Below are 53322 nucleotides of genomic sequence, written 5' to 3' on the forward strand. Positions count from 1 at the left end.
TACCGGCGCGCCCGCCGTTCATGCCGTGGGCTATTGCCTAGGCGGCACGCTGCTCTCGATCGCAGCGGCGACGATGGCGCGCGAGGGTGACGATCGCCTTGCCAGCGTGACGCTTTTCGCGGCGCAGACCGAATTCAGCGAACCGGGCGAACTGGGCCTCTTCATCGATGAGGGACAGCTCAATCTCCTCGAAAAGATGATGTGGAGCCGGGGCTATCTCGACAGCGGCCAGATGGGCGGCGCGTTCCAGATCCTCAAATCCAACGACCTCGTCTGGTCGCGCATCCTGTCGGAATATCTGATGGGCGAGCGCGCGCCTCTCAACGACCTCATGGCCTGGAACGCCGACGGGACGCGCATGCCCTATGCCATGCACAGCCAGTATCTGCGGCGCCTGTTCCTCGACGATGACCTGGCCGAGGGCAAATACAAGGTCAATGGTCGCACCATCGCGCTCTCGGCGATCCGCAGACCGTTGTTCGTCGTCGGCACCGAGCGCGATCATGTCGCGCCCTGGCATTCGGTGCATAAGATCCACCTGCTGACCGGGGCCGAGATCACCTTCGTGCTGACGAGCGGCGGCCATAATGCCGGTATCGTCTCGGAACCGGGCCACAACGGCCGGCGCTACCGCGTGCTGACGCGCGAAACCGATGGTCTCTCCTACGATCCGGAGGAATGGGAACGCCACGCAGAGAAGAAGCAGGGTTCCTGGTGGACCGAATGGGGCGACTGGCTTGCAAGCCGTTCGGGCGCGCCCGGGGCCCCGCCGTCCATGGGCGCCGCGGACAAAGGCTATGCGCCGATCGCGGACGCGCCCGGCCATTATGTCCTGGAGCGCTGAGCCATGACCGATGAGGCCATGATCGAAAACCGGACCTTCGACGAGATCGCCGTGGGCGAAAGCGCGAGCGTGACCCGCACGCTCTCCAAGCGCGATATCCAGCTCTTCGCGCTGGTGTCGGGCGACGTCAATCCGGCCCATCTGGACGAGGATTATGCCGAAAGCGACTTCTTCCGCCGGGTGATCGCGCACGGCATGTGGGGCGGCGGGCTGATATCGGCGGTGCTCGGGACCGAACTGCCCGGCCCCGGTGCCATCTATCTCGGCCAGTCGCTGCGGTTCCTGAGGCCCGTGGGCATCGGCGACGCCATCACCGCGACGGTGACGGTGACGGAAAAGCGGGCGGACAAGCATATCCTGCTGCTCGACTGCCGCTGCGACAATCAGAATGGCGAGACCGTCATCACCGGCGAAGCGCAGGTCAAGGCCCCCACCGAGAAGATCCGCCGCCCGCGCATCGCGCTCCCCGATATCCGCCTGTCAGACCATGACGGCTATCATCGGTTGATCGAGGGCGTGCGCGGCAACCCCGCGCGCACCGCCATCGCTCACCCCTGTTCGGCCGCCGCGCTGGCGGCAGCGGTCGAGGCCGCCGAGGCAGGGCTGATCGATCCGATCCTGGTGGGACCGAGGGCCCGCATTCTTGCAGCGGCGGCCGAGGCCGGCAAGGATGTGGCGGCCTATCGCATCGTGGAAAGCGCGCACAGCCATGATTCGGCGGCGAAGGCCGTCGAACTGGTGCGGGCCGGCGAGGCGGTGCTGCTCATGAAGGGATCGCTGCATACCGACGAATTGATGGGCGCGGTCGTGTCGCGCGCGACGGGCCTGCGTACCGAACGGCGGATCAGCCATGCCTATGTGATGGACGTGCCCGGCCATCCGACGCCGCTCATCATCACCGACGCGGCGATCAACATCGCGCCGAACCTTGAAGAAAAGGCGGATATCATCCGCAACGCCATCGATCTTGCCCATGTGCTGGACATCGGCCAACCCAGGGTCGCGATCCTGTCCGCTGTCGAGACGGTGAACCCGGCGATGCCGACCACGCTCGATGCTGCCGCGCTGTGCAAGATGGCCGACCGGGGCCAGATCACGGGCGGCCTCCTCGATGGCCCGCTCGCCTTCGACAATGCGATCAGCGAGGCGGCCGCGAAGGAAAAAGGGATCGTGTCGCCCGTCGCGGGCAAGGCGGACATATTGGTCGTACCCGATCTGGAGGCGGGCAACATGCTCGCCAAGCAGCTCACCTTCCTCGGCGGGGCGGATGCGGCAGGCATCGTGCTGGGTGCGCGTGTGCCGATCATCCTCACCAGCCGGGCCGACAGCCTGCGCACGCGCCTTGCTTCCTGCGCCGTTGCCGTGCTGGTAGCGCGCGCGGCGACCAAGGCGGCGCCCGGCCTGCCGGAGGGTATGCGCACATGAAGGCCGTCGTCAGCCTCAATTCGGGCTCGTCCAGCATCAAGTTCGCGCTCTATACGCTCGATCGCGACCGCAAACCGACATTGTCCGCCGGCGGCAAGATCGAACGGATCGGTCTTTCTCCCCGCCTCGCCATTCGCGACGCAGCAGGCACAGTGCTGATCGAACGCGAGTGGCCCGACGAACGCGCCATGACCCATGCAGAGTTGCTCGCATGGTTGTTTGACTGGGCCACATCGCATCTCGAAGGGCGCGAAGTCCTCGCCGTCGGGCACCGCGTCGTCCACGGCGGGGTCGACTTCGCCCAGTCGTGCCTGATCGATACCATAGTGCTCGAGGAGCTTGAGAAGCTCTGTCCACTGGCCCCGCTCCACCAGCCCCATAATCTGGCTGCCATCCGCGCGATCGCCGCGCTCGCGCCGGACCTTCCCCAGGTCGCCTGCTTCGACACCGCCTTCCACCATGATCGCCCCGCACCCGCCACCCGCTTCGCGCTCCCGCGCGCACTTCACGAGCAGGGCATCAGGCGCTACGGCTTCCATGGCCTCTCCTACGACTATATCGCCCGCCGCCTGGCAGAGCTCGACCCATCGCTTGCCGCCGGCCGCGTGATCGCCGCGCATCTGGGCAACGGCGCAAGCCTGTGCGCCATGTCAGGCGGCAAGAGCATCGACACGACGATGGGTTTCACCGCGCTCGACGGCCTGATGATGGGCACGCGCTGCGGGTCGATCGACCCTGGCGTCATCCTGCATCTCCAGAACCGGGTGGGCATGAGCGCCGCCGATGTGGAGGCGCTGCTCTACAAGCAATCGGGCCTGCTGGGCGTATCAGGCATCTCGAGCGACATGCGTGAGCTTGCGGCCAGCGACCGGCCCGAAGCCCGCGAGGCCATCGACCTCTTCATCTGGCGTGCCGCGCGCGAGGCCGGCGCGCTGGCGTCATCGCTGGGCGGCCTTGACGGTCTCGTCTTCACGGCCGGCATCGGCGAGAACGACGCCGCCATCCGCGCGGGCATCTGCGAGCGCCTCGCATGGCTCGACATCAGCCTCGATGAGCGGGCCAATGCCGTCCATGCCGACGTCATCAGCGCGCCTGGCAGCCCCATTACCGTCCGCGTCATCCCGACGGACGAAGAACGGATGATCGTCCTGCAGACACTGGCCACCCTTTTTGGAGTTAAAACATGACCCCCCTCGTCGATCTTCGCGGCAAGCGTGGCCTGATCGTCGGTATCGCCAACGAACAGAGCATTGCAGCGGGCTGCGCCGAGGCTTTCAGCCGCTGCGGCGCGCGCCTTGCCGCGACCTATCTGAACGAGAAGGCGAAAGGCTGGGTCGAGCCGGTGGCGGACCGGCTGGGCGCCGAATGGCTCGCCCCCTGCGATGTGCGTGAGCCCGGCCAGCTCGAGGCCCTGTTCGACCAGGTGCGGGACCGATGGGGCGGACTCGACTTCCTGCTGCATTCGATCGCCTTCGCACCCCGCGACGATCTCCATGGCCGCGTCGTCGACAGCAGCGCCGAGGGGTTCGGCATCGCGATGGACGTCTCCTGCCACAGCTTCCTTCGCATGGCGAAGCTGGCCGAGCCCTTGATGGCGCAAGGCGGCTGCCTGCTCTGCGTCACCTTCTACGGCTCGGAGCGCGTCGTTGAAAACTACAACCTCATGGGACCGGTCAAGGCGGCGCTGGAGAGCGCGACGCGCTATATCGCCGCCGAACTGGGCCCCCAGGGCATCCGCGCCCATGCGATATCGCCGGGCCCTATCGCCACCCGCGCCGCCAGTGGCATCGCGCGGTTCGATGAATTGCTCGAGCGCGCCGCCGCCCAGACGCCGGTCGGCCAGTTGGTGACGATAGAGGATGTCGGCGGGCTGGCTGCCTTCCTCGTCAGTGACGCAGCCAGCCGGATCACCGGAACGGTGATCCCGGTCGATGGCGGACAGCACCTTCTCGCATGATGGACCGGTCTATCCGATGGTTGCTGGCGACAGCGCTCCTTGTGCCCGCCGCGGCGCAGGCAGCGCCGGTAGCGGTGCTCGTCCGGGACGCGGGCGAACAGGATGCAGAGGGCGCTTTGCTCGTCGATCTGCGCTTGCTGAACGAGGGCGATGAACCGCAGAGCTTCGCGCTCCCTGATCGGATCGAGGCCCGGGTCGAACGGTCGGGAGATATCCGGACGGTCTGGCTCGAGCGCGCCCGCGATGTGGCGGACCATGTGATCATAGCGCCCCGCGGATTCGAGCGCGCCCGCTACCGCCTGGCAGCCCGTGATGGGCAATCCCTGGACCTGGCCCGGCTTTCCATCCCCGCCTGGAACGTCAGCCAGATCGCCATGATACCGCGCCCTGCGGCGCCGGCATCGCATCTCGCCGAGGCGCACACGCCTGCGCCGGTTCCGCCTGTGCGAGCCCCTGCTCCCACACCGCCGCCTTCGGATCGCAGGGCGGGCAACGCCTTCCTCGCCAACCTGTCCGGCTACGAACCCATTTATGCGGTCTATGGTCCGGACACCAACAGCGAAGCCCGGATCCAGCTCAGCTTCAAATATCAGTTGTTCGGAAGCCGCCGCGCGGAAGGTCTCCCGCAAAGCTGGCGCGATGGACTCCATTTCGCCTACACGCAGCGCATGTTCTGGGATCTGGGCGCGGACTCCTCGCCTTTCCGGAACATCGATTTCCAGCCCGAGATATTCTATCTTACGCCCTCGACCACACTGGCGAGCGGCGTGTCCCTGAGCGCACAGGGTGGCATCCGGCACGAGTCCAACGGCCGGGACGGCGAGGCCTCGCGGAGCATCAACAGCATCTATCTGGCGCCCATGGCCGCCATTCCGCTGGGCGGCGGCTATCGCCTCTCTATCGCGCCGCGCCTCTCCCTCTTCGTCGGGGACAAGTCCGACAATCCCGACATACGCCGGTATCGCGGCAACACCGGTCTTTTTATGGAGGTCGGGGAGGATAATGGACTGCGCCTCTCCACCTCCACCCGCTTCAATATCGGCAGCGGAAAGGGCGCGCTGTCCGCCGACCTGTCCTATCCGCTCCGCCGTATCCTGGGCGGCGGGCCGGACTTCTACCTCTTCGGTCAGAGCTTCATCGGATATGGAGAAAACCTCCTCGACTATGATCGAAACACCAGGCGTCTGCGCGTCGGGATCGCGCTGATCCGATGAAGGCGGCGACATGGACGCTGGTTGAAGAAGACGGTTCCTTGACCCTCCACGCCGAGGGCGACTGGACGGCCCTGACCCTTGACCAGGCGAGCCGTCAGCCGCTGCCGGCTGTGGGAGGACAGCAGGCGAACAGGATCGACGTCTCCGCCCTCGGGAGGATCGACACGACCGGCGCCTTGCTGCTCCTTAAACTGATGCCCACCGACGGCGAGATCCTGTTCGGCACACGTGACGATGTGCGACGTCTGGCCAACCTCGTTGCGCCGGGCATGACGCCTCACGAGGATAGCCCGCCCCCCCGTGGCTACCTGACCGGGTTCTTCGCGCGCTTCGGCCAGCAGATCATTGAAATCGCTCACGACGCCTATGCGATGCTGGTTTTCACCGGTCAGATGATCCTTGCTCTTGGAGGCACATTGTTACGCCCCAGGCGATTGCGGGTCACACCGCTATTCGCTGTCATGCAAGAATCAGGCATCAATGCCTTGCCGATCGTTTTCATCATGACGTTTTTCATCGGTGCGATCATCGCACTGGTCGGCACCAATCTCCTCACCAGCCTCGGAGTGGAGATTTTTACCGTCGAACTTGTGGGCGTCGCAATCCTCAGGGAGTTTGGCGTCGTCATCGCCGCTATTCTTCTGGCGGGCCGCTCGGCCTCTGCCTTCGCGGCACAAATCGGCTCCATGCGGATGAACCAGGAAGTGGCCGCCATGCAGGTCATGGGTGTCGACCGGTTCGATGCCCTCGTCACGCCCCGTATCCTCGCCGCGCTCGTCATGATTCCGCTCATGACGTTCGTGGGCGACCTGGGCGGACTCCTGGGAGGGCTTCTCGTAAGCTGGGCCACCATCGACATCAGCCCCTCCTTCTTCGTCACCCGTCTCGCGGAAACCGTCAGTATCAAGCATTTCTGGATCGGCATGGGCAAGGCCCCGTTCCTCGCCCTGCTGATCGCTGCCGCGGGGTGCCGCCATGGAATGATGGTGGGAGGAGACGTCCAGAGTCTGGGCCGTCATGTGACGTCCGCAGTGGTCCAGTCTGTTTTCCTCATTATCATGTTCGATGCCATCTTTGCGGTGATCTTCATGGTGCTCGGCCTGTGAGCGGGTCCGTGAACAACGGTCTGGCCGATCCGCTCGCGATCCGGGTGACCGGTCTGCGCACCGCATTTGGTGACAAGGTCATTCACGACAATCTTGATCTCGAAGTCAGGCGTGGTGAAATACTGGGCGTGGTCGGCGGCTCTGGATCGGGCAAGTCGGTCCTTCTGAACACTATTCTTGGCCTTCAGCAGCCCGACGCCGGACACGTGGAAGTTTTCGGTGAGGATATGGGCCGGTCGCAGGGCGATGTTCAACGGCGCATCGGCGTCATGTTCCAGCAGGGCGCGCTCTTTTCCTTCCTGACCGTGCTTCAGAATGTCGAGGCTCCGATGCTGGAGCATACCCGCCTCGCGCCGGGGTTCATGCGCGAAGCGGCGCGCCTCAAGATCAGGCTTGCCGGCCTTCCCGCCCATGCCGCCGATCTTCGTCCGGCCGAACTGTCGGGCGGCATGCGCAAGCGCGCTGGCGTTGCAAGGGCGATCGCACTTGATCCCGACATATTGTTTCTCGATGAACCCACCGCAGGTCTCGACCCGATCGGCGCCGCAGAATTCGACGCGCTCATCCGCGATCTGCGCGATACGCTGGGCCTCACGGTCTTCATGATTACCCACGATCTCGACACGCTGTACGCGGTCTGTGATCGGGTCGCCGTCATCGCCGATCGAAAAATCGTGACCACGGCCCCGCTTCACGAGCTGGAGCAATCGGATCATCCCTGGATCAGGGATTATTTCCTTGGGCCGCGCGGCCGCGCTGCGGCAGAACAGCAGGATAGCATTTGATGGAACGGCAGGCCAATTACGCGCTGGTAGGCGCCATCTCGACACTGCTGCTGATTGCCGGCGTGGTGTTTGTCGTATGGCTGGGCGGATCGCGTTTCAGCAATGAATATGACCGATACAGGATCATCTTCGAGGGCCCTGTTCGCGGCCTCAGCGTGGGCGGGGATGTCCAGTTCAACGGTATCAAGATGGGTCAGATCGAACGGATCAGGCTCGACGAAGACAATCCCAACCGGGTAATCACCGACATATCCCTGCAGGCACGCACGCCGGTTCGCCGCGATTCTCTGGCATCCACCGAAACGCAAGGCATTTCCGGCACGAGTATCGTCCAGATCAGCGCGGGCGATCCGCAACAGCCTCTCCTGCGCGAGGCCGAGCGCTCCCACCGGCCTGTTATTCGAAGCAAGCCGAACGCCATGTCGTCGCTGATTCAGGGCGGCGGCCAGATGGTCGAAAGCGCGACCAGGGCGCTCAACCAGGTCAACAAGCTCATCTCGGACGAGAACATCGCCGATCTGAGCGCGACGATAAAGGATGTACGTCTCACCATGGGCGAGCTCGCCGAGAATCGCGCCATGTTCGATCATGCCGGGTCCATGCTGGCAAAACTCGATTCCGCTGCCACCGATATCGAAGCGTCAGCGGCGCTCATTCGGGAAATGGGCGAGGGAGACGGACGCCGGACACTCGCGGAGATGTCGGAGGCGGCGACCGAGCTCAAGGCCGCAATCGGCGAAGCGCGCGGCACCCTCGCCCATATCAACCGGCAAAGCGAGACAATCGGAACGACCACCCTCCCCGCCGTCAATGCCGCGATGCATAGCCTGCAGGAGACATCCGAATCGCTCGATGGGTTCTTGCGCGAAATACGCCAGAATCCGCGCCGTGCGCTCACCAAGGACAGTGGACAGGAACTGGAGCTACCCCGATGATGTGTTTTACGCGTGGAGCCAGGATCGCGATCATGACCGCTGTCCTGCCGCTGGCCGGTTGTGTCTCCGTTCTGAAAAGCGGACCGCCCGATAACCTCTATCGCTTCGGCATCGTCGAAGACCCGGCGCATGAGGCCCCCATAATAGAGCGGGATAAAAAGCCTGTAACGCTGGGGCGCGTCCGGTTCGCTCCCGAGATCGACGGTGACCGCATATTGACGGCTCATGGCGACACCGTCCTCTATATCAAGGATGCGCGCTGGGTTGCGCCAGCACCGGACCTGTTCACCCAGGCGGTGATGCGCCGTTTCGAACAGGCGACCTCTTCTGTTCGCCTCCTGCCCGCTGCCGCCCGGGGCAACGGCGCCCCGCTCCTGCACCTGACGATAGATCGTTTCGAAGCGGATTATCGCGGAAACGCCCAAAAATCCGACGCTCCGACGATAAGAGTGAGCGGCTCAGCCACCCTTGTCGATTCCGCCAGTCTTCAACCGATCGCAAGCCGCCGCTTCACGGTCGATGAGCGCGCATCCGCCAGCAGCCAGTCAGCCATCACTTCCGCGTTCGATCGGGCCGTATCGCACTATACGCTCCAGATCCTGGAATGGTGTGAGGTTGTGCACTAACCTCGGACCAACTGCGCCGCTGCCTCACCAGCACTCTCCATATAACTCGGGTCTCGATGAAGCAGCACGACGGCAAATGCCCCGTCGAGCAGAAGGATGATCTGGCGCGCAAGACGCCGGGCCTCGTCTGGTGGGCGCACATCTGCAAACAGCGAGCACAGCCAGTCCTCTACGCGCTTCTTGTGCGTGCGTCCTGCAAGGATCGCAGGGTGCCCCGGCAGGTGGATCAGCTCAACCGATGTCCGCAGGAACCCACAGCCCTTCCATTTCGGATGCCGTGCGGAAGCCGCAAGATTGCAAAAGATGCCTTGCACCTTGTCGGCCGTGCTGCCCACCGTTTCAGTGAACCAGCGCTGGAACAGCGCAAGGTTCGGCTGGTCTCGCGTTTCCAGATACGCCGCGATCAGATCGTCCTTGCTACGGAAATGGTAATAGAGCGTCCGCTTGGTCAGGCCCGCCTTCTCAGCGACGGCATCGACGCTGACGGCGCGGATTCCCTCGGCGTGAAAGAGCTTGCCGGCCGCCTCGATAATTCGATCGCGTGTGGGCACATCGGTTCTGGTCATACCGCAATGTATACCGACCAGTGAATATACTCAAGCGATCGCTCCGCATATCATATCCGTCATGAGCAGCTTGACTTCGCACTCCACGACTATTGACGGGCAAACGGTTGAACTTTCCTGCCCTGACGGGGTGCGTCTCGGCGGCCATCTCTGGCGCGCGAACAAGGCCCATCCCATCGGAACGGTGATCGTGAATCCGGCCACCGGCGTCCTCGCCCGCTATTACCATAGTTATGCCCGGTTCCTTTCCCGGCACGGGTTCGACGTGCTCACTTACGACTATCGTGGCATCGGCTTGTCGCGACCCGAGCGTCTGAGAGGCTGTGGCTATCGCTGGCGCGACTGGGGCGAGCGGGATTTCGAGGGCGCTATCAGATTTATCGGACAGCACGGCCGAAGCGACCAGCTGCTTGTGGTGGGCCACAGTATAGGCGGCTTTCTGCCGGGACTTGCTGACAGCGCCGGGCGCATAGCGCGCATCCTGACTGTCGGGGCGCAATATGCCTGGTGGGGCGACTATGCCGCCCGTCGCCGACTCCCTCTCTTCCTCAAATGGCATGTGGCGATGCCTGCGCTGACATACGCTTTCGGCTATTTCCCTGGTCGCAGGCTGAACTGGCTTGAAGACCTGCCGGCTGGCGTAGCGCATGAATGGAGCTTTCGCGGGTCACGGTTCGAGCGTAGCTACCCGCCCGACGAGCGGCAAAGTGTGCTGGAGCGCATGGCGACCGTGTCCGCCCAGGTGCTGGCTGTCAGCGTTTGCGATGACGAGCTTGGCACACCGGCCGCGATCCGCCGAACGCTTGAATATTACACCGGCGCCGAGCGGACGTCGGTGCTGCTTCAGCCATCGGATTACGGTCGCGAAGAGATTGGGCATTTCGGCCTGTTCCACGACAGCCATGCCGCTGGATTCTGGCTCGATACCCTGATGTGGCTGCGCGACGGCCGCAATCGCTGGCCTGACCATGCCATTGCCCGCTGAACTGGAGGGTCAAATGCATCGTCTCTACTATTCGCCCGGAGCCTGTTCGCTCGCCGTCCGCATCGTTCTGGAAGAAATCGGCCAGCCCTATGAGACAGAGATCCGCTCCGCCAAAAATGGCGAGGGGACGTCGACGGCGGACTATCTGGCGCTCAACCCCAGGGGCCGGGTGCCGGCGCTCACTGGCGTTTCCGGTGGCTCCGGCGGCGCGCCCGACCTGCTGACCGAATCCGTCGCCATCCTGCTGTTTCTGGCTGGCATGTTGATTTCCACTGAGAAGTGACCCGGGTTTTCCATCGAGAAGTGACCCGTCTGCGGATTATGTTTCGGGTGTCATGGGTGGGTCAACCCGTGGTTTTCTCCTTTGGGTTCTGGCCTGCTTGGCAGAGCTGTTTTTGAAGCGGAAGCTATCGTTGCCGGTCTCCAGGATGTGGCAGTGATGGGTAAGCCGATCGAGAAGCGCCGTGGTCATTTTGGCGTCGCCGAACACGGTGGCCCATTCGCTGAAGCTCAGGTTTGTGGTGATGATGACGCTGGTGCGCTCGTAGAGTTTGCTCAGCAGATGGAAGAGCAGCGCGCCACCTGAAGCACTGAACGGCAGATATCCAAGCTCATCCAGGATAACGAGATCGGAGTGCAGGAGGCGATTGGCGATCTGACCGGCCTTGCCCTGTGCTTTTTCCTGCTCGAGCGCATTGACCAGTTCGACCGTCGAGAAGAAGCGGACGCGCTTTCGATGATGTTCGATGGCCTGGATGCCCAGCGCCGTTGCCACATGGCTCTTGCCGGTGCCAGGACCGCCGACCAGCACGATATTGTCGGCGATGTCGATGAAGTCGCAGCGATGCAACTGACGCACTAGAGCTTCATTGACCTCGCTACTGGTAAAGTCGAAGCCGGCCAGATCGCGATAGACAGGGAAGCGCGCGATCTTGAGCTGATAGGCCACAGACCGAACCTCCCGTTCTGCTGTCTCGGCTTTGAGCAACTGGGAGAGGATCGGGATGGCGGCTTCGAAGGCTGGAGATCCCTGTTCCATGAGATCGGTGACGGCCTGCGCCATGCCATGCATCTTGAGGCTGCGGAGCATGACGACGATGGCGCCGCTGGCAGGGTCATGACGCATGACGCTTCTCCTTGCGCAGATCATCATAGCGTTCGACATTGGCCATCGGCTCGCTGACCAGTTTGAGCGCCTGGGGCGCCGTCACCGGCGGCGTGGAGATCGGTTTTCCGTCGACCAGCCTATAGAGCAGATTGAGGATATGGGTCTTGGTCGGAACGCCAGCCTCCAGCGCCATGGTGACCGCCGTCAGCACCAGTTGCTCATCATGATGAAGAACCAGCGCCAGTATTTCGACCATTTCCCTGTCGCCGCCGGGATTGCGCAACAGATGTCGCTGCAGACGCTGGAACGCATCGGGTAGCTCAAGGAAGGGCGCTCCGTTGCGCAGGGCGCCGGGTTTGCGCTGCACGACCGCCAGATAATGGCGCCAGTCATAAACCGTATGACCTGGACCGTCGTGAGAGCGGTTGATGATGCGCTGATGTGCGCAGATTGGCTGCCCCTCGGCGACGACCTGGAAGCGATCAGGATAGACGCGCAGGCTGACAGTGCGATTGGCGAAAGAGGCCGGTACGCTGTAGCGATTGCGCTCAAAGTGGATGAGGCAGGTCGGCGATACCCGTTTGCGATATTCCACAAAACCATCGAAGGGCCTGCCCGCAACCATCAGACACTCAGATTCATCGGCCCAGGCATTGGCAACCGACCCGGGTTCGATCCCGTGAGAGATGTCCTCCCATAACGCCTTGCAGCGCTCCTCCAGCCACAGGTTCAGCGCATCAAGGCTCTCGGCCTGCGGCGTGGGTTGCCACAGACGGTGCCGCGCATCCTGGACATTCTTCTCGACCTGCCCCTTTTCCCATCCCGCAGCCGGGTTACAGAACTCGGCTTCGAACAGATAGTGGCTGACCATCGTCAGAAAGCGTGCGTTGACGGTGCGTTCCTTGCCACGCCCGACCTTGTCGACGGCCGTGCGCATATTGTCATAGATACCCCGGCGCGGCACGCCGCCCAGCACGCGGAAGGCGTGATTATGGGCGTCGAACAGCATCTCATGGGTTTGCAGAAGGTAGGCGCGCACGATGAATGCCCGGCTGTAACTGAGCTTGAAGTGCGCGACCTGCAGCTTGGTCCGAACCCCGGCAATGATTGCCCAGTCCTCACTCCAATCAAACTGGAAAGCTTCCCCCGGCGCGAACGACAGGGGCACGAATGTCCCACGCCCGCCAATCTGTTGCTGGCGCCGATAATCTTCGCGCCAGTCCCGAGCAAAAGCGGCAACCCGGTTGTAGGATCCTTCATAACCCAGGCTCACCAGATCGGCGTGAAACTGCTTGATCGTGCGCTTCTGCTTGCGCGATCGGCCCATCTCGCGCCGCAGCCAGGCCGCCAGATGCTCAGCAAATGGATCCAGTTTGCTTGGTCGATCAGGCACCTTGAATCGCGGATCGATCGTCTCGGACCGCAAATATTTGCGGATCGTGTTGCGTGATAGTCCGGTGCGCCGCGCTATCTCCCGGATCGGTAGATGATCGCGAAAATGCCAGCGCCGGATAACGCTCAATAACGCCATGTCCAACACTCCATATACCCTCGCTTGCCAAAGCCAGGGACGAGTTCAACATGGGTCAATTCTTAGTGGAAATTTACGCCCTACCCGGGTCACTTCTCAGTGGAAATCAACAGTGATGGCGGGCCGAGGCGTCCTCGCCGAGGTCCGCAGCGACGGTGCCGCCGGCGCGACGCTCGAAGACCAGCGCCGGGCGCGCCGCCAAGGTGCTAGGCCGGCCCCATCCAGAGAACGTCGAGGAGGATGCTGCTGGCCTTGCGTGCCTCGACGATGACGGCAGTATCCAGGAGCGGCGGGAAATCCTGCGCGCCCCTGAGCCGCCAGACGTGGCCATCGTCCATCTCGAGGAGGAAGCCACGCGCGTTGCGGCGAAGACGGCCATGGAGACGCAGGGGTGCAGCCGCCATGGTCACTGCGCGGGAGGATGGCCGCTGTGGGCGGCCCCTGCGGAGGAAGAAAGCATGACGAAAGTCCTTCAGCATAGGAGGTTTGAGAGCTTGATTGCGTTCTTTTTATGTTCTAGTAAATGGTTGAAAGGACGTTTCTCCATGATCGCGGATTATCTCACCACCTTCGATTTTAACATGCCACTGATCGATGCGGTGAACGACTCCGATCTTACCGGCGTGCGTAGCGAACTCGCCGCCCTCGCTCTGGGGGAAGGCCTGGATTCCGGCTACTATGAGGCGCAGGAACTGGCAGAAGCCTTTCTCGATGCGGCTCGCGAAGCCAATGCGGAAATCACCGATCCGAACAGCCCGGCGCGCAACCGTCTGGTTGAGATTCACGATCACGGGTCTTCCTATCAGCGCCGTCTGTTCGACAAGGTTGCGCCCCTGCCGCTGGCTGATGCCGCAAGCGATCTGGTCTGGCTCGCTGCCCTGATGCGCGATCGGGCAGACATGTATCGCCCGGTCGAAGCGGCCCGCCAGTCGACGCGCTGATCCCGCACACCTGACCTCGACATCCGGTAATTTCACACGAACCGACTGGCAACTAACGCTTGATCGGGCTAGGGGATGTGCGTCTGCCGGTGGTGGGCCGGAGCGTTGAAACTCCGAGAGATAGAGTCGGCTGCATGCCTTTGCGGCCGGATGGCCTGTACTATGTCCAGGCTCCGGCTAAAAATTCAGGCACGCGTCTATCTTTCGCGTTTTCAACCGTCCGGCTCAGGGGCCGGCATCCTCCACAAGGAGGGTGCCCGCCGACTGAGCGCGGACTAGCGGAGAACCAAAGATGACGGATGAAGCACCTGGGTTGGAAAACGCTATCAAGCACATGGAGGCGGCTCTTGAATGCCTCGTCGATCCCAAGGACCAGGTGGTGGCGATGCGGCTGTCGCATGCGCTGGATTTGGCCCGCGAGCGGCTGCTCGAAGGGGCCTGAGGCTGTGCCGCCTATGCGGAAATGCGTTTCAGCATGTCCGCGGGCGACACGATCGTGGGGGCAGGCAAACCTTGAACCTCAAGTAAATCCCGGTCCCCACTCACCAGCCAGCGGGCCGATCCGGCAATGGCGGCGCGGATAAACATATCATCGTCGGGATCCCGGCTGCTGACCGGGAGAGGATCGCTGTTCAGTTCCACCCAGTCCGCGATAGCGCTGAAATCGTGCAGGATCTGGTTCCGACGCTCGATCGTCAAATATCTGTCGAACTTCGGACGCCAGAGCCGGGATCGGAATTCCTCGAAAGTGGGTTCGGCGAAGATCAGCCGGGCATTAGCGATCACCCAGTGGGTCACTCTGGCAGGGGGCGATTCCGCCGAAAGCGCGGCGCTGATGAGGACATTCGTATCGAGAACGAAAGCGTCACCCTTCATCGGAAAGCAGACGCTCCAGTTCGCTGTCGGTCAGGCCCTTGCGCGCAGCCTCGCTCGCGGTTTCGCGTAGCGTGCGGGCAAGCCTGTCCGCGTAGAACTCCCGCATCGCCGCGTAATCCTCCGGGGAAACCATGACGCCGACCACCCGGTTGCGGCGCGTAACCCGCACGGGCTCGCGCTGAACCCGGTCGATCAGTTCGCCGAAGCGGGTTTTGGCTTCATTGGCCGTAATCGTCTGCATAATACCTCCATTCGATCGTATCGATCGAAACGATCGATTCAATATCTAGAGATGAAACGCCCGCCTTTCAAGCGGTGGACAACGGTCCGCAAAGGATCAGAGGTCCATGAAGCGAAGCTGTTGCAGAGTTCGGAAATTGGCATCGCGCCGAGCCTCGGTGTGGCAGGCGCAACGGCCAGTGTCGGTCTCCTTGATGCCGGTCGAGAGGCAAGGATAGGTTTTTCCGGCGCGAGAGCCGGTCATGATTCGAGCGGTCGAACGGCAGTCCAGGCGACGATCAAGGGCGTAACCGATATCGCGCAGCCGCCGCTCGATGTCGTCGAGAGTGACAGGGTGCCAACCCTCGTCGACGCGAGCGGCAAGCTCATTGGCAAGGGCGGGATTCATAAGCGAATGTCCTTCGATTGATGGCCCTGCGTGCCCGTGTGGGCCAGGAGTTTTCGCGAAAGCCCCGGCGTGGTCACCGTGATGTCAGTCTAGGCGGCCGGAAGTTAGAAAGGCCATCCGTTTCGCGTTGCTGGACAGGACGGCAAAGCGGTTTTCGGCTCGGAGAAAGACGACGATATAGCGTCCACGCTCGCACAAGTGACGGATGTTGGCCCGGCTGCCTTGGCTGGACCCATCCCAGATGACGAAGCCGGCCCCTGCCAGGCCAGACATTTCGCGGTCTTTCGCGTTGTGGAAGGCGCGCGTGCCGGAAGGTGCGTTGGCTCTCACGTGTTGGACAGGCCAGTGCCCGAGATTGTGCCGGGGGCTCGTGTCGCTGCAAAAGACCGTGACATGACGCACGCCGCAATCGGCAAGGAACCGCTGGACAGCCGCGTCCGCACCGCGTGCATCCCCGATAACGACGGGCAGCGCCTGGTCGACGATGGCGCAGAGCCGCTCCTTCACGACGGTCGGGAGGTGCCGGATCGACAGGGATCCCGAAATGAAGACCGGCGGCGTTCGAGACAGACTACCCGAAGCGTGGTTGGCAACGTGCATGGCTGGTGGACTCCCAAATGGACCTCACCACCATCCCTCCTCCTTCTCTTCGCGCGGCTAAGACGAGGCCCGCGGACTATGCACCGTCCCGATGCCGCAGTTCGCGGAATTGCCGCAAAAACTCCGCCTGATCGGGGTATCGCGCAATCCATTCGGCGCGGGGGATCAGAAACCCGGCGGCGATCAGCCGGCTGCGCAGGTCCGCGGTGACGATGTCCTTGAGGCGCTCGGGCATCTCGAGCGGAAACGTGTGAAACTGGCATAGCCAGGATAGGTCGTCCGGCTCCTGATGATGCCGGAAATACTCGGCGTCGAAGAACAGCTCGGCGTTCACGACCTGATTATTCCTGATCTGCACGACATATTGGCCGCCTGGCGGCGTCGTCGCCAATTTGGGGGCCGATACCTGCCGGGCGTACCATGCGCGGGCGGAGGCGAACGCGATCCCGCAGGCACGACCGTAGACGGCATGGAGGGTCCAGCTTACCGGATGTCCGGCGGAGCCGAGATGAAATGTGATTTCCTGCATGGCGCAACTCCTGTGAAGAGCAGAGGCAGCGCCTCGCCCCGATGCGACCCACTTCCCGGATTGCGTGCATCCCGCTGACGCGAGATCGTCATTTCTGATATTTGGCGATGATCCGCCGAGCGAGATGCTCGATTTCTCCGCGGTCGGCGGTTTCGGTGCAGTCGCCCGGAAAGACCGTGAAGTCGTCCGACGCCGCACTGCCTTTGCTGACGTATATCCGCCAGACGTTACGACGCAGTTCGGCCTGTTCCCTTGGCTCGGTCCCTGGCATGAACATATCCGCCCACCGGCGCTCGTCGGGGTGGTCCGAGAGGTCGGTCCAGTCTCCGAGCGTGCCGAAGACCGTAAAGCCGTCGACCACGGCGTGATGCTCGCGTGCGGCGCGGCGTTCGGCCTCGCGCCTGGGTGCGTCGCGTCTCTCCCTGGCCTCCGCCTGCTTCCACCGAAGCGATGCCAGGCCGTCTTCGAGGCCCTTGATGATGTCGGGCGCCACGGCTTCCTGCCGCTTGGGCACGATGTAATAGTCGCGCGACCGCGATCTGTTCGGCGCCATAGCGCGCGAGGGTCAGCAACGCCTGGAGTTCGGTTTTTGACAGCGTGATCCGAAGGCCGCTGGTCATGACGTGGGTTTTCATCGGCGGCGCTCCTGGTGCCAGGGTTGCAGGCCCGCGAGCGGGAGCTTGTGTTCCCGTGTGGCGTGGTGGCGGTCTTCCGAGAAGAAGCCCCAATGGCCGGTCAACGAGTATCGCAGGAAGAAGAGCTTCTCGCCCTCCTCGGTCCTGATCCACATGCCCGGCTTGATGGGATATTGGGCGGCAGCGTCCATTGGCGTAGCTCCGTGACGATGGGAATCGGGATCAGGCGACGTGCAGGACCAGACCTTCGTCCATTGCCGGACGCGTCTCCGTTATGCGGAATGGCTGGATCGGATCGCCCGTGCGCAGGACGAACTGATGGCGTCCGGTGGTCTCGCGTATGCGGATCGCCAGCGCATAGGCTCGGTCGAAATCGCAAAGGCGGGATCTGAGCGGCGACAGTTGGGCCATGATATCCTCCTTGTGTGTGCGTTGAGGAAGCTTTGCGTCCCGCCAGGCGGGCAAGGTCGACGCTGGATCAGGGTCTCAGGTGATGGGCCGTCGCGATCGGAGAAGTGCGAGCAGCGCCATGTGCATTTCGATCATCAGGCGACCGCTTCCACGGCAATGCGGAACGCCGCGCCATCGTCCAGGACGAGGTAGATTTGCGTCCCGGTCTCGATGTCGCAGCTCGCGATGCTGTCGATATTGGCGCTGGTGCCGTGGACTTCCGAAATCACATGCGGCGGACGGTCTTCCTCACGAGCTCCGCCATCGTCACATTTGGCGGCATGCGTCTCCAGAAGCTCTGACAAAAGCCCGGCGATCGTGCTTGCGCGGGTCGGATTGTCGCTGTCGTCCCCGGCGGTGTCGACCACCTCGCGCAGGATCGGCGTCAGCACGTCGTTGATCTGGAAAAGCAGGTTCGACCTTCCGCTATCGCCCAGGCCGTCGAGCAGCCGGTCGGGAATTAGGTTGTTGACGGCATGGGTCGCGTCGTCGACCAGCGCGTCGAATTGATCGTCGTGCATCGGATGTTTCCTTAAAAGGCACGGCCGGAGCCGGCGCGGCAGGCACCGGCCCGATCGTTCGGGATCAGTCGGGATTCTTCCACCGGGCGTGGAAAAAGACGTGCATGGGCACGTGCCGCGCGGCGGCTGCCACGGCGTCCTCGAGCCCCGGACGCCATTCTTCGGGAATCTCGACCATGATATTGGTGCCGCAAAGGCCGCCATCCGGCTCGACCGCGATCGGCGCTTCACCAGTCCAGGCCTCGGCTGGAATCGTCACGCTCCATGCGGGTTCGGTTTCATCGGGACCGGACCGGACGATCGTATGCCGTCCAACCAGGCTCGATAGCGCGAGGCCAGATGAAGGCTGCGACCGCAGACGGGCCGCGCGCCAACCGAAGGCGTCCAGTGCGAGCAAGGCCCGTGGACTGTCGATCCCCGAGCCATTGTCGAGGACGGAGAGGGTCGGACGTCCTTCATAATCGAACGTTTCGACATGGATCCGGCAGGCACCGGCGCGTTGGGCGATGCGGAACAGTTCGCGTAAGATCGTATCGAGCGGACCGGGCGGCTCGTCGGCCTGTGTGAAGCCGGAACGGCCGCTTGTCGTGCGTGTCGAGGTGGAAAATGACATAGGAGTCTCCTGACTGGCAGCGAACCCATCGCCGCACCCCTCCCGCCACCTTCCCTTCCATCAGGGCGATTGAGCCGTTCACTGACCGAGGACGTTAACGCTGGGCGGTCATCCTGGCCCGAACACGCTCCAGCCATTTGTCCGGGTTGCAGTGGTGATCGATAAACTCGTGGGACCACGCGAACACCGTCGCGGTGTCGGGCTCGACCGTGTCGAGCGCATCGCCATAGTCGGGATGGTGCGCACCTTTGCACGAGTTGCGCATGAATATGAGCGCGCCGGCGCACATGGCGCGGGCATCGGTGCCGTCGCCCGGGATGGTCTTATGGCATGGCAGCGGCGGCCCATCGAACTGGATTTGCTGCGTGAAGTCTTCCGGCCGATAGCCGCCAAGCCAGCCGGCAGGATGGTCGCGGCGCCAGGGGCACTCGTTGCACGGCCGTTTGAGCAGGGGCTTCACGCCGCACCTGCCCGCAGGGTGTGCAGCGTTTCATTCACGAGCCAGCGGGTCGGGCCGCCGAAGATCTCGGTGTCGGATATGACATAATATCCGCCCGCAAAGGAGCGGCACCCGTCGTCCTCCTCGTTACCTTCCGCCCACTGAAAACCGAAGGGCAACGCGGATTTGCAGACCTTCTGGATCAGCGAGGCGATTGACGGAACGTCGACATCATGGCCGCTGATGAATGCGAACTGCGCTTTGCCCTCCGGATCGCCCCGGATACTGAGGTCGGCGTCAAAGCCGAGAAAGCCGGGATCGGACCAGAGGTCGAAGAAGCCGGCGAAAGGATCGTCTTCTTCCGGTTTCTTCGGGAAGGTGATCTTGAAAGCGTCGCTGCGGGATGCGTAGTAAGCTTTCACCGTCTGCATGCCGTCGATCGGAAGTTCGGCGAAATCGCTGGACAGCTCATCGGCCACGGCAAAGCATTCTTCGAGTAACAGGGCTTCGTGCGGCATCACCGGAATGGCGAAAGCCGTTCGCACAAAATTGTTGGTCATGTTTCGGCTCCTTGATGAAAATGACGGGATTTGGCTCGACCGGGCGAATCCCGTTCGGTCACCGATCGCGTCATCGGGGTTCGCGGGCGGCTCCTCGTGGAGCGGAAGGTCTCGCGGACGCAGCTAGATCGTCGGCCCGTGCGGCAGCCGGTCGGCGATCTCGGCGTCGGTGAGATTTTCGAGAAGCTTCTGGACAGTGCCGACGCCCGGTTCATGGACGAGGATGGACCGTTTGCCGTGATGCTCGGTGGGCCAGGCGTCGGGATTGAACTGACCTGCGAGACCGCGAAAATCATCGTGCGTGCGCTCCCAGATCAAATCCAGGGCGGCGTCTCGCGACAGGTTGGCCATAGCGACCTTCTCATACGCGATGATCGCGGCCCGCATCGCGTCGGGGCTGCTGCGATCGCCGAGGTTGCAATATCCGGTGAACCAGCGCCTGCGTCCGTCGATGCTATCGATCTCGAAGAAAACCGAGCCGACGAAGCCGGCCTTGAGCTCGGACAAAGCGAACATCCCGGCTCGCATGAAGAGCGGCGGCAGCACTTCAAGCATCGTGTCATAGCCCTCGCGGTCCACCTCGAACCACGTATTTTCGTAGGTTTTCCCGGAGATTCGATCCTCGAACGGGCAGTCGGGAATCCGGTTGAACAACTCGAACATCTGCTTGCGCGTCGCAACGCCGTCGAAGATTTTCGTGAAGGGCGGCTTTTGTGTCATGGCACGGCTCCTTGTGGACGCGGCCCGACGCGCCGCGCGAAACGACGCGCCGGACATGCGCGAGGGGAAAGCTTGGCTACTCGGCGGCGTCGACCGAAGGCGCGTCGTCATTGTCCGCGAAGGCGGCCTCGACCAGATGGTTGACCGCCTGCATGCTGATCGCCCGGTCCTTGGGGATCAGCCAGGTGACATGCTGGCGCAACGCCTCGCGCACGCGCTCGAGGACCGCCGCATCCTCGCCGAGAAGCAGCATGTTCGCGGCGAAGCGGGCCTGCATCTCGAATGCCGCCTGTTGGGTGTAATGGCTGTCGGCGTCGCAATCCTCGTTGGGCCAGAAGCAGGAGGCTTCGAGCAGCGAGGCGAGTTCGCCGGGCGTGATCGCGCAGTCGGTGCCGAGCAGGATGGCGACGTCGTCGAGGTCGCTGCAACAGTCGGTGGGGACGATCAGCACATCGGCGGGGAATGCGAGGATGTCGGCGGGTTCCTCGGAATCGGCGGTGGCCCGCACTGCGAGCTCGAGCGTGATCGCGCCGACGCGGCCGGAATCGACGTCGTCGGGAACCGATGCCCCGTCGTCATAGTGGAACGTCTCGTTGTCCGTCTCGACCTGAAAGGACAGCCCCAGGACGCGCGGGAGCGCATTGTACCAGCCATATCCGGCGAATTCGAGCATCGCGCGAACGGGCGAGCCGCCGAGACCATCTGCGGATTTCAGCGCGCGGTCGACGCACTGCTCGATGTTCGCGGATAGCGTGGGCATGATGACCATCGGTTCCCCGGCGATCCGCTCACCCGGAAAGATGTCGTTCGTTTCGGCGATGCGGGGTGTCCAGAGGTGCAGGAAGGGCGCCGCCTCGGGCAGCGAGATGCCGAGTTCTCGCGCGCGGAGCCATTGTGTGTAGGAAAGCCGATGATGGCCCTCACGGGCGATGGTGCGGAAAATCGCCGCTTGGCAGGCTTCGCGCAGGGCGTCGAGCGCCGTATTCTGGACCATTTCCTTGCGTGCCGGAAGCACAAACTGCAAATTTTTCGCGTCCACGATGTCGACCTTGGCATACCAACCGCGCCCGCCATCGGCGTCATGGACATGCGGCAGGCGGCACGGGACGGTGAGGCCATGGAAGTTGATTCGGGCCTGCTCGCGGTGGGGCGTGTACTTGTCGAGAAAAACGCCGATGCTGCACCCGTTCCAGTTTTCGACGCGCACGGCCTCTTTCAAAAAGGCTTCATGGGCCTGCCGCTCCTCGCCATAAAAGACCGGAAGCGGATAGAAGCGCGCCGCGTTTTTCACCGCTTCTCCAAGCTCGTCGATCCACGCCTTGGACAATTCGATTTCGATTTCGGTGCCCTTGGCGATTATTGCCGGGACAAGTTCGAGCGGCTCCCCGCTCTCCCACTCCTGCGGCGGGATCGTCACTTGCCATCCGTCCTCGGCGTCGGCGGGGCGCGACCGGATGACGACATGGCGACCGGCAAGGCTGAAGACACCCATGCCCGCCGGATCCTCGCTGCGGGCAATGTCGCTGTCCCAGCCTGAGTCGCCGAGCGCGAGAAGCTTGGTCGGATCGGCTATGCCTCTGCCATCGTCGCGGATGCGCAGGATCGTGGCGCTATCCCGGTCGAACCGGCGGATGTCGACGCGAGTGGCACCTGCTCTGCGGGCGTTCTGGAGGAGCTCGTGGAGCGCGTCGGCGACGCAGCCGGCAAAAAGTCTTGTCGCCTTGTGGATGATCGACTCGCCGACACTGGCGTGGATCGTGGTGGGAAATGTCATGTGAGCCTCCTGGGTTGCCGCGACCTCATCGCCGCACCCCATCACTCTCCCTTCGCTCCACGGCCGGGCCGCGCCGCCGAGCGGTGGCCGCTCGGCGGGATCATGCCGGTGTCGGATGTTAGGAGGGGCGCGATCGGGGAGCCGCGCGGTCAGGGGGCAGTTCGCTCGAAAATAGCCTCGCCGTTGGAGAACACGTCCAAGCGGACGAGGGTCGCGAACCGCTTCTTGAAACCGACCGCGATCTGGTCGACCCAGCGTTGCGCCAACCCTTCCTGACCGGGATGGATGTCGTGGCGCAGGACCACCCAATATGCGATGCAGCCGCAATATTCCGAGATGCCGAAGCGGGCGTAGCGGTTCATGGCGACAATACGGTCTTCGCGGTCGATCCAGCCGGTCGCGGTCCATGCCGAAGGATAGAGCGCGAGCACCTGTTCGCGGAAATCCTCGACGATGAAGTCCCAATCGTCCTGGGCCGCGACTTGGCTGAAATGGCGGGTATAGGGCTCGTCGTCGTCTTCGATCCAGCCCGCGTCCCACTGCGAGAAGGCGACATACGCCTCGCTGGGATAGGATACCGAGCGCCCCATCGTCAGCTCTCCTCGTCGGAAGGCGGCTGCACGCTGGTCGGCCGCGTGGCGACTGGTCCGCCGTTCGCAGCGGATTCGGGATCTTGTCGCAGGGATTCCGGCCTGATCGTCGGATGAGCGGGATCGGACCAGTCGATATGGTCGATGATCCAGCCCGGCACGAAGTCCCAGTCGAAACAGAGGTCGTAGCCGTCGGCGACCGCGCTCCAGGCCGCCTCGACGGCGCCGGTCCAGCCCACGACGGTCAAGCGCAGGTCGGCGGTGCCGACGGCATTGCAGGTTTCGCGGATAGCGAGTGCCAGGGCGATGGCATCCGGATCGGTGGCGGGACGGTCGCGCAATGTCAGCACCCCCTCCCAGAGGCAGGCGGCGGTTTCGAGCGCGAATTCGAGCGTGTCCGTCTGCGTGACGCCGCTCCGGTTTTGCGCAGCGGGCGCGATCTCGACCTTCTCGAAATCGCCGGGCCACGGGACGTCGATGGGCGATGGGATATCGGGCGGAGTGTTGCTGCCGGTCGTCATGCTGCGGCCTCCTCGTTCGCGGCCTGGCGGGCGCCCTCCTCCAGGGTGTCGAGGTCGATCGGCAGCGGTTTGGCGGGCTTGTCGGTGATGATGACCACCGCGTCGGGCTTGTAGAATTCACCGCCGATCGTCGAGATACGGATGCGGGCGACAGGTTCGCCGGACCGCACACGCTCATTGCCCTTCCATTCCATTCGCACGCGGTGCCCGTCGGCGGCGATCTCGACGGTCTTGAACGGGTCATAGTCGCCCTTCGCATTGGCCGAATAGGTGGCCTGTGTCGTCGCGTAGACCGCGTTGGCCCTGGCGGTGCTGCGCTTGCCGATGCAGGCCGCAACCATGCGCAGATTCCAGATCGCCTGGAGTTGCTCGGCCTGTTCGCGCGATGGATTGATCAGAGGCACGGTGTCCGGTTTGGCCGAGGCTTGACGGGCCTTCTTTTCCGGCACGGTGTATCCGCACGCTTGCATCAGGTCGCGCCAGTCGCCCTCGCTGAGCTCGAGGGAATTCTCCGACGCGATATGCGCCGGGAGCGGGACCGGGCTTTCGAGCCGGAACCGTCCGGCGTCGATTGCTGTGGATTTGGGACTTTCGGCGCCATGCTCGCGGGCGAAGGCCTGGATGATGACCGGGGTCAGCTCGCCGTCATAGCGCGGCACGTCGCCGAGCATCGACCGCTCGAACGCGAGCCGGTGCAGGATATGTTCGATCCAACGGCGGCGGTTGGGGCCGCCCGCGGCAAGCTTGGCGCCCTCGACACACTGCTGCCGGGCATCGGCGGGCGTGATCTCGCCATTGTCGACCTTGTAATAGAGATCGCAGCTCGCCCAGATCGTGCGGGAATCCATGTTGCCGAGCGCGTGGCGGATCTGTTCGTCGCTCGTGATATCCTCCCAGATCGCCAGTGCCGCATGGGCTCTGTTGATGCCGCGCTGAAGGTCGCGCAGTTCGGCCAGCAGCGTCTTGATCCGGTTGGCCCGCGTGCGCGGGTTGTTCTTCATGTTGGCGAAATGCTCGACGCCGCTCGCGCGACCCAGCCAGTAGGTCGCGGCCTTTTCGGCGTTCACGGCGGCGCTCGATGCCGAATGCATGCGCTCCTGCGTCCGGCGCGCCTGACGTTCGCTATGATGGCCGACAAGGATGGGCTGGCCCATGTAGAAGGCTTGCGAGAGTTCATCGGCGCGCCGGGAAAAGGCATTGGCCTGGGCGTGCCGCTTGTGGGAAAGATCTTCGAGCCGCTCGGCCTTGATGGCGGCGCGCTCGGCCAGCGTCATTTCCTCGGGCTCGATCTCACCGGCCAGTTCGATGGCGAGGTCTTCGCGCTGCGGCGTCCATTTCGGCGCCACGAAAAGCTCCTGTTTCGGAGCCCATTTGAAGCCCGCTTCCTTGACACGGGCATAGGTCTCGGCATCGAGGCGGGACGATGCGTAGAGGTGGATCTTGTTGTCCTCCGGGCTGTATGTCGCGGTGAAGCTGATCATTGATGGTCCTTTCAAACGCCCGCCAGCATCCTGTGCCGGGGCGGATCGGTGCATTTGCATGTCCCGGAATCACGAAGCCCGGCGCGATGGCCGGGCTTCGTGCGTGGGTAGAAATGTCGGTGGTGGAGAACTATTCGCGCAGGTCTCCGGCGGCTACGTCGCCGACCCAGGACGCAGCTTCCTCGAAATCGGGATCGTCTTCATCGACCAGCGCCGCGAGCGCGACAGCCCCGGTCCGGCCGAGCTGACCGAGACGCTGGAGGGCGGCATAGAGGACCGGCGCAAGCTGCTCGGGTGTTGCGGTGTCGAGATCGTCCGTGTTCATGCAAATGCTCCTGATTATGGAGGGATGGCGGTCGGGGACAGCCCGCGGCGCGGGCGATACGATCCGGTGCTCCCGACCATTCGCACCGGAAATTCCGGAAAATCGGGGTCATTCCGTAAGTGTGGCGGCCGATAGGCGGGCCATGTTCGGCACGATCAGCCGCCCGCTCTCTCGGGCTTGTCGAGTAGCACGACCGCGATCGACGGTTTTTCGGACACATCGGATTTGCGGCTGTCGTAGGGGTGGCGGCCTTCCTCCGCGATCGTAAACATGTCGAACACCGGGACTGGTGAACCTCCGCCATCGGGCACGGTCATGCTCGCATCGTGGTAGCAAATGTCGATGCAGCGTGGCGGTCCGCCGGTGCGGTAAGGACCGAAATAGAAGGTGACGCGCAGCCCCTCGCTCGTTTTCGCGCTCACCGTGAAGCCCCCGTCGGGAATGTCGATCGGCAACGTCGGGACATGGTTGAAGATGGCAAAGCCGACGTTCTCGGCATCGGCGCTGGTCATGACGGGCAATTGGGTGATGCTCGCCGGTGAAGGTTGGTGATCCATGCGAATGTCCCCTAGGTTGCTGTGATGGTCTGGGAGCTCGCCTGGCGGCGACCAGGCGATCATTTGTTCCGGCGGAAACCCGCAGCGAGATCAGGAGCGGCGACAGGCCTTTTCATCCGGCGTTTCTATTTGGGCGTAGCGCCTGCCGCCGCTACGGCGCTTGCGGATCCGGCCATCGAGAAACGCATCGGCCCATCGCTCCGCCTCCGCCGCACGGGCGCCGCCGGCGCACTCATCGGCTTGCTCGAAGATCGCATATGCGAGGGCATATTGCTGCCTTTCCGGCAGGGCCAGGAGCGCGGTGGCGATCGGCAGGGCGGTCTCGTTGAATTCGAGCACGTGTCGCCCGCCTCCATGATGCATCAGTATGGCGACCCGGCCTTTGCTGCCGATACCCGTGGGTCGGGCGATCCGAACATCGTGTGATGCGTAGGTGATCGAAGCGCGCGAGGTTTCTGTGTCGCCGGGATGGAAGACGCGATCTTCGCGGCTGGGAAGAGGATGGGCGAGGATCTCATAGCGGTCGAAGTTCTCGACCCTGCGGATGCGGTTCATGGCGGTCATGCTCCTGCCATCAGCGCGGTCGCCCGACTTTCCGAAGCGCAGGCCGCGTCGACGTTGGCGATCCATTCCGGATCGATACAGACGCTGTCCACCGCCCAACCGCTGACGGATGCGGGAACCGGTTCACCCTGGTCTCGGGGAATCATGACGAGGTCACCGGAATCGGCGCCCTCGACGTCGTAGTCGACCACGCGAACCGTGATAGGCCGGTCGGCGGCGATACCCTGGACAAGACCGCCGTCGAGCGTGACGACGATATTGGCTTCGACCGGGAACGGGGTGTCGCAATTGATCCGCGTGCAGAGATCATCGATTGCATCCGGGGATAGCGATTTGTGACGGCCGAGGTTGCTGCCGGTATCGGCAAGATCGGACGGACAGTGGTGCCGCTGGTATCCGCGAAGCGCCGCAAGAACGGTCGACCGCTCGCGGTCGTCGAGCGCCAGGGTGGTCATGCCCTGAAGTTCGGACTTTTCGAGCCGGACATCGAATCCGGAGGCATCGGCAAGCTTGCTGACATCGACGTCGGTGACATTGAGGCCGAACACCGCGAGCTGGACCAACTGCGCCGCGGCCAACCCAAGCTGCCAGCAGTCCCCATCGACCAGCGACAGGGATACGGGATCGAGATCGGCGCGAAACGCGTTCACGCGCTCTGCCGCGGCGATGCACGCCTCTCGTTCGCTGGCGTGATAGCTGATGGACGCCGGCGTTTGCGAGAAATGGAATGTTGTGACGACATAAATATCCATCATGGGTCTCCAATGGCGATGACGAATGTCAGGTGGCGGCGATCAGGCGGCGCGCCGGCCGTCGTCCTGCCGAAGTCCGAGATCGGCGACGGTAAGAAGGTCGGACCGGGGTTCGAGACGATCGAACGCGGCGGTCAGGTCGTCGATATTGGTCCAGATGCAGGCATCGCCGGGATCGGTGTCGAGCTGGAACACGATCGGCGTGGACGCGGCGGTCATCTCGGGAAAGCTGGTTCGGATCACCAGCGTCTCGATGCGGCGAGCAAGCGCGCCTATGCGCGGGGCAAGCCCGCTTCGCAGGTGATGGGCCATCTCGAAATAGCGTTCGGGCGCAAGCAGCGGGCCGATGCGGACGCATGGGATACGACCGGCGATCGTTGGACCGGCAACCGTACCGGCAAGTGCCCGCCGGTGGGACGATAGCTTGTCGGCGGGCACCAGCGCGCGATAGACATAGTGCGGTAGCGTCCCCGCGATGCGGGAACGGGTGACGATGATTTCCATAATGCTGCTCCTCAGGCGGCCAGTCGCGTGGGCGGGGTGTCGGGTTCGAAAAGGGAAGTTCGCGGTGGATGCGCTCAGCGCGCCTCGCAGGTCGGGCAAGCGCGTGGACCGGTGCCCGCGTACGAGCCGCTAACATGGTCGTTGCGGTCCGCGACATTGCGGGACATCACCTTGCGGCCCGCCCCATCGAGCGGGGGCCGGGTTCGACAAGGACGGTTATGCGATTTCTTCCAGCGTCAGCCTGCCGGTGGCGAAGCATCCGGTATCGATCCAGCTCATGTTCGCGGCGGTGACGGACTCGGCGAGCGGCGTGTGGCCGAAATAGACATGATCGACGTTGCGGATCGGCGGCAGGGGGAGGTTACGTTTCGCGGTTCGCACGCGATCGCGCGTCCACATGGCGTATTCCTGCACCTGGGGGCAGTCGAGACGTTCGATGAACGCGTCCCAATCGTCGCCCGGCACGTCGGCGTGGACGAAGCCGATCTTGCGGCCCGAGGGTGAGATCACGGTAAGCGCGACCGGAAGCGCCATCGCCAAGGCGGCGAGACGATTCCTTTCGTCGGCAGGCAGATGGGCAAGCCAGATCCCGCCGTTGATGATGTGCATGGTGGGATCGCCGTTGACGGCCTGGATCATCAGCTCCTCGTGATTGCCGCGAATGCTGGTGAACCAGGGTTCTGTGAGCAGCGCCAGGACCTCAGCGCTTTTGGGGCCGCGGTCGACGAGGTCACCGAGGGCAACCAGCCGATCGCGTCCCGTGTCGAAGCCAACAAGCCGGAGCTGCTGCATCAATTCATCGTAGCAGCCGTGAATATCACCGCAGACGAAGAGACGCCCCCGTGACACGGATTTCGGGCGCGCGAGGACGCACGCGTGGGCAGCAATGATTTCCATGACGCAGCTCCTCAGGCGACGAGCCGCGAGGGCGGTGTGTCAGGTTCGGAAAGATGAAGTTCGCGGCGGATGCGTCGTGCCAGGGTGTCGGGCGCCATCAGGTCAGCGATGTCCCCCCAATGGTTGCGATCGCCGCAATAGTCCTTGCGGCCGGTGACACGGCGGAACATGATCTCGCGGCCGCGCCCCATACAGCCGAGGCTGATCTGGACGTATATCTGTTCGCCGTGCAGAATGATCTCGCCCGACACCGAGATTCCTCCTTGCACCGAACGAATATCGAAGCTGTCTTCGGGCAGGCGAAGCGCGTCGGCCAACCGGCGGAGCGCCTTGCGCGCGTCCGAGTGGAACAGCTTCTTGGCGGCCTCGTCATAGGCAACGCCTTTGTGAGCCAGCGCGATGAGCGCGGGCTTGCGCCTGAGATCGGCAATGGCATCCATGCAGGCGCGCCGCAGTTCGACATTGGGACGCTCGATCCGAGAGGCGATGTCGCCGAGGTGACGTGCAAGCAGAATTACGGCGGGATCGCTTTCGTGAGGCCGCCCGGCGTTGCGGCAATCCGTGATCGCGGCATTGAGGGCGTGCAAGGCGGTCGGCAGCGTGATCAGCGCCGAGGGATCGAGCGCCTGCTGAAAGCGAAAGGCAATGTCGTACGACATGGGGTCAGGCTCCTGAGGTCCGGGCGCATCAACACACCCGCCTCAATCCTTCCCCCTCCTCCCCAGTCGGGCGTCGCGGCAGCACCGCGGCCGAGGATCAGGTTCTTTTTGCGCGCGCCCGGAATAGCAGCCGGGTCAATTGATGCTCGCTGGCGCAGAGCACCGACAGGATATGGACGCCGCGGCTGAAAGAGCCACCGACACCGTCCCGGGCCTGGTAGGCGTCGATCGCCTCGAACGCGGTTTGGCCCAATTCGCCGACGCGCTCGACCGCCTGTTCGACGATCGGAGCGAGCCGCGCCGCGTCCAGTGCCATGATCTCCGTTGGCGATTCAGCGCGTATCGGGGCCGTTTCCATCGGCCGGTCATCGCTGGAAGTCGTCCGGTGTGGGAGCGGCGCGGGTTCGAGGGTCTCTGCGCTAGTCCCGCTCGGCTCATCAGCCGCGGCACGGCCGAGAGCGTCGCGCAATTCGTCGATCTGACGCTGCATGTCGTTCGCCCAAGCCATCAGCTCCGGCTTTCCGATCGGGATATCGATCTGGGTGAACTCCCGGTTGATGGCGCGGGCATCGGCTTGGGTTCCCACTATCCTGGTGTGAAGCGTGCCGGGTTCGACGGCGGTGTAGAAGATCATGGGTTTGAATCCTGGTCTATCGTGTTGAGGCGACAGCGATGAAGGTGGTCGGCTTCTATTGATCGGAGCCCCATCAGCCCGGGAGGTAGCGAGAGAAGAAGGCATTTCGCTCGGCGTCGGTGCTCAGCTGCACGAAGCGACCGGCGGGATGAAGATAGATGATGACCGGACAGCCGCGATCGGACAGTCGTCGAATATTGAAGCCGCTGCCCTTGCTTGTGCCATCCCAGATCACGAGACCGGCGCCTGCGAGGAGCGACATTTCGCGGTCTTTCGCGCTATGCCACTCGCGTGTGCCCGGACGCGCATCGGACTTTACGCGCGTGACCGGCCAGCCTCCGATATTGTTCCGGGGCGTGGATCCGGTGCAGAACACGGTCACCGCGTCGACGTTCCAATCCGAAAGATAGAGCTGCACGGCCGTATCGACGCCGCGGGCATCGCCGACCAGCACCGGGACGCCGTCGTCGACAATCTTGCCGAGGCGAGCCTTCACTGCCTGGGGAAGTTGCCGGATGGAAAGCGAGCCGGATACGAAAATCGGCTCTGCGTGCCGACGACGGTCGGGCGCGATCATGTGAACGGCGGTCATGGCTATAGCCTCCCTATTGGATCACCATCAACCACCCCCTTCTCTCCTCCGGCCCGTCGCGGCGACGGCGGTCGGCCATTTTCGGATGCGTAGCCCGTCCGGCGGCAAGCCGGGTCACTGGCCCGGCAAGTGGGGCGCATGGAAGCTCTGGCCGTGCCCGCAACGACTTGCTATCGGGTGTCCGTCTTCGCAGCCGCATTATTCCTCACGACAAGGAAGAACGACATGACAGAGAAGGTCGATACGGCAGAAATACTCATAACGCTTACCGCCGATATCGTGGCCGCGCATGTCTCGAACAACAGCGTCGCCGTTGGTGACTTACCCGTGTTGATCCAGAATATTCACGGTGCGCTGAACAGTCTTCGGGAGCCGGCAGTGCTGCCGGACATCAAACCTGAACCGGCGGTTTCGATCCGTGCTTCGGTCAAGCCCGATTACATCGTATGTCTCGAAGACGGCAAGAAGTTGAAGATGCTCAAGCGGCATCTGATGACACACTATCAGATGAGCCCTGCCGACTATCGGACCAAGTGGAATTTGCCTTCCGATTACCCGATGGTTGCTCCCAATTACGCCGAACAGCGCCGGTCGCTCGCCAAGAAAATCGGGCTTGGTCGTAAGCCAAGGACGGTGGAAACCGCTCCGGCCCCTAAGGCGAAGAAAACGCCGACAACCCGGCGACCGCGCAAGAAGCCGACCGAGGCAGAGCAGTCAGCATAGCATGAAGCCGCAGGGCGCCGCTCTTCGCGCCCCGGTGGTGACGACGCCTCGGATAGGTCAGCGCCTGGGAGGCGCCTTCGAAGTTGAAACGGGACTCTATAGCTCAATCAATTCGTAGCCTCTCGGCTTCAGTATCTTCCGGGTCCAGTCCTTGCCGATCGGCAGGTTTTCGCTGACCAGGTCAATCGCGGAATCGGCGCGTTCGAACAATGCGACACAAAGCTGATCGGTATCGAAGCGTGAACGGTACTGGATGCCGTCAAGCGCGGTGTCAGCGTAGACGAACGCGGAGATCGTCTGCGTCGTGGCATAGGCATCCCGATGGATTGCGGGATCGAAGTCCGCCGAAACGCCCGCGGCCGTCGTTTGGAACCAGGCGAGGCCAGGGCCATGCAGCTTTGCGAGGCGGAGCGTTCGCGTGGTGACGAAGGCGGCGGCGCGCTTCTGCTGGACGCGGTCCCATAGGACGTCCCGGTCGCCTGGTGTCCGCAGCAGGCTCTCGGTAAATGGACCGGTCAAGCTCTTGCCGAGATAGAGGACGCCGTAGCGCCCTTGAGGGTCGTCCCAGCGCCATGTCGCGTCCTTGCGCCCATACCAGCGCGCGGGAACGGATGCGCCGTGCACGCGGTGGAGCGTTTGCCCGGCGGCGATGGTCGCCACCGGCATAGTAGCGCGAGCGACCATCGTCAGTCGTCGAGCGTACCGGCGAAGCGTATGACGCGATCGACGTCCGCCTCATTGCCCTTGATCAGGTCGATCGGCCGCGCGTCGCCCAGACCTCCATCGCCGCTCACCAGATATTGCAGCACGGCCCATCCGCCGGCGCCGGGCGCGGCGGCAAGAATGCGCGACATTGCAGGACGGATGGTGTCGCCGTCGAACTGGAATGCCGGAAACAGCTTGGCGCCATTGTCTTCGACCATCAGCAGGCGGCGATCGCGGGCGGCCTTGTAGACGGCTTGCACGGTCTTGTGGCCGAGAAGCTTGCGCACCGCCTCGGCGTCGAACGCGCCGCCCGCTTCGTCGATCAGCCGGCGCTTGAAGGCGATTGCCCGTGTGATGTCCTCCGCTTTGTCGGGATCATCGGTTTCGACCGATGGGATTCCGCGCGCGATATTGAAGACGAGCGCCGCAACATCGACGCTGCCGATCGCGGCCGCCTTGGCGGCGGGCGGCATCATCTTGATGATGCGGTCGGCGCTCGCCATTATCCGGTCGCGCAGGATGCTATCGACATCGACGGTTGCGGTGCTGGCGGGACGGGACATGGGGGCACTCCTAGTTTAATGAGTTACATTTAGCGGATTATCGCGACCAATTCAACCAGCATTCTGTCTGACGCTTCACTTTGGTGCGGAGCGGTCGGTCAAGCGGTCCCCAGCAAATCGGCCGCCCACTCGGCGATCCAGGCGTCGGTAATTTGATCGTGGGAAATTTCGCCGTCCATCACGAGCGCCCGAATCTCCTCTCGCGCGGCGGCAACGGCGGCTTCCCAGCCTGTCGGAAGGGGTTCCGCAGGCAACGGCAGCGGCAATGACGATTGAAACCCGTTCCGAGGACGCGCGAGCCGGGCATATTGCCGTTCGGTCCAGCGTTCCATGTGGTCGGCGACGAAGTGGTTGGTCTTGGCGTGTCCGTCGAACAGCGCGGACATACGCGCCGCATAGGAGAATGCGCTGCTGTCGACCGTGATCTTGCGATGTTCGAAAGCGCGCAAATGACTAAGAGCCGGGCCTTTGATCCCGAAACCGTGGAGCGGGTGCGTGGAATCGAGATGGCGGTCGAGTGTTTCGAACACGGCGAGAAGGCCATCCTCCCCGTGCACGGCGCGCCGACAGGTCGATCCGATCGCAACCGTTTGTCCCGGACGCAGGATATGGGCGATGCCATCGAGACAGCGCACATAATCGCCTGGTCGGCGGCCTTGCAAAACTGGCATGAAATTCGAGACGATACCGGCGTCGAGTGCGCGGGCATGGCATTCGATGTTGAGGCGAACAGTGCGCGCGATCCGATCGAGCACTTCTTCACGGTCGCGCGCGATCTCGGGTTCGACGCAATGATCGAGGCTTGCCCAGAGCCGCCAGGGGTAGGCGGCCGCCAGCCCTTCGACATAATCCTCGACGGTCCATGGGAGGCCTCGATATCTTGATGCGAGGACGAATCCGGCGGAATCGAGCATGATCGAAGCGAGGCCATGGGCGTTGGCAAGCTGCCTCAACCGCCAACCGGCCCATTCACGCCCGCCGTCACATTGCCGCCAGCGTGACAGGCTGTTCGCGGAGATGAGGACGGGAAGCTGCAACGCGCGCGCGCGGGCGAGCAAGGGCCCCTCCGACAGGCCGGGAAGGCCGACGATGATCTCGATGGGGGTGCCCGCGGCCAACCGAGGGGCAACGTTCGAAGAGTACACCGGTGATCGGTCCGCCTGGGACAAGCCGGCGGGCGGCTGCTGGAAGCGAGAGGGGATGTCATAGGGCATGAGGCCAGTTCCTGCCGTCCGGGCGCATCAGCACGCCCGCCTCAAACCCTCCCTCTCCTCTTCGGTCAGGCCGTCGCCGCCAGAGGCTGGGCGACCGGCGGTTGCCCGGGATCGATCATGCCAGGAGATTCCGGCCGCCCCAGCGCGCCGGTGCCGCGCGCGATCACGCGTCGACGGCTTGTGCGGGAAGCCGCGGCTCGAGATGGTTGCGAACGAAGCCGCGTGTGATGCGCAGTTCGCCGGACGCGACCTTGGCAAGCTGCTCCTCGAAAGTAAGCTTGTGCGTCGCGGCCGCTTCTCGTGCTATCCTTGCCTCCTCTCGCCGCGTGTCCTGCCAATGTGCTTTCGCCTCAGCGAACCCCATACAGCCGAGGAGGCGCCGGAACGCGTAGATCTCCTGAGGCGAAGCCGGAGGCCAGCAGGAATTGCGCATGGGCGCGTGGCGAACCCGGCCAGGACGCCTTGGAGGCGGCAGGGCCCGGCCTTCGCCCGCCAGTTCGGCGGCGAAGGCGTCACGAAGCCGATAGGCTGTCGAGGCGCCAATCGCGAGTTCGCGCGCGGCTCGCTGGACGGGCACCCGATCGAGGAGCATCGCGCGCAGAAGGTCTTTCTGTTCATCGGTTACGAAACGCGCGCTTTCAGCATGCACATGACGGACCCCGCAGCTATCGCATCCAGGAAGCGACTCCCCTTTGCGGCGCAGACTTCGGATAAGGCGGCCCCTGATCCTGGTGCAGCTCGTCTTCGACACGCCGGTGCGCTCGGCGATCTTCTGTGTGCCGAGCCCCTGCAGGAACAGCTCCTCGACCTGCCTGCGCTTTGCCGGCGACAGTTTGACGCCGCTGTAAGCCTCGCCGCCGCCCGGCGGGGGCAGCGCGGCCTTGCCGCGTGCGAGCAGTTCACGATTATATCGCCGGCGCTGCTCGGAAACGCAGGCGGCCGAGACGCCAAGACGCAACTGAATGTCGATGCCCTTGTAACCCTTCTTCAACGCATAGCGCAGTCGCTCGATACCCTCAGCCGTCAGGCGCCCATGCTGATCGCGCTCTGCCGGACGGTATCCGCGCCGGACACAAAGGGCGATCGTCACCGCGTTGCAGGCGCTGGCTTCGCAGATACCGAAATGTGTGCCGATCGCGCTGAACGACCAGTTCTCGACCTCACGCAGCCGGATGGCTTCGTCGAGGTTCTCACCGCCAAGGCGCGGCCTCGGCGCGGGATTTCTATGGGCTGTCTTCAGGCCGAGCTTGTGAGCCTTGACCTGCAAGGCATGGACGCTTCGGCCCGGAAGCCGCTGCGCGACGCTGTGTCCTTCGGCAGGATAACAGGCACGCAGCGTAACGATTTCCTGCGCCGTCCATGGCGCGGATCTTGGGATGGTCATGGGAAGGACTCCGGTGCTAGGAGCGCCTGCCCTGGAGCAACCGCGGTCGTGATGGTCTGCGGTCCATTTGAACAGGCCTCGCCTGCTCTCTCCCCTCTCCCCTTCCCATGCGCCGAAGACCAGGCGCGTGAACCTGTGTGTCAATATGCTCCGCAGTCGCCAGGACGACTGGAGCCTATTGATGATACCGCGCTCGGCGCCGTCCGTTGGGGGTGGCTGCATAATGTTTCATGCCGACAAACCGCAGCATTGACAGCAGACAGCACGGGCGCTTCGTGCGCGCCGCTCATCTCAAAGTAGGTTCAAGGCCCGGTCGATGTCCTGTCCTGGTCCAAGGATTCGGACGACACCTATCCGATCGCCTGCGACACGATAGAGTAAAGCATAGCCGCGATAGGACCTGCGTCTGATACCGTATCGTTCGTAACGCGGAACCAGCGGAAAGCCCTGTGGCATCTCGGCAAGGCCCTGTGCGGCGCTCTCGAGCTCTGCGATGAAGGAGACTGCGCGCAAGGGATTATCCTGCGCGATGTAGCGGCCGATCGCGCGTAGATCGCGCTGGGCGGCCGACGCCAGTATGACAATCATTGAAGCGGGGTCTGGTGGCCTTGAGCTTCGATTTCGGAGGTGAGCTCCCGACAGAAGGCCCCGAGCTCACGGCCGCCGCCGCTCTCCAGTTCCTCTACCGCTTCCTCGACTGAAGCATCAAGCGAGCTCAGCCAGCGCTGTTCATTCTCCGTGTCCGCCTGGTCACGACGGATTAGATCGCGCACATAGTCACTGACACTTGCATAGTGCCCCTTGTCGATGCGCTTCTGGACATAATCGCGCATCGGATCGGGCAATGAAACATTCATGGACGCCATTGACATATCTCCTGAGGTCATAATGGCACAAATTGCCATTGATAGCCAGACCGATGTGAGCATCAGGCAGCAACGGCGGCTTCTTGTGGCACCGGCGTGCCTGCGCCGTCCAAAAGCGGGGGCAGCGGCGCGTCACCGTCATTGTCCGCGTTGAACTCGCCCTTGGTGCTCGCCAGCTCGGCCTCGAGCTCGGCGAGTTCGTTGAGTTTTTCGTCGAGCAGGGCGGCGTCGGGAAATGCTTGCCCCAAGCGAGCCTCGAAGGCGGGAAGACGCCGTTCGTTGGCTTCGAGACTGGCCCTGACGACGGCGAGATCCGTGTCGAGATCGCGGATGGAGGACTCGATCCGGCCGATCACCGTGCTCGGCCGCGTCTTCTCGGTCACCTCGAAGTCGGCGTGCTCGCCGTGATGCTGCATCGCGATCACGGTGCAGAGGTAGCGCCGTCCATCGGGGTCGAGGGCCTCGTAGCCCGAGAGTTCCAGGCCGATGCCGTTGAAGGTGCCGAGCGTCCAGCGCGCCTCGGCGCGACCTTTCCGCATCCGGTGCGCATATCCGAGGAGACGTTCGCCGGCAGCCTTGCGATCGGTCATCATCGTGCCGTCGCAATCGAAGAGGATCTCATCCACCTTCGTGGGAACACGATGTGCAAGATCGGCCTCGAGCCTGGCGATCTGCTTGTGGCAGTCCTCGATCTCGCGCGTCGTTCGCGTGATGGTCCTGCGGATATTATACTGGTCGTCGACATGGGCATCGCGCAGGCGCAGGAGCCGTGCGACCTCGGCATCGAGCCCGGCCTTCTTCATCAGGCGGTCGTCGCCCGACGCGAGAGCCTTGGCCAGCGCGAACTGATTGACGTTGGAGCTGACGTCCTCGATCCGCCGGATCGAGCGGTCACCCGACATGGCCATGTTGATGAAGCGGGCCTTGCGCTCGAGCATCTGCCAGTTGGTCGCGTCCATCGAGCCGCTGGTGGCGTAGCCGTAAAGCTCGATCTCGTCATTCTGGTTGCCCTGGCGCTCGATGCGCCCTTCCCGCTGCTCGATATCGGATGGCAGCCAGGGAACGTCGAGATGATGCAGGGCTTTCAGGCGCTGCTGCGCGTTGACGCCGGTGCCCATGGTCGCGGTCGATCCCAGAACGAACCGCTTGCGCCCCTGGTTGAGATCGTTGAACAGGCGCTGTTTGGCGCTGTTCTTCTTGTAATGCTGCATGAAGGCGATCTGCTCGGCCGGCACGCCCATCGCGACAAGCCGATCGCGGATCCAGACATAGGCGGAGAAGCCGCGCGTTTCGAGCGCGGCCTCGGTGCCGAGATCGGAGAAGATCATCTGCACCGCGCCTGAGAGCGGATACGGCTTGCCGGTTTCCGGATCGATGTAGCGATAGTCGGCCGTCTCTTCCCAGATACGATAAGCATTCTCGATCAGGAGATTGAGCTTGTTGCCCTCCTCGTTGCCGACATCCGCGTCGACGAACCGCAGGTCGATCGCCGAGTGGCGGCCATCGGTAATCACCGACAGCAGGATGTCGTCGCCCTTTTGCGGCCGGCCGCCGCGGGTCTCGATGGCCTGGATGCGTTTGGCGAGCACCCGCTGATAGGCTTTGAACGGCGCGCCGGATTTCGCGACGACGATCTGCCGTTTGCCGCCCCTGATGGTGGGGAGCTTGACGTACTGGCGCAGATCATCCTTCAAGACGACATCGGCGACGCTGCGATACATCGCCATCAGGTCGGCGACGTTGACGAACTCGCAGAAGCGGGTGACGGGCTTGTAGCTGCCGCTCGGCTGGAGTTCGAGTTCGGTGCGGGTGTCTCCGAAGGCAGACGCCCAGGCGTCGAATTCGTGCAGGCCCTTGGCGTGAAGCTCGTCGGGTTGCATGAAGCGCTGCAGCGTATACATCTCGCCCAGCGTGTTGGTGATGGGCGTGCCCGATGACAGGATCAGTTCGCGTCCGGGATTGGTCCCGGCGAGATAACGGCTCTTCACGAACAGGTCCCAGGCACGCTGCGAGCCGACCGGGTCGACGCCCTTCAGGTCGCCGAGATTGGTGGCGAAGGTCAGCTTGCGGAACTGCTGGGCCTCGTCGACGACGATCTGGTCGATGCCGATCTCGCCAATATGGACGAGGTCATCCTTGCGGGACTGGAGATTCTCCAGCCTTTGCTTCAGTCCTTCTTTCAGGCGTTCTACGCGTTTGCGCGACACGCGGTCCTGGCTGTCGATGCCGGTGATCAGCACCTCGTAGCTGTCGAGCTGGTGCTCGATCAGCTGCTTCTCGAAAGATGACGGCGTGGGCACGAACTTGAACGCATCATGCGTGATGATGATCGCATCCCAATTGCCCGTGGTCGCGCGCGCCAGGAACCGCTGCCGCTTCTCCTTCACGAAGTTCGTGTCGTCGGCGACCAGGATGCGCGCGGTGGGATAGAGCATCAGGAACTCGCGCGCGATCTGCGCGAGGCAATGGTTGGGCACCGTGATCATCGGTTTGTTGGCGAGGCCGAGACGCCGCTGCTCCATCACTGCGGCGCAGAGGCTGAAGGTTTTGCCCGCGCCGACGCTATGGGCCACATAGGTCGAGCCCGACGCGATGATCCGCCAGACGACGCGCTTCTGGTGATCGCGCATGCGGATCGTCGTCGACGCGCCCGGCAGCTTCAGGTGCTGGCCGCTGAAGCTCCGGGGCACGAGATTGTTGTAGGCATCGTTGTAGATGCGGACCAACCGATCGGCGCGTTCGCTCTCCTGCCAGACCCAGGTCTCGAAGGTCGACTTGATCTTCGCCAGCTTCTCTTTGGCCGCTTCGGTGTCGACGACGTTGAGCTCGCGGCGTTCCGAACCGTCGGCGTCGCGGTGGACGTCGTAGATCTTGGGAATGTGGGAGTTCAGCGCGTCTTCGAGCAGGTCCGCCGCGCTCCGGCGGGCTGTGCCCCAGGTCGAGGAGGAACTGACGTGCCCGGCGAACGGGGCCTTGTCGACCGTCCAGCTCGCCAGCTCCACCGTATGGAGGATCCGGGTCTCGACCTCCATGATTTCGAGGATGAACGCCTCGATGACATCGACCGGAATCCAGGGCGCGCCGAGACGCGCGGTGATCTCGCTGGGCTTCAGATCGACCGGCTGGACCGCTTCGAGCGCGGTGGCGACAGCAGAAAATCGCGGATCGGTCCCGGCTTTCTCGCGCGCGAGGGCGAGCTTGGTGCGAACCGGCCCGGAAAGGACCTCGTCGGCCGTGACCCAGTGATCGAAATGCGGTGTGCTGCGGACGGGGTCGAGATAGATGTCCCCCGCAAGATCGGTGAGCGCCTCGGTTTCGGTAACGCCGAGCATCTGAGCGATCAGGGGCAAATCGACGCGGCCGCGGTCATGGAGCGATAGCGCCAGGGCATCCTGCGCCGAATGGATTTCATGGGTTACCGGCGGCTTGACGACGCATTCGGTGAAGATCGGACCGGGCGTGCCCGTGTCGCTCGCCTCGTCATAGGTCTCGATCGAAGCGACCAGCCAGACGTCGGGGTCATCGAGGAAGGGCTGAAGGTTAGGGCGGCGCTGATACTCCTTCTCGGCCCCTGTCTCCGGATCGGTGCGGATGCTGGTGATGGGGCGGTTGATCGGACCGTATTTTTTCGCGAACTGCCGGTAGTGGGTGAACAGCGCCTGCTGAAGGGCATCATAGGGCCGGTCGCCCAACTGCGCGCGCAGGATCGCGCGGACCGTATCGCGGATCGGGATGAGGGCCTTGATGATAGCCGCGTGCTTGGGAAACAGACCAGCGCCGCCGCGGCCGGATTTGACGCCGACCACGGTCGGGGTGCCATTTATGATCTGGTGGAGGACACCGCCGGAAACCAGATAGCTGCCTTCCTTGAACTCGGCTTCGTCCGCGGCGGTGCCGACTTGCACATCCAGGGTGGCGCTTGGCATGTCGCGCAGGGATGTGGTGCGCTCGAGCGGCTTGCAGGCGCCCGCGTGCTTCGATGCGATCGCGGACAAGGTGGCCGCGAGGACGACCGGGAGGTCTGCGTCGGGGTCGGCCGCGCAATTATAGTCCATGCCGAACTGGCCGCTGCGCCATTCGTGACGCCCCAGCACATGATCGGGATGGTCGAGGAAATAGCGGTTGATCCGCAGCGGCCCGAAACCTTCGTCGCTGTCGGGGATCTCGGCCAGCTCGATCCAGTTCTGCGTGCGTGGAAGGGCATCGGGGGTGTGTTTCTGGAAAAGCAGGATATCGACGACGACGTCCGTGCCCGCCTCTTGCCGCATGGCCTTGCCCGGAAGGCGCACCGCGCCGAGGAAATCGGCAATGCCGTCGATATGGTGGCGGGCTTTGGGATCGCTCTTGTCGAGCGAATAGCGCGATGTCACAAACAGGGCGATGCCGCCGGGCCGTAGATGCTCGAGCGATTTGGCGATGAAATAGTCGTGAAGCGACAGGCCGAGCTTACCGAGTTCGGTCCGGTTCTGGATGGTGAGGTTCGAGAAGGGCGGATTGCCGATCGCGAGGTCGAAGTCGGCGGGCAGGGGCGCCTTGTCGAAATCGACGCAGCGGATGACCTGATTGGGATAGAGCGCTTTTGCGACGCGAGCGGTGACGGGATCGTTCTCGATGCCCACGAACAGCGTGTCCTGCGACAATGCATCCGGCCGGAGCCCCATGAAGAGGCCGCTGCCGCACCCCGGTTCCAGAACCTGCCCACCGGTAAAGCCGAGGGTCCGGGCAGCGTCCCACATGGCGCGGATGATGTATTCGGGGGTGTAATGCGCATATTGCGTCGCGCGTTTGAGAGACTGGAGTTCGACATCGGTCGTCTCGGCGACCAGGGCCTGCCCTAGTTCCTCCCAGCCCTCGCGATATTCTTTCCCGCGGCGGGCGAACATGTTGTTGGCAAGTTCCGACGCGCCGAAGCCGATGAACCTGGAAATCGCCTGCTGCTCGGCCGGTGATGCGGACCGTCCTTCGCGGTCGAGCAGGTTCAGCAGCCGGATCGCCTCGACATTGTCGCGTGCGCGTTCCTTCCATGAGGACGCCAGGGTCCGCCCCGCCGATAGGGAGAAATCAATAGCTGCCTCGACTGGCGGCCGGGCGGTGTCGACGATGGTTGCCGAAAAGAGCGTCGGCTCCGGATCGACGGGGGCGGCTGGCTTGGCGGGCGCGACCGGCTGGTCGAAGTCGAGGCACAGCTGGAGAGCCAGCGCGGATGCACTGTTTCGCATGGAATGCTTCCTTTTCGGTGGTCTTGCGGGCGCGGCGTGGCGGCCCGGTCGGATGTCAGGGGGGCTGCGGCCTCACGCCGAGCGGCGGCTCAAGCGGGCTTGTTACGTGCGCGGTTGGCAATGATTTGGCTGACTGCCCCTGGCGCTGCGTGATCGATGGGAGGCCGGGCGGTTTCGATCAGAGGTCCAGGATCGCCCCTTTGAGGACGGTATAGAGGCCGACCTCAAACCGAAGCTTTTGAAGCATCCGGAATTTGGTGTCGCGGCGGGCATCGACGTGGAAAGCGCTACGTCCGGTGTCCGCTTCCTTGATCCCCGTCGAGAGACTGGGGTAGGTTTGTCCGGCGCGGGGCCCCGTCATGATGCGGGCGATTGAGCGGCAGTCGAGGGTGCGATCGAGCGCGTATCCCAGATCGCGCAACTGCTGCTTGATTTGGCTGAGAGTGACCGGATGCCGGCCTTCGGCGGCTCGGGCGTCAAGCTCGTTGGCAAGGGCAGAGTTCATTGGCGGAAGTCCTTCGTCGAAAATACCGCCAATCCTCCTCCCCCTTCCCATCCATGACGCGTCTGCTCGAAAGGCGGCATCTGCGTTTATGTCCCGCCGGGCCGGAAATGCGGGATCAGCCCAGGCGAAGCGAAGCCGCATATTGCCGCAGCAGGTCGGCCATCGCGGTTCGGGCATGCGCCTTGTTGCCGATCACGATCTCGGGATGGAGTTTCTCGCCGAACGGCGTGCGATAGCCATGGGCGAGATCGCCGCTCGCATCCTCGATCACGATGCGGTGGCCGCGAGGTCGCGCCGGACCGGCATAGCGCGCGGTGAAATCCCCGAGGCGTCCCGACAGCCCGGCCGCCATTTTGGACCACCGGATATGGCCGGCGGCGAACTGGTCGCCGGGCGCGCGGCCCCGGGCGAGCCAGAGGCGAAACTGCGCGCGCTGCTGGAGCACCGAATTGCGGGTCCGCTCCATCGTTCGCGCGAGCGGCAGGATATCGGCATCGGCATCGAGCCGGTCGAGTTCCGCATCGTCGGCGACGATCAGGATGTCCGTATAGTCGCCCTGGCGCAGGATCTGGCGGAGCGCGGCGCCATCGCCGGGTGGCGGGGCCGACAAGCCGGATAGCGGATGCAGCCCGGTTTCGGCGCTGATGACATATTGGGCCGCAGCCTCATGTCCGGGCCGTTCGCTCAGCATCGCGAGGATGCCGATCGCGCCTGTCTCGCGCTCCGAAGCGCCGAGCAGCAGCAGGCGGCGATGCCATGACACGGGCGCCGGGGTATCGGTCGGGCCTGGCCATTGGCTGGGAAGCGGCCGGGCGGCGCGCGGGTTTTCAGGGTGCGCGATCTCGGATGGGGTGACCGCCAAGGACCGCCGCGCGGCATCGAAGATGTCGTCGGGCTGACCGCCGCCATCCAGAAAGCCCTGGTGGTAGGCGGGTCGGCGGACGTCCTGTTCCCCCGCGCGGCATGGTGACGGTGGACGCGATTCCCATCCAGCCTCCGCAGCATAGCGACCGTCAGCATAGGCGTAAGAGGCGTCCCAATCATAACCACGAACGTCGCGGGCATGGAGGATGAAGGCATTGCGGCTGTCGGTGCTGCCCTCGGCAATCTGGCGTTCGATGCAGGCGAAGTTCGCGAATTGGCGCTGGCGTTCGGTCTCCAGTCCGATCGCTTCGTTGAGCGGGCGAAGCGCCTGAACACGCTCGCGGGCACGCGCCATGCGCTCGTCCAGGGGCGCGTCGTTCGGCAGGTCGGGAAAGCGGCGCCAAGCGTCGGCGAGCGCATGCGCGTGGTGGGCCGGACGGCCTTGCGCCATCCAGCATCCCGCATCGGCGGGATCGAAGTCGTTGGTCATCGGCGTTCCGATCCGGGCTGTCAGCGGCTGGCGAGCAGCACGTCCAGGGCGCGCGCGAACACATCGTCGCCGGCGTCGTTGACAATGACGGCATCGGGATTGGTGGCGCGCACGGCGCGGGTGACGATCGCCAGTGGCCGCTTGCGGAGCGGATATTGCAGGATCTGATCGCGTTCGATCGCGATCAGATTGGTGCGGAGAAGGCGTTTGAGGCGTTTGCCTTCGACGGCGCGCATCAGAAGGTCGCTCACCTCGATCTCAAGATCATGATCGCAAGCGAGGTCGTCGCCAAGGCTGCGCGGGAGTCTATTGGCCGTCAGCCAGGCATTGACTTCAGCTTCGGTCCATCGGCCGACCTGACGATAGAAGTCCGCCCCGCCCGTTCCCTGGTTGCGTGCGTGGAAGGCAAGCTCGCCGTCGATCCAGACCTCGGCTGCAAAAGCGGCGGTTTCCTGCGAGAGCGCGGCATTGTAGGAGATGCGCCGTAGTTCGATTTTCATGGGGGATGCTCCAGACCGCTCCACCAAACGGAGCGCCTTTCCCTTCCTCCTCCCCTTCATTCGGTCATGTTGGGCAGTCCTCGCGACTGCGGTATTCCGCATCGTAGAAGCAGCTGTTCTCGAACTCCGGATCGTCCGCTTCGTCCACCAGAAAGCTGGTGATCTCTTCGGCTGGCTGCGCGTCGAGCACCGCCGCAGCGTTGGGAAGGAGACGAACAGGGAAAATCCCTGTCCCGACGATCGCTGCCGCTTGCCGCATGGCGTCCGCATGATCTTCCGCGGTCACCGCGACCTTGACCCGGATCGTCGTGTAGACATGGACATGGTGCGGTTTCATGCCGGTAGCTCCGACCAGCCACCGGCGGCGCTGATCCAGACCATCCCAACCGCGCCGGGACGCGTCTCGAACCTGTCACTATCCCCGGCGAGGGCATAGCGGACGATGATGCTGCCGCGGTCGTTGGCGCGCAGCGGCGCTCTTCCGCCGAGCACGATCAGGTCGCCGCCCCCGCCCGGCATGTGAACCACATCGCCGGGTTTGACCTTGGCGGCGAGAACGCGGCCAATCGTATAGTGGAGTGTCCAGTTATCGTCAGTAATAGGCGTCATGCACACTATCCTTCCAAAAGAGAGAAACAGGGACGGGTGGGACTACTTGGGCGGAGCTAGCCGCTATCCTTCAACCGTGATTTCGTCCGTGTCGAAATCAGTCAGTTCTTCCGGGTCGATCAGTATCTCGGTGAAATCTTTCGCGCCGGGAACCTCCCAAGCAGCGGGGCTTTCCCGGGCCGTCTCGATTGCCTGTTGCGCCGCAATTTCCGCATTTGGTGCGTTGATCACGATACGTTGATTGACCCACAGCCGCGCGATCACCTGGACTTCAAATTGAGGCATATTTGTTCTCCTTTAGTCTCGCTCAGCGGTGTCAACGCGACCCGTGAGTGCGCCATCTCGGGGGTAAAAAGCGGCGGCACCGATGCGCTGTTGCCCAAAGGCGGCCGGTTTCCGGATGGTGAGCCGTCGGCAGGCCGTCGAAGACATGCCGTCCGAGCGAATACGGCTTCAGTCGTTGCGCGGCAGCGGAATCGGGACCGCCTGCCCGCTGGCAAGATTGATGAAACCGCCCGCATGGCCGATCGAGCCCCGGCCGAGCAGGTCGAACAGCAGCGCGAGGGCGTGGCTCGCCATGACGCGGTTGACGAACAGCGACTGGCGTTCAAGCGCCTCGGCAACAGAACAGGACGGGGCGTTGTCGTCAGGCACGCTGTCGTCGGCGAGTTCGGGGAAATATTCGAGTACGGTCGGAAGCCGTGCGCGAACCTTGGCGCCGGCCCGTGCGGGGCAGCCAACCAGAAACTGTCCGTCACTCGAGCGATTGCCGAGGTCCATCCAATAGGCGGGACCGTTCCGTTCATCAGCAAGCGCCGCTCCGATCGCACGGCGGGCCGAGGCCGTGTCGACACAGGTGATGAGGATATCGGCGCCGTCGACGCCGACCTTGCCGGGCGCGCGTCCGTGAACCGCCTTCCAGGCGAGGCCATGCGCAAGGTTGATGCGCTCGATGAGCGTCCGCGCCTTTGAATTGCCGAGATCGCAGCGAAAGAAGGGCTGCCGGCCGAGATTGGCCTCGGTGACGATATCGTCGTCGACCACGGTGACGTGCAGCGATCGCGAGGAGATCTCGCGCAGCGCCATGTCGAGCGAGGCGAGTCCCATAAGCATCTGCGCGCCGTTGCCGCCGCAGCCTATGAGCAGAACCTTGAGCGTGCGGTCGCCGAATGCGGCTGGAAGATAGTGGCGGGCGCTGGTGTCAGGCGGCATGATGGTCTCCTGCAAATGGGCTGCGCGGCAGCGGCAGGAACATGCCGCCGGCGCAGAGGCGCGACGCTCTTGTGGGACCGTCGAGCTGGTCCAACCGGCCGAACACGAGCGATATCTTCGTCGCGTGCGCGTCGTCGGCATCGTCGGTGGCGCTGAAGAAGGCCGGCCCGGTGCCATGGCTATGGATGTCGCAGATCATGTGCCAATCGGGCGGCAGGACCGGCGTGCGATAGACAAGGCGCGAGGGCGTGGCCTCGTCGATGACGGGAAAGTCCAGGGCGAACTCGCGCGAGGCCTCGTTCCAGAGAATAAAAGCCGCGCTTTCATTCGGTAGGGCCGCGCGCAGCGACTCGAGGACTGATGTGAGGAATCCCGCGGGGATGAACCCGCAGCGCAGGTCTGCCTTTGGGCCGCCGACGCTACCATAAGGCAGGTGCGCCGCAATCGGCCGTGTGACCGGAATGTCGAGCGCGAGCCATGGACGGCGCAGGATCAGGAGGACGCCATCCGTCCCGACAGCGAGGCCGCGCCCGACCCGAGCGGCGCGTAGTGCGTCGAGCGCCGGCGATCCGCCATGCAGCGGGACCGGATAGCAGGGCACATCGGCAAGGAGCGCGGCAGCCGTGGGATCGTCGGCGAGCAAGGCGGTCATTTCGCGCCTCCGATGATTCTGCCAACGGTTACTGGTTCGGTCGATGAGCGCCGTCCCTGCCGGGCGCCGGCGCCAAACGGCTTGAGGCGCTTGATCGGAAAGCGCTTCGCACGGCGGGCGGCAAGACCGTCCCAGAGCCGGACGAGGCCGCCCTTGCCGCTGATGGTGAACTCCTGTCCCGGATTTGGGTGCGTCGACCAACTGTCGAACACCGCCCGCTCGAACTCCGGGATGGACGAAATGGCGAGCGCGCGCGGTGTCGGGATATTGCCCCAGCAAAGCGATCCATTGACGAAGACGTTGAGGATCGGTGAGTGCAGCACGCGCGTGTCGGCGGTCGGACGCTCGTTCACGGGCAGCGCGTAGACACCGAGGCGCGACCCGGTGGCGATGAACAGATGTGCGGGATAGGGCACCGGCACGACCGTTCGTTCCGTCAGGACCTGAAGCCCCGCCAAACGCGTCGACAGGTTGAAATAGGCGGGGCGCACCTGTTCGGGAACCCACCAGACAAGCATGTCGGGGTGAGCGACCAGTATGTTTTCGGGCAGGAGTTCGGGTCGGACTGTCCGCCCGAGGGCTTCGGTCCATTGCCGCAGATGCGCGCGAGAGAGCGGAACGCCCGCGGCTATCGTCGGCCGGCCCTCGTCGTCATGCTCGACCGCGTGCATGCTGGCGAACGCCCCCGCATCCCCGCGGTGGGCACCATAGGAGCTGAAATTGCGCGGCCCTTCGCTGCGGTAGAGCAGGATCGCGCCCCTCAGGACCAGGCCGCCGCCAGCGGCTTCGAACTGGGTAGAATGTTCGGACATTGGACACCTCAGAGTTTGGCTGGATCGACCTGGATCAGCTCTTGTGCTGCGAGCAGGAATTCCGCGCCGAGCCGTACGGACGCGAACCAGTCGTCGATGTGGTGTGCATCCCGCAGCGGGCACAGCCCGGCGACCTCCATGAAGCCCATCTCCATGCCGTTGCGGGCGACATCATCGAGTTCGCGCGCGAAGTGATCGAAGGGAACGAGCGTGAGCGGCGGAAGGGACGAGCATTCCTCGATGCCGGGGATATAGTCGTAGGCGACCTCGAGATCGAAGTCCCATGCGTTGCGTTCGGGCCGGAGAGAGCCGACAGCTTTGTGCGCGGCGTGAAATCTCTTGAGTTTCTGCCGCAGGCCTGATGGGAGCCGCGCTGAAGGCGCCGCGTTTTCCTTGATCATCCATTCGGGCCGACGCGCGTTCATTTCGGACGGCAGCGTAAGTTCGTCGAGCTCGTCCGCGTCCGCGCCGTGATAGGCTATCAGGCTTTGCCGCGCGCGTTCGTCGTCGGTCTCGCCATCCCAATAGTAGATAGATATCTCGTTGAAGAGATCCTCGTAGCTGAAGATCGGAAGGACGCGGCCGAGGCACTGCTCGAGCGCCCTGTATGCGGCGGCGCGCCAGGGAATGGGCGCATCGCCGGTTTCGATCCATCCCAGTTCGATCTGGCCCAAGTTCTGGCAGATCACGGCAATCGCCGGCGTGCCGTCCCCCTCCTTGAGAATGACGGCGACCCTGAAGTCGGCGATTTCGATGGGATCGAGGATCTCGAGCACGGCGGCGTTGAAAATGCCTTCGATATGCTGACGGGCCGCGGCGCGCGTGTATAATCCCGACGACGCTTCCCGCGCGGCGACCCAGCGGCCGATCAGCTTGTGATGCGGCGGCAGCGGCGCATCGAATATCGCGGGGACATCCGCCGAGATCGCGACGGCGCGCCCCGCGAGGTCAGCCGAGCGGCGGGAGGGGCAAGCCGGCCGGGCATGCAAGCGGTTCCGGGGTTTCGCGGTTCCCGTCATAGGGGTCGGAGAGGATCCGCGCATGGAGCGCCTTGGCCTGACTGCTGCAGGCAGGTTGGGAGATATCAGCCGAGTTGCCATCGTTCTCGATCCATTCGATGAGGCTTTTGCGGGGTGCGGCCGGGATAGCCGCGCGTTTAGCGTGCGGCATGGGTCAGCCCTTGGTGCCGACCGCGCGGCGATATTCGGTCACGTGCGCCGTGCCCGAAACGCCGACGTCGATCATCTCGGCGTTTGTTATCGCCGGGTAGAGGGTGGCGTGATAGGCGCGCAGGGCATCCGGGTCACCCGCGAGATGCGGCGGCACCGGAAGGTCGATACCGTCGTAGCGATAGGCGCGCGTGAGTTGATTAACCTGCATATGAGATCTCCGGGTTGGTGATGAGGGAACGGGTCGAGCGGATCGGCTCAGAACAGGGTGGCGGGTTCATCTGCCTTGGCGTCAGCCGGGGGACTGGTCGGCGTCTCGATCTTCGGAGGGCTGGTCGGAGCGGGCGGCTTGGTCGCCGCAGCCTTGGCGGCCTTTGCCTTCGCAGCTTCCGCCGCGGCGGCCCTGGCGTCTTCGTCCGCCTGCCGCTGCTCGGCAATCTGGTCCGCGAGCGTCCTGCGCGTGGCGATGAGCTGGCCGAGCGCGCCGTTCGCGCCGCGCGCCAATTCGGCATCGATCTCCTCGGCGCTGGCCGTGATCGAGATTGGCCGGGTCTCGCTGCCGTCGAGCGCGGCAGACTTTGGGCCCGCCTTACGCGGAATGATCGTCAGGGTGACGGTCTCGTCGGGTCCGGCGACCATGTCGAGACCGAGCGAATAGCGGACGAGCAGCGGGAGCAGGCTTGTAACAAGCATGTCGGTATCCTTTGTCTGGGAGTGTGGGGAAGCCGGTCAGGCAGCGAGTTCCGCGATCGGCGCTTCGGCCTGGTGGGCACCGCGGTCCGGGGGCGCACCATAAGTGCCGTCGAGGGTAATGGCGCTCGGCAGGCGCCCGGCCCAATCGAAGCCGATCCGATTGAGCATGCCGGTAATCAGCTCGGGCTTCTTTGAGGCGAGCATCTTCGCGAACCGCTTCTCGCCTACATGTGCGACAAGGCCGCATTCCTGGGCGATGAATTTGAGCTCGCCCTTCGTGTATCGCTCGAGAAACGACTGATCGACCTGCCAGCTTGGCCGAAGGTCGACCTCGAACATCCTGGCGAGATCGGCGACATGGCCGAAACTGACCACATCCTTGGCGTAGGCGGCGCCGATGACGGACAGCACATTCGCCGCGCGGGCGTCGGGCAGCGCGCGGATCGCGGTGATCTGGGCGCTGTAGTCGAGCTCCGGAAACTCGGGGCCGACCAGCAGGCCGGCGCGCGACGTCAGCGTATTGGACTTGATCTGCGAGAGCGTGCCCGACATCGCCGCGACAAGGATGGTCGTGCGAGCCTGCTCGGCATTGCCGGCGAGCGCCCGGGCAAGCGCGGTTCGCCACATCGCCTCGCGAAGCTCGGTGGTGCGGGCTGCGATCGACCTGGCGGTGACAGCTGGCTTGTCCGCCGCACTGGCGCTGGTTGCGGGCTCGACCGGGGCGGCGGGCGTCGCGGCGCGCGTACCGGCGCCATCCAAGTTCAAGGTGGTAGCGTCGGAACGCGGCTGAGTGTCGGGCGATGACGTGGTGTCCTCGATCCCATCACTATGATCGTCACCGTCGTCCGTCTCGACGGGGGGTGGAGCCGCGGCCCGTGCGGCCTTCGCGGCGCGTTCTTCCTGTTCGAAACGGATCACCTCGGCGGCTTCGGTCTTGAGTTCGAAGCACGCCGCGTTGGTGCAATAGCCGTCGTCGACATGAGTTTCGAAAAGCGCGCGCTGCGTGGCCGAGTTGAACGGGCAGCTCGTGCATTCACTTTTGTCGAAGCGCGCGCCGCCGAGATGCTGCGTGACGCGCATAAGCAGTTCGCGCGTCTTGTTCACATCGAGAGCGGCTTTCAGGATCGTATCGAGGGCCTTGTCCTGCTTGTCGCCGGGAACCGCAGCGAGCAGTTCAGCATGGCCGAGCTTGATCCGGCGTTCGTCGAGCGCGGTTTTGACCACCTCGGAGAGATTGGCGAGCGCAAGGCGGCGATCGAGCTTATCGCGCGACCATCCGAGCCGCCGTATGGCCTCGGCCCGGTCGCCCTGGCACGCGGCAAGGTAGCGGACAGCGGCATCCGCCTGCTCGGTCTCGGAAGGATCGTCACGATCGTCGTTCTCGGCGATCGCGGCTTCGAGGGCTTCCTGGTCCGTCATCTCGCGGATGATGACTGGCACTTCGCCGTCGGCGCCGTAGACCTCTAGCCCCGCCCGGTAACGGCGCTCTCCGCAGACGATGGCGAAGACGTCGGCTCTCGGGCGGAGCAATATGGGCTGAATAATGCCGCGCAGCCGGATCGAGGCGACCATTTCCTCGTGCTTTTTCCGGTCGAAGTAGCGGCGGGGATTGTCGCCCTTCACGATTCTGGATAGCGACAGTGTGGCGGGATAGCTCTGTTGTGGCGAGGTCAAGGCTCGTCTCCTTGTGGAATTTGGCGGGCTGATCAGAGCCGCCTCGGCGTCCCGCCGCGCGTGCCTGAATGTGCGGATCGCAGCCGACCGTCAGGCCACCTGCTCCAACCACCTCCTTCCCTCTCTCCCTTCTGCGCGATGCAGGTCGTTCCAGTCGTTGAAGCCGCCGCCGGGAAACCTGGTCTCGATCACAAGACCCGGCCGCGTGTGCGCCTGCCGGGCGCGTCGCGCGCAACGGCGACCCGGAGGATCATCGTCAGGGAGGAGAATAAGATGCTCGACCCGCTCGGGTATTGTGACCAGAGGCAAGCGATCGGACCCCAACGCGGCCCAAACCGGAATGCCCAGCCGAAGATGCGCGGACCATGCGGTCTCCCACCCCTCAGCGAGGCCGAGCACGGAAGTTGCGGTACCAAAGCGAACCGCGCCGCCGAGGGGTCGGCCCAGCAGCCGTTTCGGGGGATCGAGGTCGGCGATCGGCAGACCAGTGCGAGGATCGAGGAAGAGCCGCTCCAGAGCTATGACGCCGGTATCGCACTCCACAGCGGCAAGCAGCGCGGGGCGGAAGCAGACGTTTTCCCCGCGCCCGTAGGGAACCCGATCGTGATAGCGGAGCGAGGGATACGAACCAGCCAGTCTGCGAGATGCGAGATAAACTTCGGCCGGTGTATCGCCAATCGGACCGGCTTCCCTCCAGAGAGAGCGTATCCGTCCCGAGAGTTGGCGCTCTTGCCCATCGGGCATGGTGCGACCGCCTTCGTTCGAAGGGATGCGGTGCTGGTCACCGCGAAGCGCGCGAATGACTTCGATGGTGGAGCACCCCGCAAAGCATTTGAACAGGATACCGCGTTCACCGACCCGGACAGAAAGGCTCGGGCGATGATCGTCATGGGCGGGGCAACGGCACATTGCACCCGATGGCTTCCATTCGCCGCCCAGGGATTTGACGATGCTGGCGGCGGCCGCATGCAAGCGGGGATCGGCGCTGGTCCGCGAAAGGGCCATGAGAAAAACTCCAGCTGAAGGCTATCCTCCAACCCAAGCCCCCTCCCCTTCCGGAATGGTGACGCGACGTGAGATCAGGAGGTCTGTGACAGACAGCGAAGCGAACCTTCCGCACAGTCCGCACCTCGTGTGATCTCGATTGAAGAATGGATGGTCCTACTGCGGAAGGAAGTCCGACGGGAGTTCGCCGCAGCTAGGCCTTGTCCGCCTGGTATGTCCGTGCGAATATTCCGACATGCCATGAGCAAGCGATCCGGAGTAATCTATGGCCGAACTGGAAAGGAAGCTGACGCCGGAAATGCGGCAGACGATTGATGAGCCAAATCCTACGGTTTTGGCGATAGAAAAGCTTATCCATGCCGCAAAAGGTGATGACAAAGCGATCGAAACAATTGTGCGCGGATACATCCGCAACGCCATATATGTCTTTCAGCGCCATATGGTGGCGAGCGCTCTTCGTGATCTCGATCTGACAAAGGATGATCTCAGTGAGGATCTGGTGGCGCAGATTGTCGCGGATACGGGAGAATATATGGGCAAGTTTCGAGACTGGCTTCTCCTCGAGTTGAATCACGCCAACGGAACGCCAAAGACGACAAACTAGTGGGCGATCCGACTCAAAGGACAGGCAAGGTGAAGAGACCGATGATCGAACTTGATCCAAGTGTTGCCGACGAAGTGCCTTGGTCGGACAACATCACGCCCTATGACGATCAGCATACCATCACATATTTCCGGCTATTGGGCGCCGACGTCGCGGGCGCGGATTGGCAAGAGGTTGCCCGGTCGTGCTACACCGTGATCCGATCGCCGAGCCGGAGCGGACTCTGCATTGCTGGAAAGATCATCTGCGCCGCGCGAAGTGGATGACGGAGGTCGGCTATTGCAGAATTCTGGCCCAGCAGCGGGAGACGCTGCAATAACCCACCAGTCGCTATTCGGTATCTTGACACGTCCCCCAATATCGAGGTGCCAAGAATCGTTGTCTCAATGGCGGAGCGGCCTCGTCGGGGGTGGCGTTCCACGAAATTCATCAAAGGCGAAATCGTCGCCCAATGCGTAACGACGTAGCGGATCATCTGCTGTCACGCGGCTCGCCAGTACCTCGCGCTCGGTCACATAACGCAGCCGGCTCCAGTCCAGCACGCCGTCGACAAGGCTTTCGGCGCGCAGGAAATCCATATCTGGTCCTGCCGGTGGAGCGAAGGCTTCAAGATTACCACCTGCATCTTCGAGATGCGCTGCCACCAGATCGCATATAAAATTGAATATCCGCATGAGGCCAAGCCGACTCTGCTCATCGGTGATCGCTTCATGCAGCACCTATACCTCATTACGGAATGCGGGGCGCGGGACCGCATCTCCTTCGCCATAGGACATGAGCCGATCCCAAAGATCGATGACGCGTTGATCCATCGTTTGTCCTTCCGGCCAGATTGTACGACCAGGCAGTTAGAAGGCACCGTTGGGCAAAGGAAATTCGGTCCGTTTGTCCTCGAGATAGCGTGCCCTTCGAATTCGTTCTTTCGCTGCCTGCGCCGACACTCCGCAGCGCTTGGCCACCTGTTCGTAAGTCAGATTCTCGCGCTGCTTCGTCTCGCGGAGATGCACGTCGAACGCATGGCTACGCCTATACGCGTTAAGCTCACGGTCCACAGCGGCAAGACCGCCCTCCGGGTCCCGAAAGAAATGTGCCGGCACGGCCGATTGTCCGGGAAGTCGAGCACTAAAACCCCAGCCATAGCGCTTCATGATCCTGGCAAGATCATAATAGGAGATCCGGCCAAATCCGCCGATCAACACGAGGCTTTCGTGCGATCGGGTCGCTACATTGCTGAGGCGCAACGTCTCACCGCCAAGGTCGAAGGCTGCATCGTGTATCAGGCAGTTGCGTGTGCGGGGTAGGATAAGGTGCCAGGCGGCTAAGGCCTCGATCGCCGGGTCGGCTCTACCTGAAGGTTCAAGGTCGGCATCGCACGGTGGTGACAGTGGCTCTCGATCAACCGCGTCCAGAATATT

General features: G+C 63.6%; 69 protein-coding genes (2 of these 69 only partly in view). 16 read left to right on the forward strand and 53 right to left on the reverse strand.

Going from position 1 to position 53322, the window contains the following annotated elements:
• The 9 genes in view from VHN57_RS10480 to VHN57_RS10520 are tightly spaced (at most 41 nt apart) and all read left to right on the forward strand, a layout consistent with a single transcriptional unit that may run on beyond the window.
• Window positions 1-844, forward strand: the 3' end of a protein-coding gene (locus VHN57_RS10480) for a PHA/PHB synthase family protein (protein ID WP_048575771.1). The gene continues 914 nt to the left of window position 1, outside the view; 844 of the gene's 1758 nt are visible here — the last part of the coding sequence; the start codon falls outside the window, past its left edge; its stop codon occupies window positions 842-844.
• A gap of 3 nt (window positions 845-847) precedes the next feature.
• Window positions 848-2269 carry a bifunctional enoyl-CoA hydratase/phosphate acetyltransferase gene (locus VHN57_RS10485; protein WP_037444215.1) on the forward strand — a complete coding sequence of 474 codons (1422 nt, stop codon included), beginning with the start codon at window positions 848-850 and terminating at the stop codon, window positions 2267-2269.
• Window positions 2266-3456 (forward strand): acetate/propionate family kinase, encoded by a 1191-nt coding sequence (locus VHN57_RS10490; protein WP_037444212.1) that lies wholly within the window; start codon window positions 2266-2268, stop codon window positions 3454-3456. Before VHN57_RS10485 ends, VHN57_RS10490 begins: the two co-directional genes overlap by 4 nt.
• Entirely contained in the window at window positions 3453-4226 is a 774-nt protein-coding gene (gene fabI, locus VHN57_RS10495) for an enoyl-ACP reductase FabI (protein ID WP_037444209.1), read from the forward strand. Before VHN57_RS10490 ends, fabI begins: the two co-directional genes overlap by 4 nt.
• Window positions 4227-4267: 41 nt before the next feature.
• Window positions 4268-5440 carry a phospholipase A gene (locus tag VHN57_RS10500; RefSeq protein ID WP_423283776.1) on the forward strand — a complete coding sequence of 391 codons (1173 nt, stop codon included), beginning with the start codon at window positions 4268-4270 and terminating at the stop codon, window positions 5438-5440.
• On the forward strand, window positions 5437-6546 hold the full coding sequence (locus VHN57_RS10505) for an ABC transporter permease (RefSeq protein ID WP_037444205.1): 1110 nt from the start codon (window positions 5437-5439) through the stop codon (window positions 6544-6546). The genes VHN57_RS10500 and VHN57_RS10505 overlap by 4 nt, the downstream gene beginning before the upstream one ends.
• 8 nt (window positions 6547-6554) lie before the next feature.
• Complete coding sequence (locus tag VHN57_RS10510; RefSeq protein ID WP_226949045.1) at window positions 6555-7331, forward strand: ABC transporter ATP-binding protein; 777 nt, start codon at window positions 6555-6557, stop codon at window positions 7329-7331.
• A complete protein-coding gene (locus VHN57_RS10515) occupies window positions 7331-8266 on the forward strand; it encodes an MlaD family protein (RefSeq protein WP_037444199.1) in 936 nt (311 codons plus the stop codon). Before VHN57_RS10510 ends, VHN57_RS10515 begins: the two co-directional genes overlap by 1 nt.
• A 32-nt stretch (window positions 8267-8298) precedes the next feature.
• Window positions 8299-8892: an ABC-type transport auxiliary lipoprotein family protein gene (locus VHN57_RS10520; RefSeq protein ID WP_020820686.1), complete on the forward strand. Its 594-nt coding sequence runs from the start codon at window positions 8299-8301 to the stop codon at window positions 8890-8892.
• Here the strand turns inward: VHN57_RS10520 and VHN57_RS10525 are convergent.
• Window positions 8889-9458, reverse strand: coding sequence for a TetR/AcrR family transcriptional regulator (locus VHN57_RS10525; RefSeq protein WP_048575773.1), 570 nt, complete (start codon window positions 9456-9458; stop codon window positions 8889-8891). The two genes, VHN57_RS10520 and VHN57_RS10525, sit on opposite strands and share 4 nt — an antisense overlap.
• A 61-nt stretch (window positions 9459-9519) precedes the next feature.
• Here VHN57_RS10525 and VHN57_RS10530 point away from each other — a divergent pair, with 61 nt between their 5' ends.
• Both VHN57_RS10530 and VHN57_RS10535 read left to right on the forward strand, forming a co-directional pair.
• Window positions 9520-10443, forward strand: coding sequence for an alpha/beta hydrolase family protein (locus tag VHN57_RS10530; RefSeq protein WP_048575774.1), 924 nt, complete (start codon window positions 9520-9522; stop codon window positions 10441-10443).
• 13 nt (window positions 10444-10456) lie between these two features.
• Complete coding sequence (locus tag VHN57_RS10535) at window positions 10457-10726, forward strand: glutathione S-transferase N-terminal domain-containing protein (protein ID WP_423283780.1); 270 nt, start codon at window positions 10457-10459, stop codon at window positions 10724-10726.
• Window positions 10727-10762: 36 nt separating this feature from the next.
• Here VHN57_RS10535 and istB read toward each other — a convergent pair whose 3' ends face one another.
• The 3 genes from istB to VHN57_RS10550 form a co-directional block, all read right to left on the reverse strand.
• Window positions 10763-11569, reverse strand: coding sequence for an IS21-like element helper ATPase IstB (gene istB, locus VHN57_RS10540; protein ID WP_069338825.1), 807 nt, complete (start codon window positions 11567-11569; stop codon window positions 10763-10765).
• Window positions 11559-13082, reverse strand: coding sequence for an IS21 family transposase (istA, locus tag VHN57_RS10545; RefSeq protein WP_086485527.1), 1524 nt, complete (start codon window positions 13080-13082; stop codon window positions 11559-11561). The genes istB and istA overlap by 11 nt, the downstream gene beginning before the upstream one ends.
• Before the next feature lie 206 nt (window positions 13083-13288).
• The gene (locus VHN57_RS10550; protein WP_048575786.1) at window positions 13289-13486 is read right to left on the reverse strand and encodes a DUF5818 domain-containing protein; all 198 of its coding nucleotides are present in this window, start codon (window positions 13484-13486) and stop codon (window positions 13289-13291) included.
• Between the two features lie 54 nt (window positions 13487-13540).
• On the opposite strand from VHN57_RS10550, the gene VHN57_RS10555 reads away from it, so the two are divergent.
• Complete coding sequence (locus VHN57_RS10555; protein ID WP_231923294.1) at window positions 13541-14023, forward strand: hypothetical protein; 483 nt, start codon at window positions 13541-13543, stop codon at window positions 14021-14023.
• A 292-nt stretch (window positions 14024-14315) separates the two neighbouring features.
• Window positions 14316-14465: a hypothetical protein gene (locus VHN57_RS10560; protein ID WP_169800572.1), complete on the forward strand. Its 150-nt coding sequence runs from the start codon at window positions 14316-14318 to the stop codon at window positions 14463-14465.
• An 11-nt stretch (window positions 14466-14476) separates the two neighbouring features.
• Here VHN57_RS10560 and VHN57_RS10565 read toward each other — a convergent pair whose 3' ends face one another.
• The 26 genes from VHN57_RS10565 to VHN57_RS10690 all read right to left on the reverse strand — a co-directional run bounded on the left by VHN57_RS10565 (window position 14477) and on the right by VHN57_RS10690 (window position 30444).
• Complete coding sequence (locus tag VHN57_RS10565) at window positions 14477-14899, reverse strand: putative toxin-antitoxin system toxin component, PIN family (protein WP_048575788.1); 423 nt, start codon at window positions 14897-14899, stop codon at window positions 14477-14479.
• Window positions 14889-15140 carry a type II toxin-antitoxin system prevent-host-death family antitoxin gene (locus VHN57_RS10570; RefSeq protein ID WP_048575789.1) on the reverse strand — a complete coding sequence of 84 codons (252 nt, stop codon included), beginning with the start codon at window positions 15138-15140 and terminating at the stop codon, window positions 14889-14891. Before VHN57_RS10570 ends, VHN57_RS10565 begins: the two co-directional genes overlap by 11 nt.
• A gap of 96 nt (window positions 15141-15236) precedes the next feature.
• The gene (locus VHN57_RS10575; RefSeq protein ID WP_048575790.1) at window positions 15237-15527 is read right to left on the reverse strand and encodes a hypothetical protein; all 291 of its coding nucleotides are present in this window, start codon (window positions 15525-15527) and stop codon (window positions 15237-15239) included.
• 84 nt (window positions 15528-15611) lie between these two features.
• Window positions 15612-16127 carry a hypothetical protein gene (locus VHN57_RS10580; RefSeq protein WP_048575791.1) on the reverse strand — a complete coding sequence of 172 codons (516 nt, stop codon included), beginning with the start codon at window positions 16125-16127 and terminating at the stop codon, window positions 15612-15614.
• A gap of 76 nt (window positions 16128-16203) precedes the next feature.
• Window positions 16204-16656, reverse strand: a complete 453-nt coding sequence (locus VHN57_RS10585) for a hypothetical protein (protein ID WP_048575792.1) — start codon at window positions 16654-16656, stop codon at window positions 16204-16206.
• Between the two features lie 88 nt (window positions 16657-16744).
• Complete coding sequence (locus VHN57_RS10590) at window positions 16745-17149, reverse strand: hypothetical protein (protein WP_157080320.1); 405 nt, start codon at window positions 17147-17149, stop codon at window positions 16745-16747.
• A gap of 138 nt (window positions 17150-17287) precedes the next feature.
• Complete coding sequence (locus VHN57_RS10595; protein ID WP_048575794.1) at window positions 17288-17482, reverse strand: hypothetical protein; 195 nt, start codon at window positions 17480-17482, stop codon at window positions 17288-17290.
• A gap of 31 nt (window positions 17483-17513) precedes the next feature.
• Window positions 17514-17702, reverse strand: coding sequence for a hypothetical protein (locus VHN57_RS10600; protein WP_048575795.1), 189 nt, complete (start codon window positions 17700-17702; stop codon window positions 17514-17516).
• A 134-nt stretch (window positions 17703-17836) separates the two neighbouring features.
• On the reverse strand, window positions 17837-18262 hold the full coding sequence (locus VHN57_RS10605; protein WP_048575796.1) for a hypothetical protein: 426 nt from the start codon (window positions 18260-18262) through the stop codon (window positions 17837-17839).
• Window positions 18263-18326: 64 nt separating this feature from the next.
• The gene (locus tag VHN57_RS10610) at window positions 18327-18875 is read right to left on the reverse strand and encodes an ATP-binding protein (RefSeq protein ID WP_048575797.1); all 549 of its coding nucleotides are present in this window, start codon (window positions 18873-18875) and stop codon (window positions 18327-18329) included.
• A gap of 94 nt (window positions 18876-18969) precedes the next feature.
• Entirely contained in the window at window positions 18970-19335 is a 366-nt protein-coding gene (locus tag VHN57_RS10615) for a DUF6283 family protein (RefSeq protein ID WP_048575798.1), read from the reverse strand.
• Window positions 19332-19874: a hypothetical protein gene (locus VHN57_RS10620; protein WP_423283786.1), complete on the reverse strand. Its 543-nt coding sequence runs from the start codon at window positions 19872-19874 to the stop codon at window positions 19332-19334. Before VHN57_RS10620 ends, VHN57_RS10615 begins: the two co-directional genes overlap by 4 nt.
• Before the next feature lie 123 nt (window positions 19875-19997).
• Complete coding sequence (locus VHN57_RS10625) at window positions 19998-20594, reverse strand: DUF1419 domain-containing protein (protein WP_048575800.1); 597 nt, start codon at window positions 20592-20594, stop codon at window positions 19998-20000.
• Between the two features lie 76 nt (window positions 20595-20670).
• A complete protein-coding gene (locus VHN57_RS10630; protein ID WP_048575801.1) occupies window positions 20671-22368 on the reverse strand; it encodes an ATP-binding protein in 1698 nt (565 codons plus the stop codon).
• A gap of 149 nt (window positions 22369-22517) precedes the next feature.
• Complete coding sequence (locus VHN57_RS10635; protein WP_048575802.1) at window positions 22518-22958, reverse strand: hypothetical protein; 441 nt, start codon at window positions 22956-22958, stop codon at window positions 22518-22520.
• A 2-nt stretch (window positions 22959-22960) separates the two neighbouring features.
• Entirely contained in the window at window positions 22961-23479 is a 519-nt protein-coding gene (locus tag VHN57_RS10640; RefSeq protein ID WP_174521978.1) for a hypothetical protein, read from the reverse strand.
• Complete coding sequence (locus VHN57_RS10645; protein WP_048575803.1) at window positions 23476-24960, reverse strand: DUF3560 domain-containing protein; 1485 nt, start codon at window positions 24958-24960, stop codon at window positions 23476-23478. Before VHN57_RS10645 ends, VHN57_RS10640 begins: the two co-directional genes overlap by 4 nt.
• 130 nt (window positions 24961-25090) lie before the next feature.
• Window positions 25091-25285 carry a hypothetical protein gene (locus tag VHN57_RS10650; RefSeq protein WP_048575804.1) on the reverse strand — a complete coding sequence of 65 codons (195 nt, stop codon included), beginning with the start codon at window positions 25283-25285 and terminating at the stop codon, window positions 25091-25093.
• Window positions 25286-25440: 155 nt separating this feature from the next.
• Window positions 25441-25842: a hypothetical protein gene (locus VHN57_RS10655; RefSeq protein WP_048575805.1), complete on the reverse strand. Its 402-nt coding sequence runs from the start codon at window positions 25840-25842 to the stop codon at window positions 25441-25443.
• Window positions 25843-25932: 90 nt separating this feature from the next.
• Window positions 25933-26406 carry a hypothetical protein gene (locus VHN57_RS10660; RefSeq protein WP_048575806.1) on the reverse strand — a complete coding sequence of 158 codons (474 nt, stop codon included), beginning with the start codon at window positions 26404-26406 and terminating at the stop codon, window positions 25933-25935.
• Window positions 26403-27161, reverse strand: a complete 759-nt coding sequence (locus tag VHN57_RS10665; RefSeq protein ID WP_066519806.1) for a hypothetical protein — start codon at window positions 27159-27161, stop codon at window positions 26403-26405. Before VHN57_RS10665 ends, VHN57_RS10660 begins: the two co-directional genes overlap by 4 nt.
• A 39-nt stretch (window positions 27162-27200) precedes the next feature.
• Window positions 27201-27662, reverse strand: coding sequence for a hypothetical protein (locus VHN57_RS10670; RefSeq protein WP_048575808.1), 462 nt, complete (start codon window positions 27660-27662; stop codon window positions 27201-27203).
• A gap of 216 nt (window positions 27663-27878) precedes the next feature.
• Window positions 27879-28559 carry a metallophosphoesterase gene (locus VHN57_RS10675; protein ID WP_048575809.1) on the reverse strand — a complete coding sequence of 227 codons (681 nt, stop codon included), beginning with the start codon at window positions 28557-28559 and terminating at the stop codon, window positions 27879-27881.
• An 11-nt stretch (window positions 28560-28570) separates the two neighbouring features.
• Complete coding sequence (locus tag VHN57_RS10680) at window positions 28571-29218, reverse strand: hypothetical protein (RefSeq protein WP_048575810.1); 648 nt, start codon at window positions 29216-29218, stop codon at window positions 28571-28573.
• A gap of 97 nt (window positions 29219-29315) precedes the next feature.
• On the reverse strand, window positions 29316-29852 hold the full coding sequence (locus VHN57_RS10685) for a hypothetical protein (protein WP_048575811.1): 537 nt from the start codon (window positions 29850-29852) through the stop codon (window positions 29316-29318).
• 73 nt (window positions 29853-29925) lie between these two features.
• Window positions 29926-30444, reverse strand: coding sequence for a hypothetical protein (locus tag VHN57_RS10690; protein ID WP_048575812.1), 519 nt, complete (start codon window positions 30442-30444; stop codon window positions 29926-29928).
• A gap of 225 nt (window positions 30445-30669) precedes the next feature.
• Between VHN57_RS10690 and VHN57_RS10695 the strand changes: the two genes are divergently transcribed.
• Window positions 30670-31167: a Ros/MucR family transcriptional regulator gene (locus VHN57_RS10695; RefSeq protein WP_048575813.1), complete on the forward strand. Its 498-nt coding sequence runs from the start codon at window positions 30670-30672 to the stop codon at window positions 31165-31167.
• A 96-nt stretch (window positions 31168-31263) separates the two neighbouring features.
• Here VHN57_RS10695 and VHN57_RS10700 read toward each other — a convergent pair whose 3' ends face one another.
• The 21 genes from VHN57_RS10700 to VHN57_RS10800 all read right to left on the reverse strand — a co-directional run bounded on the left by VHN57_RS10700 (window position 31264) and on the right by VHN57_RS10800 (window position 51303).
• Window positions 31264-31833 carry an RES family NAD+ phosphorylase gene (locus VHN57_RS10700; RefSeq protein ID WP_048575814.1) on the reverse strand — a complete coding sequence of 190 codons (570 nt, stop codon included), beginning with the start codon at window positions 31831-31833 and terminating at the stop codon, window positions 31264-31266.
• A gap of 20 nt (window positions 31834-31853) precedes the next feature.
• Window positions 31854-32435: a hypothetical protein gene (locus VHN57_RS10705; RefSeq protein ID WP_048575815.1), complete on the reverse strand. Its 582-nt coding sequence runs from the start codon at window positions 32433-32435 to the stop codon at window positions 31854-31856.
• A gap of 98 nt (window positions 32436-32533) precedes the next feature.
• Entirely contained in the window at window positions 32534-33649 is a 1116-nt protein-coding gene (locus tag VHN57_RS10710) for a deazapurine DNA modification protein DpdA family protein (protein ID WP_239659667.1), read from the reverse strand.
• A 163-nt stretch (window positions 33650-33812) separates the two neighbouring features.
• Window positions 33813-35033: a helix-turn-helix domain-containing protein gene (locus VHN57_RS10715; RefSeq protein WP_048575816.1), complete on the reverse strand. Its 1221-nt coding sequence runs from the start codon at window positions 35031-35033 to the stop codon at window positions 33813-33815.
• Window positions 35034-35324: 291 nt separating this feature from the next.
• On the reverse strand, window positions 35325-35621 hold the full coding sequence (locus VHN57_RS10720; protein ID WP_048575817.1) for a type II toxin-antitoxin system RelE/ParE family toxin: 297 nt from the start codon (window positions 35619-35621) through the stop codon (window positions 35325-35327).
• Window positions 35618-35899, reverse strand: a complete 282-nt coding sequence (locus VHN57_RS10725; RefSeq protein ID WP_048575818.1) for a type II toxin-antitoxin system ParD family antitoxin — start codon at window positions 35897-35899, stop codon at window positions 35618-35620. Before VHN57_RS10725 ends, VHN57_RS10720 begins: the two co-directional genes overlap by 4 nt.
• 62 nt (window positions 35900-35961) lie before the next feature.
• Window positions 35962-41118: a helicase-related protein gene (locus tag VHN57_RS10730; protein ID WP_048575819.1), complete on the reverse strand. Its 5157-nt coding sequence runs from the start codon at window positions 41116-41118 to the stop codon at window positions 35962-35964.
• Window positions 41119-41296: 178 nt separating this feature from the next.
• Complete coding sequence (locus VHN57_RS10735; RefSeq protein WP_048575820.1) at window positions 41297-41623, reverse strand: hypothetical protein; 327 nt, start codon at window positions 41621-41623, stop codon at window positions 41297-41299.
• Between the two features lie 115 nt (window positions 41624-41738).
• The gene (locus VHN57_RS10740; protein WP_048575821.1) at window positions 41739-42977 is read right to left on the reverse strand and encodes a hypothetical protein; all 1239 of its coding nucleotides are present in this window, start codon (window positions 42975-42977) and stop codon (window positions 41739-41741) included.
• A 20-nt stretch (window positions 42978-42997) separates the two neighbouring features.
• Entirely contained in the window at window positions 42998-43477 is a 480-nt protein-coding gene (locus VHN57_RS10745) for a hypothetical protein (RefSeq protein ID WP_048575822.1), read from the reverse strand.
• Window positions 43478-43541: 64 nt separating this feature from the next.
• Complete coding sequence (locus VHN57_RS10750) at window positions 43542-43814, reverse strand: hypothetical protein (protein WP_048575823.1); 273 nt, start codon at window positions 43812-43814, stop codon at window positions 43542-43544.
• Window positions 43811-44086, reverse strand: coding sequence for a hypothetical protein (locus tag VHN57_RS10755; protein WP_048575824.1), 276 nt, complete (start codon window positions 44084-44086; stop codon window positions 43811-43813). Before VHN57_RS10755 ends, VHN57_RS10750 begins: the two co-directional genes overlap by 4 nt.
• 63 nt (window positions 44087-44149) lie before the next feature.
• Window positions 44150-44371 (reverse strand): hypothetical protein, encoded by a 222-nt coding sequence (locus tag VHN57_RS10760; protein ID WP_048575825.1) that lies wholly within the window; start codon window positions 44369-44371, stop codon window positions 44150-44152.
• 168 nt (window positions 44372-44539) lie between these two features.
• Entirely contained in the window at window positions 44540-45298 is a 759-nt protein-coding gene (locus VHN57_RS10765; RefSeq protein ID WP_048575826.1) for a PRTRC system ThiF family protein, read from the reverse strand.
• Window positions 45288-45950 carry a PRTRC system protein A gene (locus tag VHN57_RS10770; RefSeq protein WP_048575827.1) on the reverse strand — a complete coding sequence of 221 codons (663 nt, stop codon included), beginning with the start codon at window positions 45948-45950 and terminating at the stop codon, window positions 45288-45290. Before VHN57_RS10770 ends, VHN57_RS10765 begins: the two co-directional genes overlap by 11 nt.
• The gene (locus tag VHN57_RS10775; protein ID WP_048575828.1) at window positions 45947-46762 is read right to left on the reverse strand and encodes a PRTRC system protein B; all 816 of its coding nucleotides are present in this window, start codon (window positions 46760-46762) and stop codon (window positions 45947-45949) included. The genes VHN57_RS10770 and VHN57_RS10775 overlap by 4 nt, the downstream gene beginning before the upstream one ends.
• 8 nt (window positions 46763-46770) lie before the next feature.
• Window positions 46771-47781: a hypothetical protein gene (locus VHN57_RS10780; RefSeq protein ID WP_231923290.1), complete on the reverse strand. Its 1011-nt coding sequence runs from the start codon at window positions 47779-47781 to the stop codon at window positions 46771-46773.
• Window positions 47782-47935: 154 nt separating this feature from the next.
• On the reverse strand, window positions 47936-48142 hold the full coding sequence (locus tag VHN57_RS10785) for a PRTRC system protein C (protein WP_048575830.1): 207 nt from the start codon (window positions 48140-48142) through the stop codon (window positions 47936-47938).
• 47 nt (window positions 48143-48189) lie between these two features.
• Entirely contained in the window at window positions 48190-48624 is a 435-nt protein-coding gene (locus tag VHN57_RS10790) for a PRTRC system protein E (protein ID WP_048575831.1), read from the reverse strand.
• A gap of 36 nt (window positions 48625-48660) precedes the next feature.
• Window positions 48661-50298, reverse strand: a complete 1638-nt coding sequence (locus tag VHN57_RS10795) for a PRTRC system ParB family protein (RefSeq protein WP_423283798.1) — start codon at window positions 50296-50298, stop codon at window positions 48661-48663.
• A gap of 90 nt (window positions 50299-50388) precedes the next feature.
• Window positions 50389-51303 (reverse strand): DUF7146 domain-containing protein, encoded by a 915-nt coding sequence (locus VHN57_RS10800; RefSeq protein WP_082166042.1) that lies wholly within the window; start codon window positions 51301-51303, stop codon window positions 50389-50391.
• A gap of 265 nt (window positions 51304-51568) precedes the next feature.
• On the opposite strand from VHN57_RS10800, the gene VHN57_RS10805 reads away from it, so the two are divergent.
• A complete protein-coding gene (locus tag VHN57_RS10805; RefSeq protein ID WP_048575834.1) occupies window positions 51569-51907 on the forward strand; it encodes a hypothetical protein in 339 nt (112 codons plus the stop codon).
• Window positions 51908-51948: 41 nt separating this feature from the next.
• Entirely contained in the window at window positions 51949-52173 is a 225-nt protein-coding gene (locus VHN57_RS10810; RefSeq protein WP_237449623.1) for a hypothetical protein, read from the forward strand.
• Window positions 52174-52290: 117 nt separating this feature from the next.
• Here the strand turns inward: VHN57_RS10810 and VHN57_RS10815 are convergent, their stop codons facing one another.
• Both VHN57_RS10815 and VHN57_RS10820 read right to left on the reverse strand, forming a co-directional pair.
• Window positions 52291-52626 carry a hypothetical protein gene (locus VHN57_RS10815; protein ID WP_237449622.1) on the reverse strand — a complete coding sequence of 112 codons (336 nt, stop codon included), beginning with the start codon at window positions 52624-52626 and terminating at the stop codon, window positions 52291-52293.
• A 129-nt stretch (window positions 52627-52755) separates the two neighbouring features.
• Window positions 52756-53322, reverse strand: the 3' portion of a protein-coding gene (locus tag VHN57_RS10820; protein WP_144033781.1) for a hypothetical protein. 114 nt of this gene lie beyond the right edge of the window; only the last 567 of its 681 coding nucleotides appear in the window; its start codon lies off the right edge, out of view; it ends in the stop codon at window positions 52756-52758.

Origin of the sequence: Sphingobium salicis subsp. salicis (assembly GCF_049472635.1) — a bacterium.
Taxonomy (GTDB): Bacteria; Pseudomonadota; Alphaproteobacteria; order Sphingomonadales; family Sphingomonadaceae; genus Sphingobium; species Sphingobium yanoikuyae_A.

Excerpts from the sequence above, each read along its gene's own strand:
- VHN57_RS10485 (WP_037444215.1), top strand. The coding sequence starts at position 848 with ATGACCGATGAGGCCATGATCGAAAACCGGACCTTCGACGAGATCGCC.
- VHN57_RS10490 (WP_037444212.1), top strand. The coding sequence starts at position 2,266 with ATGAAGGCCGTCGTCAGCCTCAATTCGGGCTCGTCCAGCATCAAGTTC.
- fabI (WP_037444209.1), top strand. The coding sequence starts at position 3,453 with ATGACCCCCCTCGTCGATCTTCGCGGCAAGCGTGGCCTGATCGTCGGT.
- VHN57_RS10505 (WP_037444205.1), top strand. The coding sequence starts at position 5,437 with ATGAAGGCGGCGACATGGACGCTGGTTGAAGAAGACGGTTCCTTGACC.
- VHN57_RS10515 (WP_037444199.1), top strand. The coding sequence starts at position 7,331 with ATGGAACGGCAGGCCAATTACGCGCTGGTAGGCGCCATCTCGACACTG.
- VHN57_RS10520 (WP_020820686.1), top strand. The coding sequence starts at position 8,299 with ATGACCGCTGTCCTGCCGCTGGCCGGTTGTGTCTCCGTTCTGAAAAGC.
- VHN57_RS10525 (WP_048575773.1), bottom strand. The coding sequence starts at position 9,458 with ATGACCAGAACCGATGTGCCCACACGCGATCGAATTATCGAGGCGGCC.
- VHN57_RS10530 (WP_048575774.1), top strand. The coding sequence starts at position 9,520 with ATGAGCAGCTTGACTTCGCACTCCACGACTATTGACGGGCAAACGGTT.
- VHN57_RS10535 (WP_423283780.1), top strand. The coding sequence starts at position 10,457 with ATGCATCGTCTCTACTATTCGCCCGGAGCCTGTTCGCTCGCCGTCCGC.
- istB (WP_069338825.1), bottom strand. The coding sequence starts at position 11,569 with ATGCGTCATGACCCTGCCAGCGGCGCCATCGTCGTCATGCTCCGCAGC.
- istA (WP_086485527.1), bottom strand. The coding sequence starts at position 13,082 with ATGGCGTTATTGAGCGTTATCCGGCGCTGGCATTTTCGCGATCATCTA.
- VHN57_RS10550 (WP_048575786.1), bottom strand. The coding sequence starts at position 13,486 with ATGGCGGCTGCACCCCTGCGTCTCCATGGCCGTCTTCGCCGCAACGCG.
- VHN57_RS10555 (WP_231923294.1), top strand. The coding sequence starts at position 13,541 with ATGACGAAAGTCCTTCAGCATAGGAGGTTTGAGAGCTTGATTGCGTTC.
- VHN57_RS10560 (WP_169800572.1), top strand. The coding sequence starts at position 14,316 with ATGACGGATGAAGCACCTGGGTTGGAAAACGCTATCAAGCACATGGAG.
- VHN57_RS10565 (WP_048575788.1), bottom strand. The coding sequence starts at position 14,899 with ATGAAGGGTGACGCTTTCGTTCTCGATACGAATGTCCTCATCAGCGCC.
- VHN57_RS10570 (WP_048575789.1), bottom strand. The coding sequence starts at position 15,140 with ATGCAGACGATTACGGCCAATGAAGCCAAAACCCGCTTCGGCGAACTG.
- VHN57_RS10575 (WP_048575790.1), bottom strand. The coding sequence starts at position 15,527 with ATGAATCCCGCCCTTGCCAATGAGCTTGCCGCTCGCGTCGACGAGGGT.
- VHN57_RS10580 (WP_048575791.1), bottom strand. The coding sequence starts at position 16,127 with ATGCACGTTGCCAACCACGCTTCGGGTAGTCTGTCTCGAACGCCGCCG.
- VHN57_RS10585 (WP_048575792.1), bottom strand. The coding sequence starts at position 16,656 with ATGCAGGAAATCACATTTCATCTCGGCTCCGCCGGACATCCGGTAAGC.
- VHN57_RS10595 (WP_048575794.1), bottom strand. The coding sequence starts at position 17,482 with ATGGACGCTGCCGCCCAATATCCCATCAAGCCGGGCATGTGGATCAGG.
- VHN57_RS10600 (WP_048575795.1), bottom strand. The coding sequence starts at position 17,702 with ATGGCCCAACTGTCGCCGCTCAGATCCCGCCTTTGCGATTTCGACCGA.
- VHN57_RS10605 (WP_048575796.1), bottom strand. The coding sequence starts at position 18,262 with ATGCACGACGATCAATTCGACGCGCTGGTCGACGACGCGACCCATGCC.
- VHN57_RS10610 (WP_048575797.1), bottom strand. The coding sequence starts at position 18,875 with ATGTCATTTTCCACCTCGACACGCACGACAAGCGGCCGTTCCGGCTTC.
- VHN57_RS10620 (WP_423283786.1), bottom strand. The coding sequence starts at position 19,874 with ATGACCAACAATTTTGTGCGAACGGCTTTCGCCATTCCGGTGATGCCG.
- VHN57_RS10625 (WP_048575800.1), bottom strand. The coding sequence starts at position 20,594 with ATGACACAAAAGCCGCCCTTCACGAAAATCTTCGACGGCGTTGCGACG.
- VHN57_RS10630 (WP_048575801.1), bottom strand. The coding sequence starts at position 22,368 with ATGACATTTCCCACCACGATCCACGCCAGTGTCGGCGAGTCGATCATC.
- VHN57_RS10635 (WP_048575802.1), bottom strand. The coding sequence starts at position 22,958 with ATGGGGCGCTCGGTATCCTATCCCAGCGAGGCGTATGTCGCCTTCTCG.
- VHN57_RS10640 (WP_174521978.1), bottom strand. The coding sequence starts at position 23,479 with ATGACGACCGGCAGCAACACTCCGCCCGATATCCCATCGCCCATCGAC.
- VHN57_RS10645 (WP_048575803.1), bottom strand. The coding sequence starts at position 24,960 with ATGATCAGCTTCACCGCGACATACAGCCCGGAGGACAACAAGATCCAC.
- VHN57_RS10650 (WP_048575804.1), bottom strand. The coding sequence starts at position 25,285 with ATGAACACGGACGATCTCGACACCGCAACACCCGAGCAGCTTGCGCCG.
- VHN57_RS10655 (WP_048575805.1), bottom strand. The coding sequence starts at position 25,842 with ATGGATCACCAACCTTCACCGGCGAGCATCACCCAATTGCCCGTCATG.
- VHN57_RS10660 (WP_048575806.1), bottom strand. The coding sequence starts at position 26,406 with ATGACCGCCATGAACCGCATCCGCAGGGTCGAGAACTTCGACCGCTAT.
- VHN57_RS10665 (WP_066519806.1), bottom strand. The coding sequence starts at position 27,161 with ATGATGGATATTTATGTCGTCACAACATTCCATTTCTCGCAAACGCCG.
- VHN57_RS10670 (WP_048575808.1), bottom strand. The coding sequence starts at position 27,662 with ATGGAAATCATCGTCACCCGTTCCCGCATCGCGGGGACGCTACCGCAC.
- VHN57_RS10675 (WP_048575809.1), bottom strand. The coding sequence starts at position 28,559 with ATGGAAATCATTGCTGCCCACGCGTGCGTCCTCGCGCGCCCGAAATCC.
- VHN57_RS10680 (WP_048575810.1), bottom strand. The coding sequence starts at position 29,218 with ATGTCGTACGACATTGCCTTTCGCTTTCAGCAGGCGCTCGATCCCTCG.
- VHN57_RS10685 (WP_048575811.1), bottom strand. The coding sequence starts at position 29,852 with ATGATCTTCTACACCGCCGTCGAACCCGGCACGCTTCACACCAGGATA.
- VHN57_RS10690 (WP_048575812.1), bottom strand. The coding sequence starts at position 30,444 with ATGACCGCCGTTCACATGATCGCGCCCGACCGTCGTCGGCACGCAGAG.
- VHN57_RS10695 (WP_048575813.1), top strand. The coding sequence starts at position 30,670 with ATGACAGAGAAGGTCGATACGGCAGAAATACTCATAACGCTTACCGCC.
- VHN57_RS10700 (WP_048575814.1), bottom strand. The coding sequence starts at position 31,833 with ATGCCGGTGGCGACCATCGCCGCCGGGCAAACGCTCCACCGCGTGCAC.
- VHN57_RS10705 (WP_048575815.1), bottom strand. The coding sequence starts at position 32,435 with ATGTCCCGTCCCGCCAGCACCGCAACCGTCGATGTCGATAGCATCCTG.
- VHN57_RS10710 (WP_239659667.1), bottom strand. The coding sequence starts at position 33,649 with ATGCCCTATGACATCCCCTCTCGCTTCCAGCAGCCGCCCGCCGGCTTG.
- VHN57_RS10715 (WP_048575816.1), bottom strand. The coding sequence starts at position 35,033 with ATGACCATCCCAAGATCCGCGCCATGGACGGCGCAGGAAATCGTTACG.
- VHN57_RS10720 (WP_048575817.1), bottom strand. The coding sequence starts at position 35,621 with ATGATTGTCATACTGGCGTCGGCCGCCCAGCGCGATCTACGCGCGATC.
- VHN57_RS10725 (WP_048575818.1), bottom strand. The coding sequence starts at position 35,899 with ATGGCGTCCATGAATGTTTCATTGCCCGATCCGATGCGCGATTATGTC.
- VHN57_RS10730 (WP_048575819.1), bottom strand. The coding sequence starts at position 41,118 with ATGCGAAACAGTGCATCCGCGCTGGCTCTCCAGCTGTGCCTCGACTTC.
- VHN57_RS10735 (WP_048575820.1), bottom strand. The coding sequence starts at position 41,623 with ATGAACTCTGCCCTTGCCAACGAGCTTGACGCCCGAGCCGCCGAAGGC.
- VHN57_RS10740 (WP_048575821.1), bottom strand. The coding sequence starts at position 42,977 with ATGACCAACGACTTCGATCCCGCCGATGCGGGATGCTGGATGGCGCAA.
- VHN57_RS10745 (WP_048575822.1), bottom strand. The coding sequence starts at position 43,477 with ATGAAAATCGAACTACGGCGCATCTCCTACAATGCCGCGCTCTCGCAG.
- VHN57_RS10750 (WP_048575823.1), bottom strand. The coding sequence starts at position 43,814 with ATGAAACCGCACCATGTCCATGTCTACACGACGATCCGGGTCAAGGTC.
- VHN57_RS10755 (WP_048575824.1), bottom strand. The coding sequence starts at position 44,086 with ATGACGCCTATTACTGACGATAACTGGACACTCCACTATACGATTGGC.
- VHN57_RS10760 (WP_048575825.1), bottom strand. The coding sequence starts at position 44,371 with ATGCCTCAATTTGAAGTCCAGGTGATCGCGCGGCTGTGGGTCAATCAA.
- VHN57_RS10765 (WP_048575826.1), bottom strand. The coding sequence starts at position 45,298 with ATGCCGCCTGACACCAGCGCCCGCCACTATCTTCCAGCCGCATTCGGC.
- VHN57_RS10770 (WP_048575827.1), bottom strand. The coding sequence starts at position 45,950 with ATGACCGCCTTGCTCGCCGACGATCCCACGGCTGCCGCGCTCCTTGCC.
- VHN57_RS10775 (WP_048575828.1), bottom strand. The coding sequence starts at position 46,762 with ATGTCCGAACATTCTACCCAGTTCGAAGCCGCTGGCGGCGGCCTGGTC.
- VHN57_RS10780 (WP_231923290.1), bottom strand. The coding sequence starts at position 47,781 with ATGACGGGAACCGCGAAACCCCGGAACCGCTTGCATGCCCGGCCGGCT.
- VHN57_RS10785 (WP_048575830.1), bottom strand. The coding sequence starts at position 48,142 with ATGCAGGTTAATCAACTCACGCGCGCCTATCGCTACGACGGTATCGAC.
- VHN57_RS10790 (WP_048575831.1), bottom strand. The coding sequence starts at position 48,624 with ATGCTTGTTACAAGCCTGCTCCCGCTGCTCGTCCGCTATTCGCTCGGT.
- VHN57_RS10800 (WP_082166042.1), bottom strand. The coding sequence starts at position 51,303 with ATGGCCCTTTCGCGGACCAGCGCCGATCCCCGCTTGCATGCGGCCGCC.
- VHN57_RS10805 (WP_048575834.1), top strand. The coding sequence starts at position 51,569 with ATGGCCGAACTGGAAAGGAAGCTGACGCCGGAAATGCGGCAGACGATT.
- VHN57_RS10810 (WP_237449623.1), top strand. The coding sequence starts at position 51,949 with ATGATCGAACTTGATCCAAGTGTTGCCGACGAAGTGCCTTGGTCGGAC.